Origin of the sequence: Brevibacillus sp. FIR094 (genome assembly GCF_050477165.1) — a bacterium.
Classification (GTDB): Bacteria; Bacillota; Bacilli; order Brevibacillales; family Brevibacillaceae; genus Brevibacillus.
In genome coordinates this window covers 1-56,451 of record NZ_JBEAES010000009.1, presented here as the reverse complement: position 1 = coordinate 56,451, position 56,451 = coordinate 1, and the positions used below count along the sequence as shown (strand labels likewise).

The window sequence follows — 56,451 nt, the reverse complement described above, 5'->3', positions numbered from 1 at the left end:
GCTGATCGCAAGCAGATGAGTCTGAAAGAAGCGATCGATACGGCAGGAATCATCCAGGAGGGCAGGCTGCACTCGGCCTTGGTCGATGCCATCCACACAGCTCATTTGCTCATCAAATACAACAAGACGGTGCACCTGAAAGAAAACACGCCAGAAGAGAATTACAATTTGTCGAGCTCGTTGTACATTACGTGCCGATCTTGCAAAAAAAGCAAATACTACACGGCTTTCGGGCGAAAAAGCAGAAGGTGCGAGGCTTGCTTGCAACATCGCAAGAATTTGGAAAAAGCCTCAGAAGCAGCAACCGTCCAGCAGAGTTAACGGGAGAGAACGGAGGAGTGCGTAGATGATACGGCAAGCACAATCAAATGACAAAGAGACAATCGTCACGATGATTGGTGAAGGCATGCTTTGGAGGACCGAAGAGATTGGCGATATCGTGGAAAAAGCTACGGTTTACATCTGGGAGGAAAACGATCAAATCATCAGCTGTGGCACATATGATTTGAACTCCTCCGGCGAAGACGGAACAGCAGAAATATACGTCTATACACGACCAGACCATCGAAAGCGAGGAATCGGCTCTCGGCTGTTCGATAAGCTGTGGCTGGAACTGCAACAGCACGAGGAGAAGCCGACGGCAGTTATGGCTACCTACCGCGTAGACCACGGACAGGGTGCTGATTTTTTTGCCAAGAGAGGCTTTGCTTCTATCTGGGGACATCATCTGATGAAATACACAGGAGAGATCGGGCCGGAACCGACACTCGATGTACGAAAGTTCACCGAATCCGATATGGATATGTACATCCAATCGCAGAGTGACGCTTACTACGAAGTGCGTAAAGGCATTGATCTTCAGCCATACCGTCTGGCGGATTATCCTGAGAAAACGATGAACGCATGGAAAAACTGGCTGTTGGGTGAGATGAGAGAGGACATTTATTTGTTCGAGCATGAAGGAGTATTCGTCGGGTCCTTGATCATCACAGGACATGGCGAGGTCTACGATGTGTTCGTAGATCCCGTGCATCAAGGCAAAGGCTACGGCAAAGAGCTTGTCCGTTTTTTTGTGAACCGGACGCTAGAAAAGGGTTTGAGGCCGCATCTCGTCACAGGTACCCACAATGAACCTGCGATTGCGTTGTACGAACGGACAGGCTTCCAGACGTTTCAAACGACCACGACAGCGAAGAGAGACTTCGCGTAATCCACTCATAAAAAAATGCCGCAAGGATAAGACCCGAGCGGCATTTTTCATTGTGACCGATAACCTATACTCCGAGCAGGAGCAGGATAATGGACGTCAGACTAAAGCAAACACTGATCAAGCACAGGAAGGTGACGACCTGTTTTGGATTGAGTCCAGAACGCAGCAGGCGATAATGAACCTGGCTTGCATCTGCTTGGTAGATCGGCTTTCCTTGCAGGAAGCGTTTGGTCACTACAAACAGATTGTCAAAAATCGGCACACCAAGTGCTAAAATCGGAATGAACAAGGAGAGAACCGTTGCCTGCTTAAAGGCACCATCCAACGCGATAACCGCCAAGATAAAGCCGAGGAAGGTCGCGCCTGCATCTCCCATGAAAATTTTAGCCGGTGGCTTGTTGTATCGCAGATAAGCCAAGGCAACACCGATCAGACTGATCGCCATGATCGCAGATGTGCTTTGTCCTTTTACCAAGGCGACCACGAAGAGTGTGCCTGCGGAAATCGCAGAAAGCCCTCCAGCCAAGCCATCCATGCCATCCGAAAAATTGATGACCGTCGTTACTCCGAAAATCCACAGGATGGTCAGGATGAACTGCAACCATTCCGGGAGCAATATGTATTCGCCACTCAATGGATTGTAAAAGCCGGAAAAAGTAATACCCGACAAGTAGACAATCACGGCGGCCGATACTTGGACGATCAACTTAGGCAGGGCGGAAAAATCCTTGCCTTGTGTTTTGTACCAGTCATCAATGGTACCGATAATAAGCAGCAGTAGTGAGCCTGACAGAACAGCAATCGTTTGCCCGGTCGATTCTTTCGAGAAGAGCAAAAACGATGCAGCAAAGCCGACAAAAATAGCGTAGCTGGCTGTCAATGGGATAGGCTCCCGGTGAATTTTTCTTTCCACGTCTTTACGTGGCTTGTCCACAAAATCAAGGCGAAATGCCAATTTAGCCAGAGGCGGAATCAGCACCATAACGATACAAAACGACAGGAAAAACGAAAGAGCGTACGTTATCGTGACCATCTCCTACAGGTAGTGAGCTTTCTAATGCAAAAATACTCGCATACTGTGTTGTTTGACAAGTCTATTATAGGAAGGATTCCAAATTTTGTCGACTCTTGTAATCATGTGAGGGTGAGGTACCAAAAAAAGTTGGTACTTATCTCCAGTAGTTCCGATCCCTATAATCCTTCGTAGGAGGGATCCACATGGAATACATCGCATTATGGTTTATCCTAGGAATCATTTTTTCCATAACACTCGCCGCGAAGCAGATCAGGGCTTGGCTAAAATTCGTTATATTCGGTTACTACCTCGTGCTATCTTACCTATTTGTCTCGCGTAAAGAACAGATATATAGTGAATATCATCGGGTGCCCGTGCCGGAGCAGTTCTGGGAAACCAACTCGGATTGGGTGGGATTCATGCTCGGCTTTTATTTTGTCCCATTTTTCCTCATCCTGCTGTTTATCTACTTTTGGCTGTTTCGAAATACCGACAGTGTGAAGAAACGGTTTATCATTGCTCTAACCATTGTACCCGCAGTGATTATCTATCTATGCTTGCTGTTTGTTTTCAGTATGTACGGCTATCGACCTTGATACGGAGGGGTTCTTATGAAGTCAGCGCTTTGTTATCGGGAAGGAATCGAGTTTTCAGAGGAAGAACGGCGTCAGCTGTCCCAATTGCTAATCGATGTCGTAGAGGATGGGGCTTCCCTTGGCTTTTTACCGCCTATGCAACTGGAAGAAGCACATGCCTATTGGACTTCGTTTCCCCATGAACATGTGAAAATTTGGGTAGCTGTACAGGAAGATGTCATCGTCGGAACCATCCAGTTGCATCTGGTGAGTCGTCCAAATGGATTGCATCGAGCAGAAATCGCCAAGCTGATGGTTCATCCTACTGCGCAGCGTCAAGGGATTGGACGTGGACTGATGCTGCTGGCAGAGGCCAGAGCCCTTGCTGAAAACCGCAGCCTCCTCGTTTTGGATACACGAGCAGGCGACCTGTCCAACCAGTTGTATCAGTCGATGGGCTATCAAGAAGCAGGACGCATCCCGGGGTTTTCCCGATCGGCTGATGGCAGCTTGCATGATACCGTCCTTTACTTTAAAACATTGGAATAGTTGTACAAGCTACAAGCGGGCGGTTAACAGGCGTCCGTTTTTTTGTTTTAATAGTATGAAAAGTTTCCAATGCTGGGAGGTTCTTATGAAGGTATCCAAGCTGAAGTCTGGTCAAAATGTCATCATCCGATTAGCGGAGCTGGCAGATGCTGAAGCCTTAGTTGCGTTCATACATCGGGTATCAGGAGAGACGGACAATTTGTCATTTGGCTCTCAAGAATGGACAGTAACCCCTGATGAGCAAAAAGAAAACATCAAAAGATTTCTAGAAGCTCATAATCAACTGTGTTTGATTGCAGAGGTGGACGGGAGGGTTGTGGGGAACCTGACTTTTCGTGGAGGGACCCGATCAAGAACGCAGCATGTAGGCGAATTTGGGATAAGCGTCTTGAAAGAGTTCTGGGGATCAGGGGTTGGGAGACTGCTACTGGAATCCCTGCTGGAATGGGCCAAGCAATCAAAGGTGATACGAAAAATCAATCTGAAAGTCCGTTCAGACAACGATTCTGCTATTCGTTTGTACAAAAAACTAGGCTTCAAGGAATTTGGTACGTTGACGAGAGAGTTTATGATTGAGGATACATTCTACGATTGTCTTTACATGGGCATCGACATAGACTGAGGAGTAGACCGTCAGGATTTTGACCTGACGGATTTTTTGATGAACAAAATGCTGATTATTCAAACAAGGGGAAAGGGGCCATCATGAAAAGGAAAGTCTCGACGGTTTTTTTGCAAGGAACACTGCGGGCAAAGATTCTCACGCTTTTTCTCTGCTTGATCGCAATCCCGTTAAGCTTGCAAGGAATCATCACGTACAACAAGTTTTCGGCTTCAACGGAATGGAGGACGGCTGAATACACAGGGCAGATTGTGGGTCAGATCAATCGCAACCTGGAGCGCAATATAAGAGAGATGAAGCGTTTATCACTCATGCCGCTCTACGATCCAGAAGTCCTGTCCATTTTAAAAGAAATTCAGACAAATACGTCGGCTACTTCTTTTCTCTCCATGGAAAAAAGGGAGAAGATGACGCTGTATATATCCAGTCTTTCCTATAGCCGACCGGAAGTAAAAGGCATTCAAATCATCGCGGGGAATGGCATGATTTTTTCCAATCTGGACCCTTCCGTCATGAAGAGCAAGGGAGATTTGGCAGAAGAGGGATGGTATTCGCGCGTGATCAAGGAACAGGGGGCAGCCGTCATTATTCCACAGCATCGGCCCGGCTATTATTTGGATGCCTCTGGTGAGCACTATGTGTCAGTGGCTCGGTTATTGCGAGAGCCGTATACGAAAGTACCGCTCGGAATCATTAAAATCGACATGAAAATGGACATGTTTGACCAGATCTTGTCCGATATGCCTTTTACCAAGGATGGGAGCTTGATCATCGTCAATGAGGGAAACGAGCTGTTTTATGAAAAGAGGGACAGCGAAGGCTCACCGGGTTATCGTACTTTGCTGCAAGAAACTGACGGGATCAATCGCGGGGATACGAATCAGATGATGATTCAGGGACAGCGATATCTCTTCGTGGACCATCAGTCGAGAGAGACGGGGCTTGTGGTGATTAGTTTAATTCCGCTCGACGTCCTGCTCGCAGAATCCAATAGCTTGCGCAGTTTTACGATGCTGATTGCGGCGCTATTTTTACTCGTCGCTGGCGGACTCGCGATTTATTTTTCCTATTCGCTCAGCAAGCCGCTCGTTCAATTGAAAGAAAAAATGCTGCAAGTAAAGCGAGGTAACTTCCATGAACGAGTTCCAGTCGATTCCCAAGACGAGATCGGGAAGCTGAGCGAGCAATTTAATCAGATGGTCGAGGAAATCAACCGCCTTGTCAATGAGGTCTATCTCAGTAGCTTGCGTGAGCGGGAGGCGGAGCTAGCGGCCTTGCAGAGCCAGATCAATCCGCATTTTATTTACAACACACTCGAGTCGATCAATATGATGGCGATTCGCTCAGGTAATTACGATGTGTCCGACATGGTTTCTTCGCTCGGAAAACTCATGCGCTATACGGTCGCTCGAGAGGATGGGCACGTTTCGCTGACGCAAGAACTCGTATCGTTAGAATCCTACGTCCGTATCCAAAAGATTCGTCTGGGAGAGCGCCTCCATGTGTATATGGACGTGGAAGAGAGCTTGTCGGATCAGCGTATCCCGAAGCTGCTGTTACAGCCATTGCTTGAAAATGCAATTGCACACGGGATTGAGCATCAAGAACTGGGAGGGACGATATGGCTCACGGCGCATTGTCAGGAGGGTGTGATGCAAATCAGCGTGAGGGATAATGGCAAGGGAATGTCTGAGCAATCATTACGTCATCTACTTACAAGTCTGCGTACGCCTATGCAGCAGCATGAGATGACAGGAAACGCACACAATGGGACGGCATTGCGAAACATTTCCCAGCGGCTGACCTTATTGTTCGGGGATGAGTACGGGCTGACGATTGTGAGCAGTCCGGATCAAGGCACGGAAATTACGATGAAGATTCCGCTCGATTTTCAGAAGGGAGAATCACGCTATGTACAAAGTATTGCTGGTGGAAGATGAACGAATGATTCGGGAAGGCTTGAAAATGTTAATTGAAAAAGGAACATCTGGTTTTGCCGTCATGGCAGAAGCGGAAAATGGAAAGGATGCCCTGCATTTTCTGCGCACGGAAATGCCTGATTTAATTGTGACGGATATCCGCATGCGGGAAGTCGACGGCTTGGCGCTAATCGGGAAAATTCGGGAGATGTACGAAGAGCTGCCCATCGTGATTATTAGTGGCTATGGTGATTTTCACTACGCACAGAAAGCGTTGAAGTACAAAGTCTCCGATTATCTCTTGAAGCCCATTGATCGATTAGAGATGGTGAGCACGCTCACAAAAATCAGACAAGCGTTGGATCGCAAAAAGAAAGTCAGGGAAGAAGTAAACAGCGTCGACGGCAGCCATCGAGAAGAAAGACAAATCATTCGCAAGGTAAAAGCATTTATTCACGATCATTTGGACGGTGATCTGAGACTCCAGACACTGGCGGAGTCTGTTCATTTGAATCCGATCTATTTGAGTCAATTGTTCAAGATCGAGACGGGGGAAAATGTCTCTGACTACATCACGCAGGTGAGGATGAATCGCGCCAAGCAGCTGTTACACGAGACGAGCCTGAAGGTGTATGATATCGCCCGCTTAGTAGGGTATCTGAGCGCGAAGCATTTCATGCTGGTTTTTAAAAAGGAAGTCGGGATGACGCCCGGGAGCTACCGGGATCTCGTCGGAAGTAAAGATCTTTAAATCTCATACCAAATCTAAATTCCGCGTGATTTATCTTACTATTCACTCAATTTTATACTGATGACAGGGAAAACAGATAAGGAGGTACGCCATGAAAAAGGCAATCCTGTTGGCATTGTCTACTGCTTTGACAGCGTTTACATTTGGGTGCAGCAACACCTCGACGACTCCCGGTGACTCCGCAACAGGCAAGAAAGAAGCAGTCGAGCTTACGTTTTTGACATGGGGCAACCAAGCCCACCAGGACCTGTATACGAAGCTCTCTGAAAAATTTACGCAACAAAACCCGACCATCAAAGTGAAGCTGGAATCTGTGCCATTCCCCGATTACCAGCAAAAGGTGACGGTGCTGGCTGCTGGTCAGGAGCTGCCTGACATCGGTTGGGTGTCTGAGCGAATGGTGCCGCAGTTTATGGAGAATGGGATATTGGAAGATGTCTCGGATGTAAAGAACGACGCTGCTTTTAAGCTGGACGACTTTATTCCGTCGACGCTTGAGCTGTTCCAAAAAGATGACAAATTGTACGGACTGCCGTTTTCTACCCCGCCTACCGTGATGTTTTACAACAAAGACTTGTTTGACAAGGCAGGCTTGAAATCGCCGAACGACCTAGCGAAAGAAGGAAAATGGACGTGGGAGGAATTCGAAAAGTCGGCGCAGGCGATCTCGAGCGGAACTGGGGCGAGCAAAATCTACGGGGTCAACTTCTTCCGCGATTGGAAAACGTGGATCATCCTGTCTTCCTATTCATGGTCAAATGGCAGCGGCCCGTTCAACAAAGAAATGAATCAGTTTACGTGGAATGACCAATATGGAGTGGAGACACTCAGCATGCTCCAACGGATGATGTTTACCGATGGATCGCATCCGAAGGCGGGGGAGCAGGTCAGCTTTGAATCAGGCAAAATTGGCATGTTCTTTGATGTGTACAGCTACGTTTCGAAGGCGCGGACGATCAAGGACTTCAAGTGGGACATTGCTCCCATGCCAGCGGGTTCAAAAGGCTCGGCACCGATGCTCGGTCAGGCAGGGTATTCGATTTTCAAAGGAACAAAGCATTTGGAGGAGACCAAGCTATTCCTCAAGTTTCTCGCGAGTGAGCAGGGTGTCCAGGAGACCTCGACCTACTTTGTACCGCCGCGCTTGTCCGTGCTGAATTCCGATCCGTTTTTGAATGTTCCAGGCAATCCTGACCCTGCACACATCAAGCAGGCGGTTATCGATGAAATGCCTAAGGCACACCTGCAACCAGGTCATGTGGACTGGCAAAAAATAGATACGACAATACTGGCTGGTTTTGATCAATTATTCGGTCAAACGGCACAGCCTGCGGATATCGTGAAGTCGCTGGAAGAGAAAGTCAATCCGATCCTGAAAAAGTAAGCTCGTCACAACGGTCTGGGATACAGGCCGTTGTGATTTGAGAGGGAGGTTACGATGAATCGTTTTCGACAGGCACTGGAAGAGAAGCCGTTTCTGCTCATGGTCAGTCTCCCGCAAAACGACGAGAGCTTAGCCAGAGCTGCCATGGAGGAAGGCGCAGATGGCTTGAAGATGCACATCAACGTGTACCATCGTGCCAGTGGCAACCGGTTCGGTCCTCTGGCTGAATATACGGACTTTCTCCAAACGATACGCCGCCAGTTCGCAGGGCCGATTGGCATTGTTCCGGGCGGGTCCATGGAGGAGCTCAATCCCGAGGAAATCAAACAGTTCGATTCGCTGGGAATCGATTTTCTCTCCATCTATGGTCATCATTTGCCAGCGTCCCTATTAAAAAATGAAGGGGTGGCGAGTACGTTTGCCATCGATGATCAGTTTGATTTGAACCGATTGGATGCCGTGAAGCATTTTCCCATGACCGCATTGGAGGCTTCGATTATTCCGGGGAGTGAGTATGGCACGAGGCTTACATTTGCCGACCTGCTCACCTATCGGTACATCGTAGAGAAGGCAGGCATCCCCATCATCGTCCCGACACAGCGAAAAATTGTGGCGGAGGATATGAAAGCTCTGCGGGAAACGGGAGTTCGTGTCCTGTTAGCTGGAGCGATGGCGATCGGGAGGAACGAGGATGAAATTCGCCGTTCCATCCATGCATTGCGGAATGCGATTGACAACTAAGGAGGGATCGTATGGAGAGCAAGTTGAATGTCCCGCTCTCTCCTGACAAGAGAACAAGTGGCACAAGGAAAAGATCCTTCAGCCGGGAAGCGAATCTGACAGGATGGCTATTTATAAGTCCGATGGTCATCGGGTTTGTGGCGCTGTTGCTAGGTCCGCTTTTGCTCGCGCTGTACATGAGCTTTACGGATTGGCCGTTACTGGGGGAAGCCGAATTTATTGGTTTGGAAAATTACAGAGCGATCCTTCAGGATGCCGAATTTTGGACAGTCGTGGGCAATACATTTGCGTTCTCGGCTGGTCTCGTCCCCCTGAACATCGTGTTGGCTTTGGGGTTGGCCTTACTGCTCGTGCGCAAGCTCCCGGGGATCGGGATTTTCCGCACAGCTATTTTTGTGCCGGTCATGACATCGCTGATTGTCTGGGCGATTGTGTGGAAGTATTTGTTTGCGACAGACACAGGGTTTATCAATCAAATCTTGCAGATGTTCGGGATTACAGGCCCCTCATGGCTTTACAATCCAAAGCTGGCGATGCCAGTGGTGATCGTGACGAGTGTCCTGAAAAATGTGGGCTTGAACATGGTTCTGTTCATCGCTGCCTTACAGCAGGTGCCTGTTCACTTATATGAGGCGGCACGTATTGATGGGGCCAGTCGGACGCGTCAATTGTTTCAGATTACGATCCCGATGATTAGCCCGACGGTTTTTTTAACTACGTTGTTGACGATCATCGGCTCGCTCAAGGTGTTTGGGCAGATTTACGTCATGACTCAGGGGGGGCCGGATAACAGTACAAAGGTGCTCGTCTATTACATATGGGAGCGTGCCTTCAAAAACTTTGAATTCGGCTATGCGTCTGCACTTGCCTTTGTGCTGTTCTTTATCATTTTAGTCTTTACACTCTTGCAGTGGCAGTTTAGAAAAAGGTGGGTGTTCCATGAAGAGTAATCGCCACGGAATACAAGCAGGCAAGTTATTGGGGATTGGCGGTCACTATGTAGCGTTAGGAGCGATCTCCCTACTGATGCTGGTGCCTTTTTTGTGGATGCTTTCTACATCGTTAAAAGAGCCGGCCAAAATATTCGTCTTTCCGCCAGAGTTTATCCCTTCATCAATCCGCTTGGAGAACTACACGGAGGTTTTGGCGAATACGCCGTTTCATCTGTTCTATTGGAACAGCCTGTACATTGCGATTCTGGTCACGGTTGGAACGGTATTATTCGCCTCGATTGCGGGTTATGCGTTTGCCCGAATTCCGTTTCGCGGACGCAATATTGTCTTTCTAGTGCTACTGTCGACGATGATGATTCCGCATGAAGTGACGTCGATTCCGATGTTTTTGTTCATGCGCATGCTAGGGTTTATCAATACGCATGTGCCGCTGATCGTGCTTCCCATTTTTGGAGCAGGCGGAATTTTTGGTGTGTTCGTCATGCGCCAGTTTTTCCTCGGGATTCCGAAAGAACTGGAGGAGGCGGCGATGATTGATGGCTGCTCGCGTTGGCGGATTTACTGGAGCATCATGCTGCCACTGGCGAAGCCAGCTATCGCGACGCTGACGATTTTTACGTTTTTGACGAGCTGGAACGAGTTTTACGATCCACTCATTTTCATCAACGACAGAGAGCTGATGACGCTGCCGCTCGCTTTGTCCTTGTTTACCGATGAAGTAGGGACAGCTTGGCATCATCTGATGAGTGCGTCCGTCATGGCGACCTTGCCGCTTTTGATCGTGTTCTTTTTCGCCCAAAAGCAGTTTATCGAGGGTGTATCGATGACGGGTCTAAAAGATTAAAGGAAGTTCAAAATATCGACTTTTGATCACGAAGTAATTCTGGAAGCTTCTCGGCATCGAAAATGACGTTCACCTTCGAAGTTCGGTGCTCGTGTAGGTCTTCTACACTCCGCTCCTGCTTCTTCAGGTTCTCGCCATTTTCTCGGTGCTGAAAAGTCGACATTTTGAACATGGATTGAAAATAAGTTCAACAAGGAGTGAGTGCAGATGGATCGTGTAGTAGAAGCAGATGTGGTCGTGGTAGGCGGGGGACCGGCAGGAATCAGTGCCGCACTCGCCAGCGGACGATTGGGAGCCAAAACGATCCTGATCGAGCGTTACGGCTTTCTCGGAGGGATGTCGACGATTGCGCTCGTTTATCCGTGGATGACGTTTCATACAGAGAAAGGCGAGCAAGTCATCAAAGGAATTGCGCAGGAAATCGTCGACCGCTTGCGAGAAAAGGGGGGATCGCCTGGACATTTGCAGGATACGGTGGGATTCGTGAGCACAGTCACGCCATATCATCCGGAAATTTACAAGCTGGTCGCTGTGGAAATGCTCAAGGAAGCGGGCGTCAAGCTGTTTGTCCACAGCTTTGTCGATCAGGTGAAGGTAGAGGGGACAGAGATTACTTCGGTTACACTCACCAGCAAATCGGGCAAGTATGAGATTAAGGCCAAGGTGTTCGTCGACGCGACAGGAGATGCAGATATCGCCTATTTAGCGGGAGCGCCGACGAGCAAAGGGCGGGATGTAGATGGTCTGACACAGCCGATGACCATGAAGTTTCGCATGCGCGGCGTCGATCTGGAGCAGGTCAAGCAGTACATGCTTGATCATCCGGAGGAGTTTTATCACAAGACGCCGTTTGCACAGTTGCCGTCCATTCCACTGACAGGTGTCCAAGGCTTTTATACGCATTGGAAGATGTCAGGTGTTCCGATTAATCGGGATCAAGTTCTGTTTTTCACAGGGCCCGAGAGTGATGAAGTCCTGATCAATTGCACGCGGGTACAGGGGCTGGATGGAACAGATGTCGAGGACTTGACGGAAGCGGAGGAAGAAGGGAGACGTCAAGTGTTATTGATGTCTGAATTTTTAAAAAACAAAGTCCCGGGCTTCGCGAAAGCATCTATCTCCGCAGTCGGAACGCAAATTGGAATCCGCGAGACACGCAGAATCGTCGGAGAGTACAGCTTGACGATCGAAGACGTAGTCGCGGGTAGACGTTTTCCGGATGTCATCGCACGAAGCGGCTATCCGGTTGACATTCACGATCCTTCTGGTAAAGGCGTAGTGGCAGCAGATATTGAAGGAGAGGGCGCTTATGACATTCCGTATCGTTGCCTGATCCCTCCGTCCATCGACAACCTGCTTGCGGCGGGGCGTTGTATCTCTACGACACATGAGGCGCTGGCTACGACCAGGCTTACCCCGAGCTGTATGGCTACAGGGCAAGCAGCAGGTACAGCAGCGGCCATCGCATTTCATGACATGACCATTCCGCGATTGATTCACGTGGCAAAATTACAGGAACAATTGCGTCTAGCGAATGCCGTTCTCGATTAAACCTTTTCATTTTGAAAGGAGATTGGATCTATGAAAAAGTTGCGCGTTGTCATTTCAACACTGGCTATGGCAGCACTAGTAACAGGCATGGTTCCATTTACGCAGACGAGTACAGTTGCAGCGAAAAAAGCATCACCAAAGCCAATTGCCAAAGTCGCCCTTGTCCCCCTCGATGATCGTCCGGTCAATACGTATTTTCCGCAAATGTCAGCACGGGCAGGCGGGGTGGAGACGATTATGCCGGATGAAGACATGCTCGGTCACTTTATGACCCCGGGCGATGGGGAAGAAATTGGCGATTGGCTGATCAAACAAGCAAGCAAAGTGGACGGCTCGGTTATCTCTGTCAGCATGCTGGCATATGGCGGGCTAGTTGCGTCCCGTACCGATCAACAGTCCTATGAAGATGCCTTATCAAATATCGAAGCCATTAAGAGACTGAGAGACAAAAATTCCAAAAAGCCGATCTACGTCTTCGATACGATTCAACGCTTGGCGGTAACGGCAACTGATCCCGAAACATTGAAGTACTATGAGCAAATCAGAGAATGGGCTATTTTATACGATGAAGTGCACAATCTCGGCATGACAGAAAAAAAGGATCGGCTCGATCAGTTGGAAAGGGAGATTCCCGAGTCTGTGCTGGAAGATTACTTGAATGCCCGCGAGCGTAACCACAAGATTAACTCCTTGTTGATCGACTGGGTGGAAGATGGGACCATTGATTATTTAGTGCTGGCTCAGGATGACGCTGCTCCTCATGGTCTTCACCGGGCAGAACGGGAGACCTTGGTCAAAAAAGCAAAGGAGCTGGATGTAGAGGATCGTGTAGCGATTTTCCCTGGAGCGGACGAAGTAGGAACCGTCTTGTTGAGCCGATTCTCCTTGAACGAAATGCGCATCCATCCAAAAGTAGCAGTCGAGTATTCGGGTATAGACGGCAGTGAGTGGACAGCGCCGTTTGAAGACACGACCTTTGATGTAAATGTCGAGAAGCATATTATCGCAGCAGGCGGCAAGCCCGTTCGGGATGAAGACGATGCAGATATCGTATTAATGATCCATTCACCGAAGAAAAAAGGCCAGAGCAACGCAGAGAGACGCGAAGACCTGGATGAGTTCGTCGAAGATATCAATGATCTTCTGGAGGAAGGAAAGCAGGTCGCAATTACAGACGTTACGATTACAAATAAAGCTGACCCTGAGCTGATCGAGCGACTACAAGAAGAAGTAAAGCTGCCGGAACTTTTCGCCTACACGGCATGGGGAACGGCGGGAAATAACATGGGAAGCGCGTTGGGACAGGCGTTGCAACGATCAGCCTTTTTGGAAAAAGGAAATCAGTTCGGTGTGCCCTTAACGGTAGATGCAGCAGAAACCCATATCAATCTGCTCTTGTCATCGTTTGTAAATGACCATCATTACCGAAATGAAGTGATGGCAGGAGCACGTGACCTCGTAAAAGAGTTAAAGGGAAATGAGTGGAATCTCGGAGATGACTACGACGAAGTCAATGATTTTGTGAGGGATGCACTGACTCCACATGCGGAAGAATGGTACGAAAACTATTTTGCCAATCAATCGCTGGTTATTGGAAAGAGAGGCAAGAATACGTTTGAAGGCGAAATCGTCGACGTAACGGATATGGAGATTAAGCTTCCTTGGGAAAGGTTGTTTGAAGTCTTTGTCGGGCCAGAAGTGAAGATTGAAAGGAAGTAAGCTTTAGAAAAGGCCGGTCTATTTTTCGAATCTGCACATATCATGTCTCTATCGCTATAAGAAGGTGACGAGGATGGAGACTCTACAATGGTTGTATGTGCAGTATGACTTGGAAATGTATGTGCGGGTTGTGGTGAGCGCGATTCTCGGTTTGTTCATCGGGTGGGATCGCTCGCACAGAAACAAGCCTGCTGGGCTGAAAACGTACATGTACGTATCCGTAGCCTGCACGCTCATCACACTCGTTTCTATTTACAGCACAAAGCTATACAGCGCGCCTGGCAACGGAACGATGATGGACCCGATGCGCTTGGCTGCACAGATTGTCACAGGTCTTGGCTTTTTGGGAGCAGGTGTCATCTTGAAGGACGGTTTGAAAGTAAAAGGACTGACCTCCGCGGCCATGATCTTTTTCGCTGGAGGGATTGGCATAGGGATCGGAGCCGGATTTTACGGCATTGTGATATTCTCGGTTATCATTGCCTTTGTACTCGCACGAATCAGTCAGCGTGTGGAAGATGTCCAGCACAAGCGGTTAGGGAAGTAAATCATGGAGAAGCGGTGCAGAGAAGTTTCCTTGCGTCGCTTTTTTTGCATGAAAAGGGACTGAAGTGGGGGAAGAAGCGAATTTCCAGTCTACGCTTCGGCCTACGCCCCGCAAGGGGGTATGACTGTCCGCTTCGGAAAAAATGGCGGGAGCGCTTCAAACGCAGAAGTCTCGAGGAGGTAGTCCATAAGTGAAGCTGAAATTCCCCGCCATTTTTTCCTACGCTAGGGTGGGCTCCAGAGGCGCTTGGACTGGAAATTCGCTTCTTCTACGCAGCTGCTCGTTCTTGTTTGAAAGCAAATCGTAGAAGGTGAATACAGTGCAATGCAATGCTCTCAAAAACTTCTTTGTACAAACGTGCAAAACATGTGGCAGGGCTTCTCCCGACCACTACAGCCAGGAGGACAACAACTTAGGGGTTTTGATTCAATCGATTTCATACTATGCTAACGTTAGAATATTTCAAATAGGATGAGTGCCTCCATGAGCAAGTGGTTTGTAAGTCTATGCAATCTTGTCGTTATCATGGTGATCGGGATGCTCGCCGTGACGCCATTCGCTAATGCCGTGGAACAATCACCACAGGCCAAACAAGGCGTGATAGATTTGCGTGGCGTGGATTGGGAAGACGGCGACACGATTTGGCTGGATGGGGAATGGAGTTTTTACTGGCGGCAGCTCCTCGCCCCAGGTCATTTTGAATCTCGTGCTTCCGTACAAGAGTACATGCAAGTACCTTCATCTTGGGAGCAGGGGGCTGGGAATCGAACGGATATATCCAATCAGGGATACGCTACGTATCGACTGCTCATGCAGTTGGATGAGCAAAAGTCAGAAAGACCCTTCGCACTCTATATGCCCAGCGTCGCAACGGCCTACAAACTGTGGATAAACGGCAAGGCTGTGGCCGAAAATGGTGTAGTCGGTGAGGATTTAGCGAGTATGACCCCCAAAAATTATCCCAAGGTCGTCGTGTTTCAACCAGATCAACCACAAGTGGAGCTTGTTATTCACGTCTCTAATTTTGTCCAGCGAAAAGGTGGCCTGTGGGAAGCCATTGAGCTGGGGCATGCTGAGCAAATTATGCGGAAGCGTGAAGCCAACATTATCTACGCAGGCATGATTGCGGCATCCTTGTTAGTCATGGGCATCTATCATTTCGGTTTGTATATGACACGCAAAAGAGAGAGTTCGACTCTCTATTTCTGTGGAGTCAGTATTGCGGTCGCGGTCCGCATCTTATTTTTGGGAGAGACGATGGCTGTTAGCTTGTTTCCGCAGATCCCATGGGAAATGGTGGTCAAGCTGGAGTACATATCTTCTCTTCTCACGCTGATCATGCTCGCTTATTTTGTCCATTCGCAGTATCGGGCATTATTTAATCGTTTCATTCAGAGAGCTTGCGTCTGGACAGGGCTTCTCTTTATTCTCTTCGTGCTTTTTACCCCTGCTAGAATCTATACAGAATGGATTTATGTAGGAGAAGCGTATTTGTTGCTTAACTATGGCTACATGCTCTTCGTTTATGGACGGGCCATCGTTCAAAAACAGCCAGGCTCTGTCTTAAATGGAATCGGTCTCCTCGTATTTTTTACCGCAGTCGTCAATGAAGTGTTGTTTTACGCACATCTGTCTCCGTTTGAAAATGCAATTCCGTTCGGCTTGCTCGTTTTTTTACTCACCCAAATGATGAATTTGTCCATGGTATTCGCCCGCTCCTTTGCCCATGTCGAGCAGCTTTCCGAAGAGCTCGCGCAGACAAATGAATGGTTGGAGCAAAAAGTACTGCAACGGACACAGGCACTCGCGGACAAGAATCAGGAGCTACAAAGGATGGAGGAGTCACGGCGCATGCTGCTCTCCAATATTTCGCATGAACTGGGGACGCCGCTCACGTCGATTCAAGGGTTCATCAAGGCGATGATTGACGGTGTGGTCAAGCCGAATGATCCGAAATACTTGGGGATCATCTATGAAAAAACAATCTATTTGCATCGAATCATCACGGATTTGTTTGAGTTGTCCAAGATGGAGTCGCGGCAGCTTCGCTTTCATTTTCAGCCATTGTCACTAGTTGGATTTTTCCGTGGCTTGTACGAGAAGCATTTACTCGATATGCAGGAGAAACAGCTGCAATTTATGTGGGAAGCACAGGAGGATCCAGATGCGGAGTGCAAGCTTTTGCTGGTGGCTGATCCGATTCGCCTGGAGCAGGTCATGAGCAATTTGCTTGTAAATGCGCAAGCGTATACGGCACCAGGCGGGGTCATCAAGCTACAGGTGGAGTGGGAGCTTGCTCTGGATGGGACAGGCGAGGCAACGATCAAGGTAATAGACACAGGGGCCGGAATACAGCAAGAGGCGCTTCCTTTTGTGTTTGATCGATTTTACCGGGGGAGCGAATCTAGAAAGCTGCGGACGGCAGGAGTGGGGCTAGGTCTGGCCATCTCCAAAGAAATTATCGAAAATCATCACGGGAAAATCGGTGTACAGAGTAAAGCGGGAGAGGGAAGTCTCTTCTGGTTTTCGCTTCCAGTCCACTGGAAGGAAGAGAGTGAAGAGGGAGGAGAGAAGGTGAGATGAGCAACGAGGTAGTCCTGTTGGTAGAAGATGATGAGAGCATTCGTGAATTGGTCAGGCTCTATTTGCAGGCTAGTGGTTTTCAGGTGCGAGAGGCAGAGGATACGAGACAAGCGCAGGCCGTGATGCTGATTGAACAGCCGGATATGGTCCTTCTTGATATTTTGCTGCCGGATGGATCGGGTCTAGAACTTTGTCAAATATGGAGGCAGAGTGGAATTCATGTGCCTGTCTTGTTTTTGAGCTGCAAAAATGACACGGAGGATATGATTGCTGGCCTGGATCTTGGTGGTGATGATTATGTGACCAAGCCCTTTGATCCCAATCTGTTGATATCACGGGTGAAGGCGCATTTGCGCAGGAGGAGCATGCAGGGAGAAAACAGCAAAGCTTTGTTGTCGCCAAAAGGACTGATTGAGCCTTTGACCAAACGAGAGCGGGAGATGCTTCACATGATCAAAGCCGGGTATACGAATCAGGAGATCGCACTGCATTATCAAATATCGATTGGTACTGTCAAAGGATACAACAACCAATTGTTCAGCAAGCTCGGTGCCAAAAACCGGACACATGCCATTATGCTCGCAACTCAGTTCGGCTTTTTTACGTGAGCCCTAACTTTGGGTGGCTCTCACGATTTTTCCGATGATATTCCTCTGACAAACGCGCGTTATGCTGGAAGAGTAATCAAAATCCGGAAAGGATGCGTGCGCGATGAGAGATGAAAGACTAGGAAAAATAGCAGACAACTTAATTTCGTACAGCCTAGATGTGCAAGCCAAACAGCATATTATGATCATGGTCGTGGATGAAGGAGAACCGCTGGCAATAGAATTGGTGAAGCGGCTGTATGCGAAGGGAGCGTATCCCCACCTGCGCTTTGTACGGCCAAAGATCCAGCGGGAATGGCTGAAAGGGCTAACGGAAGAGCAGCTTGCCCAGACCGTTCAGTTGGAAAAGGACATGTGGTTTGGCATACAAGGCTATATCGGAATTCATGGCGAGACGAATGACAGTGAGATGAAGGATGTTCCGCAGGAGAAGTACCGCCTGTACGCAGAAGCGTATGATTCCATTTTTCATTATGTCGACAATCAAATTACGGGACTGCGCATTAATTACCCGACCTCAGCCCTTGCCCAAAAGGCCAACATGACGACAGAAGCGTTTGAAGATTTTTATTTCAACGTATGTTCGCTCGATTATCAGAAAATGGCTGAGGCGTGCCAGCCGTTGTACGACCTCATGGACAAAACGGACAAGGTGCGCATCGTGGGACCGGGGACAGACTTGGCGTTTTCAATCAAAGGGATTGGGACGCGGACAGCGGTAGGCAAACGCAACATACCCGATGGCGAAGTGTATACCTCTCCCGTGCGTGATTCGATTCACGGGACGATCAGCTACAATACGCCCAGCAATTTCAAAGGTACGACATTTGAAAACATCCGGTTTACTTTTCGGGAAGGAAAGATTGTCGAGGCGTACGCTAACCATACGGACAAGCTAACGGAAATATTGGACACGGATGAAGGTGCACGCTACATCGGTGAATTCGCCATTGCGTTTAACCCGTACATTTTGTACCCGATGGGCGATACTTTGTTTGATGAAAAAATCGCCGGCAGCTTCCATCTCACACCGGGTCGTGCCTATGATCAGGCGGATAACGGCAACCGCAGCGCGATTCATTGGGACCTGATCTGCATTCAGCGTCCGGAATACGGTGGCGGCGAAATCTGGTTTGACGATGCACTGATTCGAAAAGATGGAAGGTTTGTGCATGAGGCGCTGCTGGGGCTGAATCCGGAGCAATTGATTCTGTAGGGGAGGGCGATAACCCTCCTCCTTTATTTGAATTTGAAAACCATTACGCCTGCGATCATGATGACGATTCCGATGATTTTGTTCAATGTGATCGGAACCTTTTGCAAGCCGAACAGGCCGAGAGAATCAATGAGAAGAGCGACGAGTAATTGGGAGATGAGTAGAATCGATACGGCGTAGGCAGGGCCGATGGTCGTAATGCCTTTCATCACACTAAAAACGATGAGCGCCCCGAAAACGCCTCCAAGCAAATACACCTTGTTGACTTCCCCGATGCTTTTCCAATCGCCATCGCGAACGTAGAGAAAGATCGCGAACGATACAAGAAAGCCTAAGGCGTGAACAATCGCATTGGTTTGCCACAGTCCGAGCTTTGTACTGGCTTGCGCATTGAACACGCTTTGCAGACAAATAAAAACGCCAGCGAGTAACGAAAAAAGAATGCCTTGCACAATATGACCTCCTATATGGTTGATTACTCATAGATGTTTCCGCTCGCAAGCTCACTGACTTTTTCTCGATCCTTGATAATCAGTGCGCCTTTTTTGCGTGCAATCACGGATGCGGCGCAAAGATTGCGGATAACCCGATTCAAATGTCGGTAGCTGGTACCCAACAGCTCGGCAACTTCTGTCAGCTTCGCCGTCTTTAGCTCCTCGGAAGCAGTCGACCCTGTGTCGCTGGACAACGTGGAGAGCAAATAGCTGGCAAAGCGATTTTCAACGGGATACAACAGGTTCAGGCTGGTTGAGTTCGATGATGTTTGCAGCTTGTGACTGATTTTATGTAGAATGAATTGCAAAAAAGGCGGGTGACTCTGGTAGTTTTCCTGCAAAACTTTGAAAGGGAGACTGACCACGAGACTGCGATGGACAAACTCAACCGTATTGCGGACCTCGCATTGTGTGACATACTCGACGTCTCCGATAATCGCCAGTGGATTGTTAAAGCGCAGCAACAAAGATTTTCCGTTAGGGAGCGTCGTGAAAATTTTGATTTTTCCCTTCAGAATGAAGTACATGTGATGAAGCTGATCGCCCTTCGAACAGAGGATATCACCCTTCTCAGCCTGATACAGGCGCATTTCATGAAGGGTAATGGCATCAAAAATATCGGGCAAGGGACTATTTTGCACCAGCGAATGCAAAAGGGTGCGGTCGTGAAGTTCTTTCATCTATCAAGCCTCCTGCTAGTTTGCTTGCAGGCTATACCCTCTTTAGTAAAAGGTATTTGCGCGCGAAAAAAAAGGACATATGTCCTTTTTTTCATTTAAACACAGAAGACGCGTAGCAGGAATATTCGGATAGATTCGAGAAGTACAATTGTCGAGATAAGTAGGAAAGAGAGAAACGAAGGAGTGGGTCACATGACTTTGCCTGTAAGTGAAAGAATCATTGGATTTGTAGGAACGGGTGTCATGGGGAAAAGCATGGCAAACCATTTTCTGCAAGCAGGATATACAGTGCTGGTGTACACGCGTACAAAGGAAAAAGCGGCAGATTTGCTGGCAGCCGGTGCGATCTGGAAGGAACAGGTCAGTGAGCTGGCAAAAGAGGCAAACGTCATCATCACAATGGTCGGCTACCCATCTGATGTCGAGGAAGTGTATCTCGGCGCAGACGGAATTGTGGCAAATGCGAAGCCAGGCACTTATTTGATCGATATGACGACATCGAAGCCGTCGCTGGCGAAACATATTTATGAGGAAGCCAAAAAGCACGATCTGTATTCTCTGGATGCGCCTGTCTCCGGTGGAGATGTGGGAGCACGGGAAGCACGACTGACCATCATGGTTGGTGGCGATCAGGAAGTATTTGATGCGATGGAGCCTGTGTTTACGATCATGGGGACAAACGTCGTCTTGCAGGGCGGACCAGGTGCAGGTCAGCATACCAAAATGTGCAACCAAATTTGTATTGCCACGAACATGATCGGTGTGTGTGAAGCGATCGCGTATGCGAAAAAAGCAGGTCTGGACCCGGAGAAAGTACTGACGAGCATTGGAGCGGGTGCCGCAGGCAGCTGGTCGCTGTCGAATCTGGCACCGCGCATGATCGCGGGCAACTTCGCACCTGGCTTTTACGTCAAACATTTTATCAAGGACATGGGCATTGCATTGGAAGCAGCGGAGGAAATGGGGCTGATGACACCAGGACTCGCGCTCTCCAAATCGCTCTATGAAGAACTGGCAGCAAATGGCGAGGCAGATAGCGGCACGCAAGCTTTGATCAAATGGTTTGAAGGCAAGTAAAGACAAAAAGGAGCCCTTTTCACGAGGGGCTCCTTCTCTATGTCCATCCGTCACGTGTTGACTTGTACATCTCGTACATCTTTTGGGACGGATCTATTTTTGGTAGGGGGTTGTTCCATTTTCTTCACTTCTAAGATGTCTAGCAAGAAAACAAAGGACGGAATTCCGACAATCAGTCCCCATACTCCAAAGAAATGCTCGGAAAAGATCAGGACGACAAACGTATAGAAGATCGGCAAGTGAGTCTTCGTTGCCATCAAGCGAGGATTCAACACATATGCCTCAAGCGCATGAATCAACATGATGAAAACGAGCAAATAAACGACGGTTGCGATACCACCGACGCTAAAGGCGATGGCACTGAGCGGAATCAAGGAAATGGCGACACCTGCAACCGGAATGAGCCCCAGGATGAAGACCATGATCGCGAGTCCCAAAAGATTTGGAAAGCCCATGATCCATAGACCGATGACAGTAAAGGTCGTATTGAATAAGGCGATCAACAGCTGTGTTTCGATTACTTTACCAAAAGTCAGGATGAATTTTTGGCTGAAGTAGGCGATTTCGTTGTATAGCCAGGATAATTTGCTCGTGCGAAATTGAGCGGTAAACGTAACGACATTGTCTTTGCCAAGCAGGAAAAACAGACTCAGAATAATCGCCAGAAAGACATTGAACCCTACGTTTCTGACCACTGCGAGAAAATCAAGGCTGCCTTGAACGATGCCCTTCATATCTAGCTTCCCAACAACAGACATCAGATAGGGGGCAAACTCATTGTTCTGATTTTGGTGGTACACTTGCTCGATGACGTGGAACAATTGTCCGGTTTGGTGAATAAGTGCCGGAATGGCTTTCATCCCACCGAAAACGAGAAAGAACGTTAGCAACATATAGAGAAAAATGAGAATCAGCTTGGGATGGATCGGCACGACTTTGTGTGTGAGACGTGTGAGATATTGATGCAGCCGATTCATTAAATAGGTAACTAAAAAAGTTAGCAAAACCATGTTCAGCATACTTCCCAAGGAGTAAAGCAACAAACAAAACAACGCCAAAATCCCAAATCGTCTTACATCCGGCTTTTGCAAGGCGGCAGCAAAGAAATTCATGGGAACATCCTTTCCAAGTGCTCTTTTCAGCACTCCCATCCGTATACGATGATTATACTGCGTCGGTGTGAACAATTATAGCACGCTTAAAAGCGAGTTGACTGTAAGAAAAGGTTCCAGTTGTTTGAAAAAGGGCATCGAAACTATTTCACCCTACGTAGCGTCAAAGGAAGGGAATGTTTCCCAAGGGAGGCCAATCACCAATGAACATAAAAACGAAAACCATCAGTCTGGTTACCGCTGTCGTACTCGGGGCAAGTGTGTGGACTTCTTCTGTCCATGCTGCTACGTTTTCCCAGATTCAGCCGTATCTAACAGACTACAAGATCGGTTTTACAGACGGTAATAAGCTGGTCACACAGGCTATTTATGAGGATTTTCAGCTATCTTCGAAAGATATAATCGTAACAAAGGGCGGTAAAAAAGGAATTCTCGACGCACGAACCGGGAAAGAAATAACCCCTGCGATATGGGATAACATTGACATTCCCGATTCCAAAAATATCGCGATTGTTCAAAAAGGCGGCTGGTTCCAATACATCGATTTAACGACGCACAAGCTGTCGACCATGAAGTTTGCAGGGGCGCATCCGTATGATTTGTCCAAAGAGCAGGGGACGGCGATCATGCTGCTGGGAAAATCATCTATGTTGCTCCATACGAATGGCAAGGTCCTGATTCCGCCATTTGCGGGCAAGCTCGCGATGGTTCGATTGGTTGCTCCTGATCAGACGGAAAATAGAGAAGCGGAGAAAAAGCCGTATGTCGTAGCGACTACTCCTAAAGAACTCATCATGTATGATCCTGCTTCCGGAAAAAAATTGTTCGCGCTGGGAAAAGCAGAACTGATTCCGAACGAAGGCGGTCCAGACACCGCGTATCTCAAGGTTCGATCCGGTGGAAAAGAAGGCTTGATTGATCGCAATGGCAAGTACGTACTCGAACCCAAATACACCGCGATTTATATTTGGAATAATGGGTACTTTCAGGTGATGGGGCCCAAAGGACAAGGGCTGTGGAAAGACGGGCGGATGCTGGCAGAGCCCATATATAAAGAAGTGGGGTTCGAATACAATAACCCGGATGTGTACTACACGGTGTCGGGAGATGTCATCACTTTTCATTCCAGGTCCAAGGGTACGTCACATCCATTGAAAAAAGGTGCCGAGTTTTTGCATGGCAGCTATGTGCTGGGACAGGACCCGAAAACGAATCTGTACGGCGTCCTCCAAGTCGGGGGAGAGACGGTTATCCCCTTTGCTTATCCGCGGGCTGAAGGTCCGCCAGCTGCACGCTTGCTCGTTCGTAGCGACGGGAAAAAAGCGATTCTCCCAGGCTGGGGAAAAGAAGTCAAGGAGCCTGATTTTTGGTTCGACTCGTATGTGACATTGGGCAGCTACAGCATGCTTAGCATTAAGGACGGAAAAAAAATCGGACTTTATTCTGAAGATGAAGGCTTGGTCCTGCCCCCTGTTGAGAATCGAGTCATTCGCTACGAGGAAGCATCGAGTCAGGTGCTGGTGACTGAGCCGAATGGAAAGGTGCTGCGATACAATTCCGTCGGGAAACCGCAAGAAACTGGTAATCCAATACCGTTGTCCGATGATTTGACGACCATTTATCAACCTGGAAAAGGCGTTATGATCGTGGACCGTAAGACCAACCAACCGATTAGCAAGCTCTACCAATCTGTCTACATGGATTCCGATACCAATCTTATCGTTGCAATGGATCAAGATTGGACCGATCTGTATACCCCAGAGGGCAAGCTGTTGACTACTGAGATCAAAGTCGCGATGTGGAAGTCTGGCAACGATGGACCGCCTCTCAGCTTGATCAAAGTGGCTGACTCCGTATACACCACGAGTGTGAGAGCGGGGGCTGCCGGTATGGCGATGATCAAGGCCGATGGCGGGCATCTTCAAGTCGTAAGCGATTATATTTATCGCGATGTAACGGAAAGAATGCTGCAGGATCACAAGATCGTGATAGCCGCACGTGAAGACGGCACCATGGATATATGGGCACCAGAAGGAAATCAGCTCGTAAATAAGCTCACAGGCGTGACAGATTATCTGTCCAATGGCGATTTCGATAAGCTATTCGTTCAAACGAGTACCGGATGGGATGTATACTCATCAGAGCTACAGCGCTTGAGTACGGGGGATTATCAGTCTTTGAAGTTTTTGATTGCAGCAAATCGAAAGCAGACTGCCATCGTTTATGAGGATAAAAAGACGGGTTTGCGCGGACTTCTGTCTATGGATGGCAAGGTGCTGACAAGTGCCAAGTTTGAGACGATTACGCCGGCTGAACAGGTATTCCTGCAATTGTGGAACCCTGCTGGTAGTCAGTCTCCTTATGTGTTCACGACAAAAGACCAGTTCGGTTATTTGGATCAGGGTGGGCAAGAGCTGTTTGCGACCCGATTCCTGACGAAAAAACCAGTGGTCTCCTATCGTCCGATAACATTCGATTCCTTTTCTGCTTACTTAGATTTGATGCGACAAAGTCCACTTGAGTTAATTGATTTCGACAAACCATATAGCTGGCCATCTGGTGGAAACAGCGAGAGCAAGTTTTTTACCAATCTGGCACTTTATTTGAATTTACCGAAGGATGTAGGAAAGCAGGCAGTAGTCACTGAGCTGGTATCCACGGGAGTCATCAAGGCCAATGAGAAACGTACTGTCATGAGTGACGAAGATATGTTCCGAGTGGCTTATTTCATGGCGACAGGAAAAACAAGTCAAGCGATGACGACGCCACAGGTGATGGAATGGGCACTGAAGCGGGGAATTGTGCCGGAGAGAGGCGGAATGAGCTATTACATGACGATGGATTTGTACACAGAGTATCAGCACATCTTAATGACAGAGCTCATGCGTTCCCTGAAAGGAAAGAAAGTGCTCAAGCCAAAGGTATTAACGGTGGCTACGCTCAGTCCAGTACAACAGCAAATGCTCACTACAGCACTTGTCATTAATGGAAAGCCCGTAGATCAACTATCAATCCCGCTGCCACAAGCTGAGTGGCAAAAAGCCATTCAAGGCTTGGTCAACCAGTACAACAAGCAAGCGGCTCAATTGCTTGCGGCCTATGAAGCGAAGCTGTGAGCAGATAAACGTACAGGCGCGGATGTTCATCCTGCGCCTTTTTTTGTGCTATTAAAAAAACGGCCAATATTTTACAATTAACCAATAAAAGGAAGCGTGAACGCAAGCCGTGACCGCCGAGGTGACAATAAACGAGACAAACGAAATCTGATCGAGCTTGTAAGCGACAAAGAAAAATATCGTAAAGGCAATAAAGGCGATGAACGTACCTTCTTCTAGATAAGCAACAGTCATATGAAATTTCCACCTCGATTCAAGAAAGGATACCTACCTATGATGATTACTATCGAAAAATTAAGCATACAAGATGCAGCCAGCTTGTTTCAATTTGAAGTGCGCAATCGCGCTTTTTTTGAAAAATCAGTTCCCAGTCGGGGAGACGCTTACTACCAATATGACCATTTCTTACGTGGTCTGCAAGCCTTACTCGACGAGCAGGTGCAAGGAATCTCGTTTTTTGGCCTCATCAAAAACAGCCAGGGTGACATCTTGGGCAGAATGAATTTGGTAGACATCGAGAAAGACGAAGGAATCGGACATCTCGGTTATCGGGTCGGGGAGGATACTGCTGGTAAAGGAATGGCTTCGCAAGCACTGAAGGTCTTTTTAGCGGAGCACGTTCCCCAATTGGCTGTCAGAATCATTTGTGCCAAAACAACAACAGATAACATCTCCTCGCAAAAAGTGTTGTTGAAAAATGGATTCGAGCCCTATGACATGGAGCCGGAAACAAGGGATGACTTTCTTCACTATCGCCAGAACGTTGTCTAATAAATGAATATTTGGTGTTTTATGTGAAGTCTGGTGTCGTTGATTTCAAGTGGGCGTACAAAGAGTAGGATAGAAACAGTCAAAAGTCCCCAGCCTGTAAAAAGGTAAGGGGACTTTTGGCGTTACGGGGTGTTCAATAACGGCTCCCAAGGACGTCTCGTTCCGAGCATATCCGCGAGATGCTTATTGTCCTTGCGACGAACTTTCCGTTTCTCCGCTCGCTTTTCAGCACCATCATGCAAGAATTTTTCCTCTTCTGTTTCTGGAACGACCTTGGGCACGGGTGTCGGCCGTCCATCCTCGCCAATCGCCACAAACGTGAGAAACGACGTAGCACAGACTGTCCGAATACCCGTTAACAAATCCTCCGCAACAATTTTGACAAAGACCTCCATCGACGTGTTATGCGTCCATGTGACGAAGGCTTCGAGTGCAACCTCATTGTCCACCCGGATTGGCTGCAAAAAGTCGACGGAATCAGTAGAAGCGGTAACGACTAGTCCCCGGGCATGTTTCATGGCAGAGATCGCAGCAACATCGTCGATATGCGCCATCAGCCTGCCGCCGAACAGCGTATTGTGATTGTTCGTATCCGGAGGCAACACGTGGCTTGCTTTGAATGTGCGCGACTCCCGAACAAAACGTTGAATCGTCATAAAGGTAGCTCCCTTCTTTCTTGCAATCGGATTATGAATGATGACAATCTTCTCTCCTTTTCATTGTTCCACAAAAAAATGGATCTATTCCTTTTCGTTGGAGTAAGCTGGCGAAATTTATCAAAGGCTATGGACGGGATAAGGTATGCGAGAGGAGGTTTTCCGGCTTGGGGGACTATGTGCAGTATTTCAATAATCTTATCGCCTCGATTAATGATATTCCGAACAAGCTGATGAGCGTTTTATCTGTTATTCATGCACCCATTCAGCATTTGACGAACACATTGATAGTCACAAATATCCTGTTGGGTCTACTTGTACTGACCTCTATTGCGAATGTGTATATGCTTTGGCGAAACGGAAAAAAGAGACACTAATGCTGTTGCCACGAACGTCATTTGCCACTATACTTGTGGAGTAATACATGGATAATAATGTAACGGTTGTTGCTACGACCGTCTCTATATCGAAATGGTATGCAGAGAAAACAGCGGAAAGGAGGGTATCCACATGAAAAAAAGATCACTAATGTCGTTGTCAAAAGGAATTGGATACTCTACCGCTGTTTTCTTTGATCTGGCTAAATCACGGGAGAAGTATGTCCAAAAATGGATATAGCGACCATCCTTTGATGTAGTGGATTCATCAGGATACAGTGGAAAAATGCCACAGGTCGCTTCCTGTGGTTTTCTTTTTAGGGCACCGCAGGATTTCCTGTGGTGTTTTTTTATTTCGAAAAAGGGAGATGGATTGTATGCAAGCAAACGGAGAGAACATTTACGTAAGACTGGTACAGGAAGAGGATGCACAGAGCCTCTTGGCGCTTGAAGTGAGAAACAGAGACTTCTTTCAAAACTTCACAGGGACGAGAGAAGAGGCGTTCTACACACTGGAAGGACAAATCGACAGGATCAAGAGCTCGATGGCTTTAAAAGAAGAAGACAGAGGGTACGTCTTTGTCATTGCGGAAAAAGGACAGGATGAAATCATTGGGGAAGTCATCCTTTCAGAGGTCGTCAGAGATAATCTGCAAAGCTGCTGGATCGGCTACTTCCTGGATAAAGAGCATAATGGAAAAGGTTATATGACCGAAGCAGTAAGGCTCGTCGTTGACTATGCCTTCGAGACATTAGGTCTTCACCGTTTGGAAGCAGGAGTGATGCCGCATAATATTGGCTCGATCAAGGTGCTGCTCAAAGCTGGTTTTCACAAGGAAGGGATTGCCAAGAAAAACGTGAAAATCAATGGTCGGTGGGAAGATCATCAAACTCTGGCGATCGTCAAAGAAGAACAAACCGACCAGGTGAAGCCCAAGGTTCAGCGCAAGAATCCTAGCACAGTTGCTCCGCCTATGGGACCGTATACACATCTGACGGCCGTTCCAAAAGGGGCCGATTTGCTCGTACTTTCTGGGCAAGTAGGAATGGACCTTCATGGAGAGCTGCCGACAGATATGAAAGACCAAGTAGAAAACACGCTACAGAACATACTGCGCAATTTTGAAAGTGAGTCAGTATCTGCTGACCATATCATCAAAATTAATATATGGGCAACCGAAGAGATGGATTGGAAGCATTTTAATCAGGTGTGGGAGAAGTTCCACGGGGGGACACCGCCAGCGATGACCATGTCTTACGTCCCGGCATTGGCAGTCCCTTCGCTCAAAGTGGAGATAGAAGCTTGGGCAGCGAAATGGTAGGAACGAAATAGAGAAGAAAGAAAAAGGGTGAAGCTTGTCGCTTCATCCTTTTTTCTGTAACTTTTTTCTAGCAAAAACGTCACTATTTTCAGGAGATAGAATGATCGTGAAGTTATTGCTCTTTTGACAGCAAAAGATGTCAAAACATGAAGGAATATGCGGACGAATCGAGAAGTTCTTTCTATTAGCTAGTTTTTCCAAAAATACGAAAAAAACAGAGGGGAACGAGGAACTTGCTTTTACGAGTAAATGTCAGCTTGCTAGCTGTTTTCTTCCTGATTTTGCTGATGCCTCTGTCCATTGCGCGAGCGGCCACCCATGTAGACGTGGCGGTCGATCAGTTAAATATTCGAAGCGAGCCAGGTACGACTACCCAGATCGTTGCAACACTCAAAAAAGCCACGCGGTTGCCAATCACCAAACAGCAAAAAGATTGGACTCAGGTAAGGCTGCCGAACGGCAATACCGGATGGGTCAATAATAAGTATGTGAAGATGATAGAAGTTCCACAGATCAAATATGTCAAAAGCAATGTGGACATGCTGAATGTTCGGGCAGAACCAAATGCCACTGCACAAATTTTGCAGATCATCGACAAAAACGGTGTGTTTTTGCAAATGAGAAAGCAAGGGGAATGGGCACAAATTAAGCTGTCTGATCAAAAGAACGGCTGGGTGAAAGCCAGTTTCTTGACAGAGACAACGGCACCAGCACCAAAACCAGCCCCGGTACCAGCGCCTGCTCCGGTACCAGAACCAGCACCAGTACCATTCCCAGATCCGACAACAATGCCAGCACCGCCCCCTCCTGTACTCCCATCCAATACAGGGAGTGGATTCGAGCAAGGGACAATCGTATTAACAGAAGGCTATGAAGTTTATGCGCAGCCAGATATTCTTGGTACCGTCATTGGTCAAATCCACGGCGGGATGACGATTAACCATTACGGATATGCAAATGGCTGGTACACCATTAACTTTAACGGTACCTATGCCTATATTTTCAATCCAACCGAACAGACTGGGGCCATTCAGCCACAGCCGAGTCCAACACCGGGGGCACCTGCGCCAGCTCCAATTCCAACGCCCGCCCCGGTACAAGAACTACAGATTCGCGTCAAAAATCCAGATTCGAACATCCGCAACGGTCCCTCAACTGAGCATGCAATAATCGGAACTGTTCAACCCGGACAAGTATTCCCGGTTGTGCAGACAATGGGAGATTGGTACATCATCAGGCTGGCAGATAATTCGACCGTCTATATCGCGGGGTGGATCGTAGAGAAGATTCAACCAGCTGGTACGCTGCCACCGACAGGTGCAACGTACGAGTACAACAATGGGATGATTGGAAACGAGAAAGTGTATATCTATCACACCCATAACCGTGAGTCTTGGCGAAATGTTGCTCGGAACCAACAAGGGAGCTCGGTAGATGATCCTGAGATCAACATCACGCTTGTTGGAAAAAGGCTGGGTGAGCTGTTGCAAGCTAGAGGCATTTCGGCAATGGCGAGCCAGGACGATTTTGCCCAGAAATTGAGGGAACAAAATAAAAGTTACTCGATGTCTTACTCCGAATCGTATAAGGCGGTAGCAGCAGCGGCTGCAACCAGTCCGCACTTGCAGTACATTTTCGATATTCATCGGGACAGTGATGAGCCACGCAGCAAGGTAGCGATCACGATCAATGGCAAAACCTACTCCCGGATGCTGTTTGTAATCGGAACAGCGAATCCGAACCATCTGGCGAACAAAAAGCTGGCGGAAGAGCTGAACGCCCGTCTGGAAGCCTCTTATCCCGGTTTGTCGCGGGGGATTATCCTGAAAGGTTCAAATCAAGGGAACGGGGTGTACAATCAGTCCATTTCCGAGGGAGCCCTGCTTTTGGAATTCGGTGGTACGAACAACACCTTGGAAGAAGGCTATAATACAGCAGAGGCCTTCGCTGAAGTCTTCGGGAATTACCTGATCGAATCTCAAATCGCATTTAACTAAAAGTAGCACGATTCTTTTCGCCAGAAGCGAGAGAATCGTGTTTTTTTCCAGGAGGATAATTTTATGGCTACGGATCAAGATCACATACACTCGACTGACGATAACAGTCGTGGTCATCTTCAAGGTGACTGTGAAAGCTGCTTTGGCTTGTGCTGTGTGGCATTGCCTTTTGCTGCTTCCTCTGATTTTGGCATCAATAAAGACGCGGGCAAGCCCTGTAGTAACTTACAGGCAGACTTCCGGTGTGATGTTCACACAAAGCTGAGGAAGATAGGCTTTCGCGGTTGTACTGTCTACGATTGTTTTGGAGCTGGCCAAAAGGTGTCTCAAGTCACTTATGGCGGCCAAGATTGGCGTGCAGTACCAGGATCAGCAAAGCAAATGTACGAAGTATTTCCGATCATGTGGCAGCTTCATGAGCTGCTCTGGTATATAACGGATGCGTTGACCAAGCAAGCTGCCGAATCTCTCCATCCGGCATTGAAGGAGGCGTTGGAGGAGACACAGCGCCTGACGGATCACAGTCCTGAGGACATCCTAAAGCTGGACGTTACTCTGCATCGAGCAAAAGTGAACGAACTATTGTTGCAGACAAGTGAACTGGTACGTAAGGACGCAGTTGCCAAGTACAAAGGGGGCAAGCAAGGAAAAAACTATGGCCGGGGCGCTGATCTCATCGGTGCCAAGCTCAAAGGCGCTGATTTACGAGGAGCCCATTTGCGCGGCGCATATTTGATTGCTGCTGATCTGAGAGGAGCAGATTTGCGGGGAGCTGACCTCATTGGTGCAGATTTTCGCGATACAGATGTGAGCGGTGCGAACTTGACCGAGACGTTGTTTCTCACGCAGGTTCAGCTCAACGGGGCGAAGGGCGATGCAAGCACAAAGCTGCCCCCTTTGTTCACGCGTCCACCGCACTGGGCTATAAGCAAAGCATGAAGATGTAAAAGCAGGATGTCATTCGTTGACAACCTGCTTTTTGCTATTGTATTTGAAAAGAAGTATCTGCAAAGCATGAAGAAAAACATGGCGCTGGCGATTTCTAGGAAACCAGTCATTTGATTACCTCCAAGTCCAGATGCATTTTTACAAGTTTGGATTTGAATGCAACCCAACGATTTCGATTACTTCGACTACCGCTACCCTTTTCGGACCTTATGTCATTTCCTCCGATCTTAGAAAAATGTTGTTAATACATTTTAGCTTTTTCCGTATTAACTATCGTGAGTCTCACAACCAAACAAATTGCGCAATTTGTTCATTCCATTTAGAAGGGAGGGGGAGTAGTTGGAGATCGCCCAAGTGAACACAGGCATCTGCCAAAACGAAGAAAACGATAGGCAAACAGAAAGCATGTCGACCGAAACGTTTGCCCAAATATACGGTGCGTATTACAAGCGCGTCTACAAATATATTTGCTATCGCATCAACAATCACTATGCAGCTGAAGAAATATGTAGCCATGTGTTTGAAGTTGTTATTTCTAAATACAGCAGTTATTCACCTGCTAAATCAAACTTTGAAGTCTGGTTGTTTGCAATCGCCAGAAACGCAGTGACAGATTACTTCCGCTCACAGAAAAAAAGAATGAGTTTTTCACTAGATTCTATTCTGGATATGGTTCTGCCGAAGTCATCTCCGGAAGAAATTGTAATCAAGGGCGACAATCATCAAGCGTTATTTCAAGCTCTGGCAAAGCTGAGTGAAAAAGAACGCAATATCATCGCCATGAAATATGCGGCTGGACTAAAAAACGCGGAAATCGCAGACCTGCTTGGTGTCAGCGGTTCAAATATCGGCGTCGTGCTCTACAGATGTCTAAAAAAGCTACAAAAAGAATTGCAAAAAGGGGGTTTCCGTTATGAAGAGTAAGCATGATCTAGATGATTTTCGTGAACTCACCGACTTGCTTACTGATCTGGAGCTGGATGACACCACTCCAAAAGCCAACATATACAATCGGCTGAAATTCAAATTGGAATCAGGAAACATACAACTACATGATAGTAAAAAGGACGGGATCTATATGAAAACGAATAAATGGAAAGCTGCCACAGTTAGTGCTGTTGCTGTTGTTTGCCTTTTAGGTGCATTCTCGACTACATCGTTTGCCCAAGGAATGCTCCAGACGATCTTGGCACGCTTTCAGGTCGGGAACATGGAAATTACCCAATATGATAAAGAGCTGCCTGCTGCACAGTCCGATACCCAAGGAATCAATGAACCTATAGAACTAAAGGAACACCCACAGATGACATTGGAAGAAGCACGCGCAGCTAGCAAAATGGACTTTCCCGTACCGACATGGATGCCAGAGCATTATTCCTATTACAACACGCTCATTCAAGGCGAGGGTATGGTAGAAGTTCAGTATGAAAAAGGGGAAGAGGAAGAGTTTATTTCCTTCTTGATTTCAAAGGGTGGCGAAAACGGCATCAGCACGACAGAGGGTGTCAAGATCGAAACCATTGGCGGGAAAAAGGTATATTTCGCCAACGGAATCGTGATTTGGGAGCATGAAGGATTCACGGTTGAACTGTACCATAAGAAGGACATTGATACTGCCACCCTTGGCAACATCATCGAATCCTTGTCAACGAAATCTGCCAAAAAATAAGTGGTTGTTAGCGCATTTTTACTCGGGGCTTTGTTAACTGAATAGGGGAAAGATGGGCCCGTAAAAGGGTCCATTTTTTCTACGTACGATTACTGCTATGAGATTTTAAAAGGAAATGAACAAATTACACAATCAATAAAATAAGTAGAGGCGCATAAGTCTAGCTCAAATCAAGGAAAAATCCGAAACAGTCACAGTCTGTTAAAAATCATGTAACGAATCGGACACCCTCTAGGGTCAAAAGTCCTGCTACAATTGTACATGACCGGAAATATACAGGGTAAAACAAACAAAAAACTCTCTCACGATGATGAAGGCGCAAAGGGGGTTACAAGAGAGAGAATCATTTGTGAATTTTTTCACATATATTTGTGATATTTTTCACAAAGTCGTAATAAATGCGGGTTTCCCCACGGGTATAATTCCGGTACATAAAGGCCAAAACGCGAAGAGAAAGGGATCTTGTACATGGATATAGTGGATTTGGGACGACTTCAATTTGCGATAACAACTATCTTTCATTTTGTTTTTGTGCCGATTTCCATCGGGCTGTCATTATTAGTAGCCATTATGGAAACGATGTATGTGATAAAAAAGAATGACTTGTACAAAAAAATGGCCAAGTTTTGGGGAACCTTTTTGCTCATAAATTTTGCTGTCGGGATCGTGACAGGGATTATGCAGGAGTTCCAATTTGGGATGAACTGGTCTGATTTCTCGCGATTCGTTGGCGACGTATTTGGAACTCCGCTAGCGATTGAGGCCCTTTTAGCGTTCTTCCTCGAATCGACTTTTATTGGACTATGGGTGTTCGGTTGGGATCGTTTGTCCAAAGGTGTGCATCTCGCATGTATTTGGCTCGTATCCATAGGAACGATTCTTTCGGCTCTTTGGATTCTGGCAGCCAACTCGTTCATGCAGCAGCCAGTCGGCTTCGCAATCAATAACGGACGTGCAGAGATGGTCGATTTCTTCGCACTCCTTACCAATGGACAATTACTATATGAATTCCCGCATACCGTATTTGCGGCATTTGCGACAGGTGCCTTCTTGGTAGCAGGTATCAGTGCTTGGAAGCTGTTGAAAAAACAAGACGTTACATTCTTTGTGCAATCTTTCAAAATTGCGATCGTGGTAGCATTGATTTCCTCGCTTGCTATTGCTCAATTTGGTCATGGTCAGGCACAGTATTTGGTTGCTACCCAACCGATGAAAATGGCTGCGAGTGAAGGACTGTGGGAAACAAGCTCAGACCCAGCTCCTTGGACGGTTTTTGCAACGATTGATCCAGAAAAACAAGAAAACGGTTTTGAGATAAAAATTCCTTATTTGCTTAGCGTTCTGACGTACAACTCACTTTCAGGTTCTGTACCGGGCATGTTGGAATTGCAGGCAGAGTATGAGAAAACCTACGGTCCAGGAAACTACATTCCACCAGTTCGGACGACCTTCTGGAGCTTCCGCATCATGGTAGCGGGCGGAAGTGCAATGATTTTGTTGGCTTTGTACGGGGCATATCTGACCTTCCGCAAAAAGCTGGAACAGCCAAACAAGCGGTTCATGCAGTTGATGGTTGCGGGTATCTCACTACCGTTCATCGCAAACTCAGCTGGGTGGATTATGACGGAGGTAGGGCGTCAGCCGTGGACGGTATTCGGGCTACTACGTGTGGAAGATTCGGTTTCGCCAAGCATTAGCACAGGAGAGGTATGGTTCTCTCTCATCGCCTTCACGACGATTTATCTCATCCTGCTTTGCCTCTTGGCTTATCTGTTTGCTCGTGTAGCCAAAAAAGGACCGGATATGGATAGTCATGAGGAAGTAGAGGATTTACAGCTTCAGGATCCATTTGATCGTGTAAGGAGTGAACGTTATGGAGCTTAATGAACTGTGGTTCCTGCTCATTGCCGTTCTGTTTACCGGATTTTTCTTTCTCGAAGGCTTTGACTTTGGTGTTGGCATGGCGACGCGCCTGCTATCACGAAATGATTTGCAAACTCGGGTTTTGATCAATACGATTGGTCCGTTCTGGGATGCCAATGAAGTTTGGCTGATTACAGCGGCTGGTGCGATGTTCGCAGCGTTTCCGGAGTGGTATTCCACGATGTTTAGCGGGTATTATCTCGTGCTTACGCTGATTCTGCTTGCGTTGATTGGACGCGGGGTAGCATTTGAATTTAGAGGCAAAGAGAAAGGTGAGGCTTGGAAAAAGACGTGGGACGCAGCGATTCTGATTGGAAGCTTTGTACCGCCGATGTTGTTCGGTATGATCTTTGCCAGCCTGGTGAAAGGTGTGCCGATTGATCAGAATATGGAAATGACTGCTGGGCTCTCAGACATTGTGAATGGGTACTCGTTGTGGGCAGGAGTGACAGTTACAGGACTATGCTTGCTGCACGGTCTGAACTTCATCTCACTGCGCACGGTAGGGGAGCTGCGTAAAAAATCACGTGTACTGGCAGCAAAGCTATTGCCGATGCAAGCGATTCTCATGGCGGTGCTTGTAGGGTGGACATTCATGGTAACCGATCTGTTTGAGCGCCAGGGTGTTTTGTTGACAGCAGCTGTACTGTTAGGTGTTATCGCTTTTGTACTGGCTCGCCACTTCTTGAGACAAGGCAGGGAAGGATGGGCTTTCGGGATGACAGGTGCGATGATTCTGTTGACGTTCGTCTCGATGTTTATCGGATTGTTCCCACGGGTGATGGTCAGCACGATTGATAGCGCGTTTGATTTGACCCTCTATAATGCAGCTTCGAGTCCATATACGTTAAAAGCAATGACCATTGTTGCAGCAGTGCTTTTACCGTTTGTACTAGCCTATCAGGCTTGGAGCTACTTCGTTTTCCATAAACGAGTCACTGAAAAGGATCATTTGGAGTACTAATGGACAAGGAATTGTTCCGATTACAAGGAATCCGACCGGTTATGCTGCTGCTAGCCGGTCTTTCCCTCCTACAAAGTGTGGCGATTATCGGTCAGGCACTGCTTTTGGCGAAGTCGATCGCGATCTTGTTTGAAGGCCAAGCGGTTCAAATGGCGTATCAGCCGCTTGTACTGTTTTTGGTCACGATAGCCGCTCGTCATACCATCGTTTGGCTGCAAAAGAAGGTCGCTGGCCGTTTTGCTGAAGCTTCCAGTGAGTTTTTGCAAGGGCGAGTTCTATCCCGCTTGTTCGAGCGTGGTCCACGTTTTGCCGCCAGCGAAGGAAGCGGAAAGCTTGTTACGCTTGTCCTAGAAGGTGTAGATCGTGTACGTACCTACCTGGAGTTGTCTGTTCCGCGTACGCTAGATATGGTTTTTGTTACGTTGCCGCTTCTGGCATTTGTTTACATGCAAGATGTGATTTCTGGACTGATCCTGACAGTAACGATGCCTGTTCTCATTGGATTTTTTATCGTACTCGGTCTGGCGGCGCGTAAACAAGCAGACAAACAATGGCGCTCGTATCGAATGCTTTCCCATCACTTCACCGATTCGCTTCGCGGGCTTGCGACGCTCCGGTTTTTGGGACGCAGCAAAGACCATGGGGAGACCGTCGGTAGAGTGAGCGATCAATATCGATCCGCTACGATGCGTACGTTGCGTGTAGCCTTCTTGTCTTCCTTGGCACTCGACTTCTTCAGCATGCTGTCGGTTGCGTTTGTGGCGGTCGGTCTTGGGTTGCGGCTGATTGAAGGGAACTTTGGATTTGAAACGGCATTGGTCATCCTGATTCTTGCACCGGAATACTTTTTGCCAGTACGGATGCTGGGATCGGACTACCACGCCTCATTAGATGGCAAGGAAGCGTTGGGAACTATTCGTACCATTATCGACAGTGCCGACACGGATGAACATAAGGCGAAACCACAAGCAACGAATAGCCAGACGTCTCTGACAGGTGTATGGGATGGAACGATTACTTTGTCCGATGTTCGGGTCGTCGGTGAGGATGGCAGACAGCTACTGGGTGAGGTATCTGCGGAATTGGGCAGCAACATGAGAAGAGTGGGCATTGTGGGGGCGAGCGGAGCTGGGAAATCAACCCTTCTCGGAGTGCTAGGCGGCTTTTCTGATCCTGAAGCTGGTGTGATACAAGTAGATGGGCAACCCATTATGGGGGATGCGAAACAGGAGTGGCAGCGGCAAATCGCTTACATTCCACAGCATCCGTATTTATTCAATCAATCGTTGGCGGATAACATTCGCTTCTACGAGCCGGAAGCGTCGCAGGAACAGGTGGAGCAGGTGATTCGTGATGTCGGTCTGGCAGAGCTGGTGGACGGCTTGCCAAATGGCTGTGACGAAATCATTGGCGAAGGGGGCCGTACGTTAAGTGGCGGACAGGCACAGCGGGTTGCATTGGGACGTGCGCTGCTTGGCAACCGACCAGTGATTTTGCTCGACGAGCCGACCGCTCACTTAGATGTTGAAACGGAATGGGAGCTAAAACAGACCATGTTGTCGGTGTTGGGGGACAGGCGCATATTTTTGGCCACACATCGCTTGCATTGGATGCGAGACATGGATTGGATTTGGGTAATCGACCAGGGACGACTGGTGGAAGCGGGTACGTATGAACAGCTCGTTGCACAAAAAAGCGTATTTTATCGGTTGTTGACAGCTGGTGCCAAGGGGGAGAAAGGATGAAGGAAGCACGAGAAGGCAATCAGGGGTGGTTTCTTCCATACTTTCGCCAGTTTTTCTGGCAGTTTGCCGCAGCTGCTTTGCTGGGGACCTTGGCAGTGGCATGTGCTGGCGCTTTACTTTATACGTCCGGGTATCTGATCTCCCGCTCCGCACTCAAGCCTGAAAACGTCTTAATGGTCTATGTTCCTATCGTACTTGTCCGGGCTTTTGGCTTTAGCAAAGCAGTCATTCAGTACCTAGAGCGTTTGGTTGGACACGATGCAGCTTTGCGTGTGTTATCGCGTATGCGTGTGCGTTTGTACCAAGCTATCGAGCCGCAAGCACAACTCCTCCGCACTCGTTTTCGTACGGGAGATCTGCTTGGTGTACTTGCGGATGACATCGAGCAACTCCAGAATGTCTATCTGCGCTTGGTGCTGCCAGCTGTATCGGCGGTCCTCCTCTATGGGGCAGGTATTGTGGCACTGGGAAGAATGGATGGAATGTTCGCGCTGCTGATGGCGTTGTACTGTGGTTTTCTGCTGTTTGTTGCACCGGCAGTAGTCTTGTGGTCATCGATTGCCAAGAGTCGTCGGTTCAAGCAGGAGAGACAGGCAGCATACCGGGAGCTGACTGATGCTGTTTTTGGTATGAGTGACTGGATTCTCAGTGGTCGTACGCAGCAGTTTCTCCAGTTGTTTACAAGACGGCAAAAATCAGCTGCCCAGATCGAAAACTCTATTCGACGTGGAGAATGGCGAGTCCAGTGGATGTCGCAGTGTGCAATTGGTGGAGCTATTGTCTTACTGGTCATCTGGGCGGGCGGACTTGCCGCTGCGAATCAGATACCTGCTACGTTGATTGCTGCGATTGGGCTGGTCGCATTTCCGTTGATGGATGCGTTTGCCCGTATTTCTGACGCTGTTGTGCGAATGCCAGAATACAAGGAGTCTCTGGGAAGGCTTCGGGAGATCGAGGGCAGTCGTCTGGCCATTGTGGAAGCGCAGAAGGAAAAGGTGGCTGATCAAGCTGGGGGCAGTTTGAAGCTCGATCATGTTCATTTTCGCTACCCACAAGCTAGCAATTGGAGTGTGCAGGATGTGTCTATTGAGGTGCCTCAAGGGGGGAAAATTGCGTTGCTCGGTCGTAGCGGAGCTGGCAAATCGACGATACTGAACTTGATTCGAGGTGCCATACAGCCGGAAGCAGGTCAGGTGACAGTAAATGGGCAGCCTGTCCAGTCAGAAGAGGCTTCTGCTTGTTTGTTTTCCGTGTTGAATCAGCAGCCGTATTTGTTTGACACAACCGTAGCCAATAACATCAGACTTGGTCGACCCGATGCGTCCGATGAAGAAGTGCGTGCTGTGACAGCTCAAGTTGGTCTGGACCAGCTGATTGAATCCCTACCGGATGGTTATCAAACACGGATGCAGGAAACCGGTTTGCGCTTCTCTGGCGGAGAACGGCAGCGTATAGCCCTTGCACGGATTTTGCTGCAAAACAAGCCAATTGTTCTCCTCGATGAACCGACGGTGGGATTAGATCCGTTGACTGAACGCGATCTGATGGCAACGATCTTCCGTGTCTTGCACGGGAAAACATTGATTTGGGTGACGCACCACTTGAGCGGTGTAGAGCAAATGGACGAGGTCATTTTTATGGAGCAGGGAGTCATTTCGATGCGAGGGACACATGAGCAGTTGTTTCAGGACAATCCAAGGTATCGCAACCTGTACACATTGGACTGTCCGTTGGCATCAGTGGTGGAAAAATAAGAAGAGGAAGAGAGGCTGTTTCGGAGAGGGACAGCCTTTTTTGCTTAAGAAAGGGCCTCGCTGGTTACACCCCGGTAATAATGAGTGTGCCCGTCATCATAAGTGGTTTGCCCCGAAAACTCGTGGTAATGGCTTCCATCCGGCAGTGGAATAGGCGGACTCGTCCATCCCCTGTAGTGATGCACATGTCCATCATTAAAGGTAGTAGTACCTTCGTAGTAATGAACGTGCCGATCTCTCATTCCTTCTGGTAGTGACGTTCTGCCACGTATTCGGTGACGATGACGACCCGAAATGCTTGTTAGCGTGTCATACCCATGAAAATGCCCAGGCCGATCGGCAAATCGAATAAAGCGTAAGGAATGAGAGTGCTGAGAGCTCATCAAGAAACGCCCCTTTGCATGCATTTATCACTAATAAATGCGTTTGTCAGGCGTTTCGAAACGGACATTCGTCTATGATTGAAATTACCCCTTATCAGAATGTACAGTGCTACACAAATAATTGCGCATAAGTAGCTACAATATTATCAATGGTTGCAGCATCCTTGGTATGCGCATTAAAAACCCAGATATCCCACTGATGCGAAGAAATGATAACCTTATCGGTAATGGAAACAGACTTTTGGCCAGTGACTGTGGTGTAAAACACGTCTTTTATCTCCAAGCTTCGATCTTTAATATCGATTTGGATTTTGACTTCTGTTTGTGGTGGTACGGTTACTCGCCCCGGATGAGCGTGGATTGTATCTGGTATGAACGTTCTTGTTATCATGGTAGTCCCCTCGAATGAAACATAAAATCCTTTCAGCGATTTTTGGTTCATATCTTTAATTGGATTAATTATGTTTAGCATTAATAAAACTCGTGATGTTAGTACGATTAGATTGCGAACGAGGTTACGGATGAAAAAGGAAATAAAAAGAGCCTTCCTCATTGGAAAAGGCTCTCGTCTGATTAAAACAGTTTTTTCCCCATGATATGATCGAGTGGAATCACGCCAATGACTCTACTATCATCGCTATTGTTACGATTATCTCCCATCACAAACACATGGTTTTCTGGTATGACAATTTTGGCATCAGGTACGTTGACCATCTCTTCTTTTATGTACGGCTCGTTTAACGGCTGTCCATTCCGATACAAGCTCTCGTTCTTAAACTCCAAAGTATCGCCGGGTTTGCCAATGACTCGTTTTACCCAGAATGTTTTGGCTTCGCTTTTCCCCATGGCGAGCATGAGTAGAGGATTTTCAAGGATGTCATCTTGTAACGTACGATCCCGGTCTACACGACTGTCGATCACGACAATATCGTTGTACTCAGGGAGATAAGAGAAGGTGTGGGACAATTTCGACACATAGATGCGCTCGTCGTTTTGCAAAGTGGGTTCCATCGATTGTCCATTCACTTTAAATGGTTGGAGAACAAATACATTAACCAGCATCGCAAGTGAAAGAGAGATGCCCAACGTTTTGGTCCAGCCCCATATTTCTTTTACGCTCTTCAAATCAAACCGCATCCTTCCACGTGAAAGATTACTTTGGTGTGGCTATTGATTAGTACGTGAAAAGGCGATTTTTGGTTACTTGTGACCAAAAGGAATTAAGCAAAAAAGCTGAAAAAGATGACAGCAAAAATGCCACTGGGGACAGATGAGAGCAGGAAATAAAAGGTCCAGCTAGTGCAATGAGACCAAATGCAAGGTACTCAGCATAATTGCCAGCTTGATCGATGTTCCCAGTCGTTATTGCTATGATCAAACATAGAATCTGCAAAGCTGCGCCAAAACCAAGTGCTTTAAGAATGAGAACCACCCGCTGCTTTTGGGATAATTTAACTGTAATTACGTGAAAAAGCGAAAAAGGTTTCAATAAGATTAAATCTTCTTAACAAAAGTAACCCGGTCGTTTCCTTTTCCATCATAATTAGAAGTCACATCGATTCCATCCACCATTTTATCTCCTTTTTCAACCGCAAAACCTAGCTTCGTGTGGAAGGAGATTGAGCCTTTATTTACAGGAGAGGTAATGCATCGAATCGTATCGCATCCTTTTTGTTTTACGGTTTGAAAGAAATGGTGGTATAATTCGCGGCCCCATCCATCGTTTATGACCGTAATAACTTTGAGGTAATCTTGCTCTTGGACATTTCGGATTTGCATCATGCGTGCCTCCTTATGAACATGCTCACTGTGATAAGTCTTTCTGCTCTGGCAATTTTTCCCAGACAACAATGATTAACGTTGCAATAGGGCCGAGGAATAAAGAGAGAAAAAACCAATTAAGACCGCTACGATTTTTTCCTTGAGCTAGTCCAGCGTTGATGAGGGCCAATGTACCCCAACCAACAAAATATTGATCTTCCATTTTCGAATCTGCCTCCAATGTTCAACCATTACTCGTATCATATACGTAATGAAGAAAATAGAGTTGCTAAGAATTTTACAAAATGTGTATGACCAAACCAAAAATGGCCAATCGAAAACGAAGGGCCACTAAGAGAAACGAATTCTACTTGGTCGAGGTGTCAGTCTGTTTGTCGGCTCTGGTCCGGGAACGGAAGGGGTTCCCTGAACCATTGCATCAGGCGTTTTGATACTCGGCTATTTATACAAAATATCATCCCGCAGAGACTCTACTTTGCTCAGAGCATCGGCAATATCTTCTTCGCTGACACCAAAGTGAGTCAAGGCAGCACGCAAATGCGTAACGATGGCATCAAAATGAATGGGTTGCAGATTCATCCCTTCGTGAACCTTTGCCATGGAGTGTCCTGTGTATTGATTTGGACCACCAAGGGCATAACTGATGAACTTTGTTTGGTGTTTACGCTGTTTTTCCATATCCGTGTTTTTGAAAAAGTGGTTCACGGTATCATCAGCTAAAACTAAATCATAAAAGTAATCCACTACTTTTGCGACCGTATCTTCCCCACCATATTTCTCGTAAAACGTGCTCATTATTGGCCCCCTTAGGACGTTTGTTTCCCTTATAATTCCACGATTGATGGAAACTTATTAAAGAAAAGCCCGCAAGCTGATGCCGATTGCATTTCGACGTCAGCCTGCGGACTAGATGCATGCCATATGCGCTTGTTTTAGCCAACTTTCCTGATCACTTTTGAATTTCCACCTGAACTGATAATGATCCATCCTTCAGGAACAGGCGAGGCTTGCAGTACCTCAATCTGTGTTCCGTTAGGAGCACCATTGACATTTCTGATCACATTCGATCCTCCATAGGTTCGAACCATGATCCATCCTTTTGGGATAGGAGAAGCGAGCATCACTTCTACCTCCGTGCCGTACGAAGCACCATCAACATTTCTGATTACATTCGATCCTCCAAAGGCTCGAACCATGACCCATCCGACTGGAATAGGCGAGGCGAGCATCACCTCTATCTCCGTACCATAAGAAGCACCGTTTACATTCTTGATTACATTCGATCCTCGAAAGGCTCGAACCATGACCCATCCGGTTGGGATAGGCGAGGCGAGCAGCACCTCTACCTCTGAGCCATAAGAAGCACCATTCACATTCCTGATCAGGTTCTGCGTTCCTAAAGTTCTAACGATAACCCATCCGGCTGGAATAGGTGAGGTAAGCGACACCCAGATTTCTTCACCGTACATGGCGTTTCTGATTTTTTTATTGGAAGCGTAGGTGGTTGCCTTTTCCTGTGTAGGAAGAGCTGCCCCTTGGGCTTGTGTGGCTAGAGAGGGTACTACGATGACTGAACTTAATGACAGGATAATAAGTGCTTTTTTAAACATGAGCATCAACCTTTCTGAAATGGTGAATGTTGTTTAGAAAACCATCATCGAGCCGTAGTGAAGTGTTGTATATTTCTAAAAATACTAATTTATTACATTTTATACGATTATCCTTTTGATTACTTTAGGAGATATTGTCGAATGCTAGGCAAAGTTGACGATATGTTGAACAGCCATGAGAAAAGCAAATGACCCTCTCATCAGTTGAGAGGGTTGAGGGAAGGGTAGATTGTTCGCGTGCGGAGCGAAATGGAGAGTATTCCTATTTCATAAAGCTTAAAGCTACACCAATGGAATAAGGTACAAGCCATAGAATCCATACGATTAGGCTAAATTTATGGAACTGCTTGATTTGATGTTCATTCTTTTTCCATAGAACGACACAGGCCCACACTGTATGGAAAAACATCAAGATCAAAGCGATCAACCCGGTAATGCCATGCAAATTTAAGCTGGAACCGTCTGCGAGCAATTTCATAAACGTTGTTCCGATCGTGTCGAATACTAAACCCAAACCAAAAAAGATAAGGTGTTTCGACTTTAGCCTTCCTGAACGTTTTTCGCCCCATACCCCAATCGTATAGGCAATGAGAGCAAGATTTATAAAAACCACGGCTGCTGCTAACACGTAAGATCATCTCCTGTTCATTTCTTTTGACTACGCTTGTAAGTGTAATCGTTGAACATGAACATAAGATGAACAACTGTGCAGTAATACTTAACAAAATGCTGCATAAGGAAAGTATTCAAAATAAAAGGGTACCGATGCCCCTCAAATGAGGAGCACCGGTACTGCAAAGCTAGCTGTCTAGATGTGAAGGACCATCAGCATGAAACAAGTGTTTCAAGATCGCTTGACTCACTTCGGTCACTGGCTCGAAAATAAAAGCAACCAGGTGTTCATGTGGCTCCAGATAGTAATTCCTGTAGCCGAGCTGGATTAACTCCCGATTGAGTCGCGCTGCATCTTCGAAACTTGCATAGAAATACAGATGCTTGGTCATGGTAATCACCTCCTTCCGCACTAAAACGTAGCAGAAGGAGTAGAATCACACCAACGATTACGACCTTGATTTCCAATTGGAAAAGGAAAAAACCCTTATTTATATAAGGGTTCTGGTGTACTCATCGTACGACACTCATGGAGAGCACTGCTCCACTTAACCATGATTCCGCAAAAGCATGTTGGCTACCCGATTTATTCGAGAATACCCAAATGCCAACGTTAAAGGTGTACTGGTGCCCCGGAGACATTGTGAAACTGAGGCTTGGTGGATTGGTCACATCAACGTAACCGGATGATTCATAACGACCGCCACCGTTTCCATGTACACTTTCGCTGAACAGCTTCCCACTCGCACTGTTGACCAGTTGCCCGTCCTTCAGTACGGTCAACTCTGTGCCTGCCTCAACCATAACACTATCCGCAGATTCAATGCTAGACAGTTGCCACTTGGGTACAAAACGTCGAGCGGCGTATCCTGTTGCGGTCACTTCGCGATCTGTGGAGAGCATTATGCCAAAACCCGCATGTGCAGCTATGAAGCCTGGGGCACCCATTCCACCTTCCCCTGATACAGCTCCTGTTCTGGCGATTAAACCGACTTCACCTGTTTCGTTATTGAGGTTCTGGAAAGTGGGAGGACTTCCATCTGGGAGAAACCAGCTCCATGTGAAATCAAAAGGGGGGACAATAGCCAGCGTCCGAATGTGGGCAGTATCAGGAATGTTCTGGTCTATAGACTGTAGGTTAGATCGATCATCTTGTGCATTGACACTTGTCTGTACTTTCGACTTCGATGTATCAGTGGCAAGGGTTTGTTCAACTTTCTTTTCGAAGCTTGCGATGAGTGTGGCAATAGAACGCTCAGCGGCCTGACGTAGTTCGGGTTGCGTCACATTTTCACGAAATGAAATATGCGCATTCGGAGGCAGGCCATTAACGGACATGCGATGTTTCTCAGTCGTGTGAATCTCCTCCTATTATCAATCAGCTAAAATGTATCGTTACCATAAAGGAGGAACACGATACCGAGCCAGACCGACATTATATTTGCGGTTTTGAAAATAACCACATAAAAAAGTAATGCCCAATACAGTGAACAGAATTAAAACAGTGTTAAATACGAATACTTCCTTGATATGCAAACTCATGATGATGCCGATCATGCATATTCCAGTGCTATCCAGGTTGTACCGAGTGAGTCTATATGTGTAGATTCTATTTGCAAGTTGAGCCAAAGCAAAGGCAACAAATATGTAAAGGGTAATATCCACAAGGACATCCCTCCCTAAGAGAATGGGATTATATGTAAATCATACCACGGAGGGACCATTCTTTTACACAATACCTGATTGGTTAAACGCAAATCTTTTTTACGAATTGGATGAGAGGAAATAACTACTTAGAATCCGAAGAAAAAATAAGAAAAACCCTTAATAAATAAGGGTTTTTCCTTTCTCATAGTCTGTTCGCTTTACCGATTATCTACTTTCTCTGGATACATATCATGATTCATCATCCGATGGCTCGCCATCTCCTCGTACTTCGTCCCCGGTTTTCCGTAGTTGCAATACGGATCGATCGAGATGCCACCACGCGGAGTGAACTTGCCCCATACCTCGATGTAGCGCGGGTCCATCAGCTTGATCAAATCGTTCATGATGACGTTGACACAATCCTCATGGAAATCGCCGTGATTGCGGAAGCTGAACAAGTACAGCTTGAGCGATTTGCTCTCTACCATTTTGATGTCAGGAATGTAACTGATATAGATCGTCGCGAAGTCTGGCTGACCGGTAATCGGGCACAGGCTGGTGAATTCCGGGCAGTTGAATTTTACGAAATAATCACGGTACGGATGCTTGTTGTCAAAAGACTCTAGTACGCTCGGGTCATAGGAGTAGTTGTACGTTGTGCCTTGATTCCCCAAAAGAGTGAGGGAGGATAAATCGCGTTCTTGTTGATGTGCCATATGAGTACAGTCCTCTTTTCTTCCATGAGAGTAAAATATCGTTTACACGCCTCGTTTATTGCCCCAGACAAGCGCATGTAGTTGGGGCAGAACCTTCGCGTCATTCATGTCAGGTGTCGCCATCGCCTGATCGATTAGCCATTCAAAGCTCTCCAACAGTTTATCCCGAAGCCGAGGTGTATCAGCGTCCGACAGATCACTGTTTCCTGGCTGCAAGTAGAAAGGTACCTCTGGAAAACGCTGATGAATCGTCTGTGCATAGGCAAAGTCGGCGTCATCGAAAACAACCACTTTCAGGCTAAGTCCTGGATGTTTTTGTTCCAAAAGCTCGTGTACAATTCGATCAAGTGCTTGAAAATCTGTTTCCATCCCGGAACTAGGCGGCTTCGGTGAAATCGTAATGTCGTCAATCAGTGGAAGCCATGCTTGCCACTTGCTGCCTTGTGTTTCGATTGCTGTGCGAATGCCATGCTCCTTCAACAGTGGGATTAAGTCGCCGATGCCAGGCAAAAGCGCAGGATTTCCCCCGGAGATTGTGACATGGGAAAAACGGTCCCCGCCTAAACGGGTAAGCTCCTCCCAGATCGCCTCAGGTGACATTTGCTGAATTTCATCGCGGGCAGATCCATCCCATGTAAAAGCGGAGTCACACCAGCTGCAACGATAGTCACAGCCAGCTGTTCGCACAAACATCGTTTTTTGTCCGATAACCATTCCTTCTCCCTGAATCGTAGGGCCGAATATTTCCAAGACCGGGATCATTCCGTCATCCACTCCCGTCTTGCCTCTGCATAGCTGGTCGGTGTCTCGAACAGGCGAACGAACTCCACCCGAGCGCCGTTGTAGCGGTCGCGGTAGGCATCTGACTGCAATTGCTTTTCCATCTCATCGAAAATCCACACGACCATGTTTTCGGCGGTCGTATTCATCGGAGGGAGCATTTCATTCAGATAGCGATGATCCAAATAAATTTCGATGTGCTCTTTCCAGATTTGCTTGATGTCACCGAAATCGATCACGAGTCCGATCTCGTCCGGAAAGCCGCTGATGCCGAAGACAACCGTGTACGTATGGCCGTGGAGGTTTTTGCACTTTCCTTCATAAGCGTGCAGATGATGTGCCGCGTCAAAAGTAAATTCCTTGCTTACCAAAACGCGTTTGTTATGGTAGCGAAGCTGTGATTTTTGAATATGGGTACCCAGTGCCTGCATGCGATCGACGATACGAAAATCAAAGTTCGCGCTCATCAGGCTTGTTCTCCAGGTTGATTTTTCTCGGAAAGATAAGTGTCCAGTCCGGCTTTTCGCAGGTGGCAGGCAGGGCATTCGCCACAGCCGTCTCCTTTGATGCCGTTATAGCAGGTGAGGGTTTTTTCGCGAATATAGGTGAAGGCACCCAGATCGTCCGCCAGCTTCCACGTTTGTGCTTTGTTCAGCCACATTAGAGGCGTGTGAATCACAAACGGATAGTCCATCGACAAATTCAATGTCACATTGAGTGATTTGATAAAGGCGTCACGGCAGTCGGGATAACCGCTAAAATCCGTTTCGCATACACCGGTAACCAAGTGACGTGCTCCTCGTTGCTTGGCGAAAACGCCCGCAAAGGAAAGGAACAACAAGTTGCGTCCGTCGACGAACGTGGATGGCAATTGGCCTTTTTCCTGGGTAATGTCAATATCTGTGCGGGTGAGTGCATTGGGCGCGAGCTGGTTTAACAGGCTCATGTCCAATACGGAGTTTTTGACGCCGAGCTCTGCGGCAATTTGCTGGGCGCATTCGATTTCCAGCTTGTGTCGCTGCCCGTAATCAAACGTGAGGGTTTCTACTTCGCCGAATTGCTCTTTCGCCCAAAACAGGCAGGTAGTGCTGTCCTGACCTCCGCTAAAGACGACAACGGCTTTTTCCTTTTTCATTGCTCTCCATCTCCTTTTAATGATCGAAGAAAGAGAGTTCTTGAACTTTCCTGCAAAAAAACAAAAACAATACCAAAGAAAGGTACTGTTATCCAGCTTAGTTTTTTATAGAGGGAGTTCGCGAACCTCTCCCGTGCAGATGCACGGATTTCTTATTTGTGGAACCCAAATGGGCACCTTGAGACATTATACAACAATCAGCGTCGAAGTGGGGGGATTATCGCTTGGAAAAAGATTGACGGATGGAGGGTGCTACTGCTAGTGTTTTTTCATAATCGATCAACATGGAGTGGAGCGGGTGATTTTGATGAGAGATGTCCCTTTCGTGGAAGAATATCGCGGCGGCATTCTGGAGAACGTACATAACGGCATCGTATGCGGCGTGAATGAAAAAGGCGAGGTGGCTTATTGGGCAGGCGATGAGAACCATATCACCTTATTGCGCTCCGCAGCTAAGCCCTTTCAAGCCATTCCCATCGCTAAACGTAAAATTGATGAAAAATTCGGACTGAACAGCAGCGAAGCAGCACTCTTTGCGGCCTCACATCGTGGTGAAGTCTATCATATGGAAGGCTTGGAGTCGATTTTACGAAAGACTGGCATTCAGGAAGACGAATTGCTTACTTGCCCGACTTATCCGCTCAACGAGGAGCCGAAGTCTACTTGCTTGTCCCAAGGCATAGAAAAACGCAGGCTCTTTCATAACTGTGCGGGAAAACATTTGGGGTACTTGGCGCTGTCGAAGGATCAAGGATATTCCACTCATGATTACTATAAGGCAGAGCATCCAGCGCAACAGGAGGCATTGGAGGTGTTTGCCAACCTGGCTGACTATCCAAAAGAGCAGGTTCAGCTAAGCGTTGACGGTTGTGGCTTTCCGGTTTTTGCGCTGCCACTCAAGCACCTGGCGATTGCATATCTAAAGCTCGCTTGCCCGGATCTGATTGAGGATCACGTGACACGAGAGGCAGTAGGGAGAGTGACAGGCTGGATGACGAGCAGTCCCGAGATCATTGCCAGTCACAACTTCATCTGTACGGCGCTTTTACTGGATGAAAATATAATTGCCAAAGGCGGAGCGATGGGCGTGTACGGCTTTGCTTTGAAAAAAGAGAGACTCAGCTTCTCGCTTAAGGTACTGAATGGCTCTGAATTAGTATGGCCGCTTATTATTGCATCGATCTTGGAGCAGATTCAGTATGATAATCAGGAAACGATCGACCGACTGCATGCGCTGGCGCCAAAAGCCATTAAAAACGACAATCAGTTGGTGGTAGGGGAGAAGCGACCAGTTTTTATCTTGAACAAACGCTAAAAACGGAGGCGAAGGATCATGCTAGTGGAAGTGATTGCGACTTCAGTTGAGGATGCAAAACGTGCGGAGCAGGGCGGAGCTGACAGGCTGGAGCTCATCTCAGGAATTTTGGAGGGAGGCATTACTCCGAGCTGGGGATTGATTGACGCAGTGGTCAAGGCGGTTTCCATCCCGGTAAACGTCATGGTGCGACCGCATAGCCAATCGTTTTGCTATACAGCAGAAGAACTTGCGGTCATGCAGCAGGATGTGCGTATCATCCGTGAGCTTGGGGCAGCAGGTGTCGTATTTGGCATGCTGACTCCAGAAAATAGGCTCGATCAGCGGGGATTGGAGCTGTTGCTTGGCGAGTCAGGTGCTTTGAATGTGACGTTCCACCGTGCTTTTGATGATGCTGTGGATCAAGTCGAAGCAGCGCGTATTCTCCTGGAATATCCCCAAGTTCGTACGATTCTTACTTCTGGGGGCAAAAAAACGGCCATCGAGGGAGCTGATTGCATCGAGCAGCTCGTCAAGCTGACAGAGAACACACAGCTCACGATTTTGGCAGGAAGCGGATTGTCGCTGACTAACGTGGGAGACCTCGTGAAGCGTACGGGTGTCAAAGAGGTTCATTTTGGATCGGCAGTACGAGAAGAAGGACAGGCACTCCGATACGTCGATGCAGAGCGAGTGGCAGCCATCAAACAACTACTGTAAGCAACAACAAGCCGACATCTTATTTTTGGAGGGATGCCGGCTTGTTTTTTATTTGCTTCCGTATCCAGTAACCGACGATGAGAATCAGCGGATACAAGAATCCTTTTGTTAAATCAAAGAATGGCCAATACGTATACGTTTCGTATAAAAAAGCTCCGTTTGGAACGATGATAATCGCGATGGCGACAAATAAGATGCAAATGGGCATGGTAAGCGACTGATGCTCCTTTAAATGGAGAAGCTGCTTTATACCCACGCAGAAGCCATACATATACAGTACGACTTTGAAATAAATAGAGACAAACCACATGAGAGCCATCATCGCTTCCTGCCTTTGAAAGAACTCTCCTACATGGACTCGTTTGGCGAGGGAGTAGCTCGGAAATGTCTCACGGGAAACCAATTCCGGGCCGAGCACCAAAAGCGATAAGAAGATGACGGCAAGCAGACAAACACTACCGTAAATGGCTCCACGCAAAAAAGCAGACGTGAGCTTTTGTTTTACATCGAGGTGTGGTGTAATCATCAGAAAAATAACCAGCTCCGAGAAGGGAAAAGCCGTGACTGCAAACATTCCTCTTATGACGGGCTTTATGCCATTTTCCAAGAAGGGGAAAAGGTTCTCGAATTGGAACTGAGGGCTTAACAAAAGAAAAAACGAAACGAACGTAAGGACAAACCAGAGGAAAAAAATTTCGCTGGTCCGTGCAAAAGCTTCAATACCTAATCGAACAGCGTATATGGCGCAGGCAACGAGTAAAAACATGACAGCATGGATTGGTGTTGATTTCATGATGTGTGTGGTCATGAATTCCCCAATCGTCCGTATATAGACAGCGCCGTTGATTAATATAGCCCCCAAAAAGAAGAGAGAAAAGAGCGTGCCGAGCCAACGTCCAAATATGAGCTTGTTCTTTTCAATCAGCGTTTGTTCAGGGTAGATGCGACCGACTACACAAAACAAGTATACGATGGCTAACCCCAGTACCATGCCGAGCAATCCGGATAGCCATCCATCGTGACTCGCCTCAGTCGCAGGTACGGAAGGTAAGATCAGGATGGAGTCTCCTATGGTGATGAATGTTACGAGAATGACAAATTGACGGCTGCCAATCTTATCGGAGTTCTGCATGATGTCTCACCTTGATCCGTAGGTTTATCTTACGTATTATTTCCAAGTTCAGGATGGATAAACGAAACGGAAGTAGGTGTCGTCACTTGTCTGATTTGTTTTCGGAATAGTATGATAAAAAGAAAGGGGCAAGAAACGATAAGCCAAACAGGAGAAGGGAAGAAAAGGTGTGGAGCTGGAAAAAAGGTTGTCGGCCATTATCGGACAAGCGGAAGGAACTTGGGGTGTCGTTGTGGAGGAACAAGGCTCTGCGAACGGAACCCGTTTTGAACATGTACCAGACGAGCTGTTTATTGCAGAGAGTGTGATCAAAGTGCCGATCATGGCAGCCGTTTTCGCAGCAAGCGAGCAAGGGCATTTTCGATTGGATGATCCGCTTGTTCTACGCCAAGAGGATTTGGTTGGGGGATCGGGGATTTTGTACGCGCTATCTCCAGGTTTGAAGCTTACGATTCGCGACTTGGTGACCCTCATGATTATTCAGAGCGACAATACGGCGACAAATATGCTGATTGATTTGGTAGGAAAAGCGCAGATCGACCAGACCATGATCGATTTGGAAATGCGCCAAAGCTGTTATTCACGCAAGCTGATGATTTATCCACTCGACATCACAGAAAACAATAAGATAACTGCTGGGGATGTTGCGAGTATGCTAGCTCAAATGGCAACGGGCAGTTATTTGTCTGAGCGTGCCTGTAAAGAGATGATTGCCATTATGAAAAAGCAGCAAGTCCGTAATGGTCTGCCGTCCCAATTGCCAAATGAGGAAGAATCCAATGATCCTGCATGGGAACTACCGTGTAAATCGGGCTGGGATACCGGCAGACAGCATGATGTAGGCTTGCTGTATACGAACAATCGCTGCTTTTCCATTACGGCCTTATCCAAAGATGTAACCGCGCAATCCGCTCTGAACACACTAGGATTACTGGGAAGAGCTGTGTATGACTTCGCCACTTTGGCTGTCGATTAGTTCGGCAGCTTTTTCATTTGTTGATGGCTAAAACCTGCTTGGAGGCTTCATCGATCTCTTGCAATTCAGACGATGTCAAAGAAAAGCGCATGGCTTTGACATTTTCCTCAGCATGATGGACTTTGGAAGCGCCTGGAATCGCAAAGACCGTTTCATTATGAGCGTGAATCAACCAGTTCAAGGCGATTTGTGTAGCAGATGCATCGTATCTGTGTGCCAGCTCCTCGAGGACCGTGATGAGGGGCTGAGATTTTTTTAGCCCGGCAGAACGAAAGGCGGATGTCCATTTTCGGGGTCCTGTAATGGACTGGACAAGGGCTGGATTCTTATGAAATTTGCCGCTTAGAATCCCTTGCTCAAGCGGAGAATAGGCGATAATCGCAATGCCCAACTCTTTTGCCGTATCCAGAATCCCGTTTTGTTCGATCCTTCTGTCCAGCAAGCTGTATTTCACTTGATTGGAGATGAGACGCAGACCGTGCTCACGCAATACGCGATCGGCTTCTCGCATACTTTTGGCGGAAAAGTTACTGACGCCCACATTCTGAATCTTGCCTTGCTTGACGAGCTTGGCCATTTCATTCATTTCGCTTGCAACAGAAGACAAGGAGTAGGGCTGGTGGACTTGATGCAAATGGATGGTGTGGTTATCGAGCAAACGAATGCGTTCGTCGATTGTGTTCCCGATGCTTTTGGCGGTGCGAAGGACAGGCCACCATTTCGTCGCAATATGAGCGGAATCCGCTAGTGGTCCGGCGTCGTTTAAGGCTTTTGCCAGCATCTGTTCTGATTGACCTTTGCCGTATACTTCTGCAGTATCAAACCAGTTTATGCCCCCAAGCAAACTCGTCTGCACAATTTTTAAAACATCGTGAGGTCCAATGACAGGCCAAAACTTCCCCACCATTCCTTGTCCATTGCTGAACTGCCAGCAGCCGAGGCCTAGAGGAGAAAGCATCAGGTTTGAGCTGCCTAATTTACGCAAGACAGGTGTTTCGATTGCTCCCAAGCCACTTCACCTTCTCCCATTCTATTATTGATTTAAGATACTTTCTTCCAATACAGCATACTTGTCACCGTATTCCTTAATGATATGCTTTTCGCCCCATAAGCAGAGCGAATCGAGAATACTTTTCAAGGTCCAGCCGTACTCGCTGAGCTCATACTCCACTTTTGGCGGAACCTGATTGTAAATAATTCGGTTGATGATACCATCGTCTTCAAGCTCTCTAAGTTGCTGCGTCAGCATCTTCTGGGTAATACCCGGCATCAGTCGTTTCAACTCACTCGTACGTTTTTTTCCGTGAGTCAGGTGACACAAAATAACACATTTCCATTTACCGCCGATGACTTCGAGTGTGGCTTCCACTGATATGTTATACTTCTTCTTCACTGTTGATTTCCTCCTGAATGATAGGTACTTTTTGGTGCCTATCACACAAAAAAGTGCGTACTTTTTCTTTTTGCTAGTCTCTCTCATAATAACACTTGTCAAACGACATGAAGCACATTGGGCGACCGGAAACAGTCATCCTAACATAGAGCACAAAGATGGAGGAGAAAAGCTATGCCAAAACATTTGCAAGATACGACTACGCTGTACAACGGAGTAAAAATGCCTTGGTTGGGTCTGGGAGTTTTTAAAGTAGAGGAAGGTCAGGAGCTCGAGCTTGCTGTAAAAACAGCAATCAAGCACGGCTACCGAAGTATCGACACAGCCGCTATTTATAACAACGAAGAAGGTGTTGGCCGTGGAATCCGTGCAGGTCTGGCGGAAGTGGGCATCACTCGAGAAGATCTTTTTGTTACCTCGAAAGTATGGAATTCAGATCTGGGGTATGAGTCCACGTTGGATGCATGTGAGACGAGCCTGAAAAAACTCGGGCTGGAATACTTAGACTTGTACCTCATTCACTGGCCAGTAGAAGGAAAGTTTAAAGAAGCATGGAGAGCATTAGAGACGCTGTACAAAAAAGGGATGGTAAAAGCCATCGGGGTAAGCAATTTCCATATTCATCATGTAGAGGAACTGCTTAAAGACGCTGAGATTAAGCCGATGGTGAACCAAGTGGAATTCCATCCGCGCCTGTCCCAAGATGAATTGCGTGCCTACTGCAAAGAGCAAGGGATTCAATTCGAAGCTTGGTCTCCGCTTATGCAAGGACAGCTATTGGACAATCCGGTTTTAAAAGGAATTGCAGAAAAATACGAGAAGTCTATTGCCCAAGTCATTTTACGCTGGGATTTGCAAAATGGCGTTGTGACCATTCCAAAGTCGACCAAGGAGCATCGAATCATCGAGAATGCATCCGTATTTGATTTTGAACTGTCGAAAGAAGATATGGAAATGATTCATGCGTTGAATCAAAATCTCCGAGTAGGTCCAGACCCGGATAACTTTGATTTTTAATAGCTGACGGCAGACAAAAAACTCCTGATGATTTCAGGAGTTTTTTCGTTGAGGAAAAGGAATAAGTATCAAATGACTTCTGGCAACTGAATGTCCTCCATCGTTACCACACATTCAAATTGATTGGGGGAGTCGTGGTGAACATGCTCCTTGAGAATACCCATTTTTACGAAAAAGCGCAGGCTGGTGTAAACCGTTGAGAGTGTGATGTTCGGCATCTCGTTTTTCAAAGCATGGTAAACGTCTTTGGCTGTATAGTATTTCCGAGTGGTAAGCATAAGAAGGAGTACGGCTCTTCTCTGGATGGTTAATCTTTTTCCCAGATGCTTTACTTGTTGTGTGACACTGACAATATGCTGATCCATTACAGGTCACCCCGCTCTTAAATTATAATAATTACTATATTGTAATTATCCTTTTTAATTTGTGTGCAGTCAACTTTTTCTTTCGATATCTTATCCAGCTCTTGGCTTGCGTGTGCATGTTTCCGGGGGATGCGTAAATCTTACATAAGAGAGATGAGGAAATAGGGGTTTTCTTTTCCACCAAAACATGGTAGTGTATGTGCGGATTTTGCTTACGTGATAATGTCAGGAGTGGAACCATGTGGCACGAAAAAGACGAACTGCAATCCAGATGAACAGTCCACAGCGAAAAGTACTCGAATACGGCATGCTGGTTCTAGGATCACTAGTATTGGCAACAAGTTTCAATCTGTTTCTGAATCCAAACCAAATTGCTTCTGGAGGCGTTTCTGGGCTGTCTACGATTTTGCATAACTTGTTTGGTTTTTCTCCAGCAGTGGTGCAATGGGCAATGAATATTCCGTTGTTTCTATTAGGATTTAAACTACTCGATCGGCAATACAGTCTGAAGGCGGCGGTTGGTTCGATTGTTCTCCCGTTGTGTGTCATGCTGACCAGTCACCTGCAGCCGTTAACCACGAATCTCCTGCTGGCAAGTATTTATGGGGGAATCGGGGTAGGGCTTGGGATTGGTATCGTGTTTCGGGGGAGAGGATCGACAGGCGGTTTTTCCATTGCATCACAAATCCTCCACAAATATTCAGGATTTAGCTTGGGTGCATGTGTAGCTGTATTTGATGGACTCGTGATCTTGTTTGCAGGGATTGTATTCGATCCGGAAAAAGCATTGTATGCACTTATCGCGTTATTTGTGACCAGCAAGACGATTGATATTGTTCAGATGGGCTGGAATACATCCAAAGTCGCTTATATCATATCGAATGAAACAGATACGCTGAGAGAAACTATCTTGTATGATTTGGACCGCGGTGTCACATTGTTGGACGGTGCTGGTGGATATACCGGAGACGCGCGTAAGGTGCTCATGGCTGTGGTTAGCCAAAGTGAAGTGAGTAAGCTGAAAATCATGGTGCGTTCTGTGGACCCAGATGCTTTCATTATTTTGTGCCCTGCTCAGGAAGTGTTGGGAGAGGGCTTTCGAGCGGGATAATATTTATAGAAGAAAAGAGCGGTGGGGAAGTTGTTCCACTGCTCTTTTCTTTGTTCGATTTTTATTTTGAATGAAATTATTTTAGATTTTCTATTGCATTTAAAATTTATACGTGCTATATTAAATCTCGTGAGCGGGACACACACGAAACGCACACAACGATAACTAACAAATGCCGGTGTAGCTCAATTGGTAGAGCACCTGACTTGTAATCAGGGGGTTGTGGGTTCAAGTCCTATCGCCGGCACCACTACATAATCTGTAGTAGGAAATGAAACGAAGCGCTTAATGGCGCAAAATGCTCTTTGAAAACTGAACAGCGAAAGCGTTGATGAGTCTATCATTAAATGATTTGCCAGCTTTGAACCAGTAACAAACTTTATTGG

The 56,451-nt window shown here is 47.2% G+C and carries 59 protein-coding genes, 1 tRNA gene and 1 riboswitch (1 of these 61 only partly in view); of the genes, 36 read left to right on the top strand and 24 right to left on the bottom strand.

Annotated elements, in window-relative coordinates:
* On the top strand, positions 1–321 hold the 3' end of the coding sequence (locus tag ACQ5DJ_RS09655) for an exonuclease domain-containing protein (RefSeq protein ID WP_429842263.1). Its footprint begins 399 nt before the window's first position; the window shows 321 of its 720 coding nt (coding positions 400–720); its start codon lies off the left edge, out of view; it ends in the stop codon at positions 319–321.
* Between the two features lie 25 nt (positions 322–346).
* Complete coding sequence (locus tag ACQ5DJ_RS09650) at positions 347–1,210, top strand: GNAT family N-acetyltransferase (protein ID WP_429842262.1); 864 nt, start codon at positions 347–349, stop codon at positions 1,208–1,210.
* Between the two features lie 64 nt (positions 1,211–1,274).
* Here ACQ5DJ_RS09650 and ACQ5DJ_RS09645 read toward each other — a convergent pair whose 3' ends face one another.
* Complete coding sequence (locus ACQ5DJ_RS09645; protein WP_106653894.1) at positions 1,275–2,243, bottom strand: MraY family glycosyltransferase; 969 nt, start codon at positions 2,241–2,243, stop codon at positions 1,275–1,277.
* Positions 2,244–2,428: 185 nt separating this feature from the next.
* On the opposite strand from ACQ5DJ_RS09645, the gene ACQ5DJ_RS09640 reads away from it, so the two are divergent.
* From ACQ5DJ_RS09640 to ACQ5DJ_RS09570, 15 genes are all read left to right on the top strand, one after another.
* Entirely contained in the window at positions 2,429–2,821 is a 393-nt protein-coding gene (locus tag ACQ5DJ_RS09640) for a hypothetical protein (protein WP_429842261.1), read from the top strand.
* A gap of 15 nt (positions 2,822–2,836) precedes the next feature.
* Complete coding sequence (locus ACQ5DJ_RS09635) at positions 2,837–3,349, top strand: N-acetyltransferase family protein (RefSeq protein WP_429842260.1); 513 nt, start codon at positions 2,837–2,839, stop codon at positions 3,347–3,349.
* Positions 3,350–3,434: 85 nt separating this feature from the next.
* Positions 3,435–3,971: an N-acetyltransferase family protein gene (locus ACQ5DJ_RS09630; protein WP_429842259.1), complete on the top strand. Its 537-nt coding sequence runs from the start codon at positions 3,435–3,437 to the stop codon at positions 3,969–3,971.
* A gap of 83 nt (positions 3,972–4,054) precedes the next feature.
* Complete coding sequence (locus ACQ5DJ_RS09625) at positions 4,055–5,911, top strand: cache domain-containing sensor histidine kinase (protein ID WP_429842258.1); 1,857 nt, start codon at positions 4,055–4,057, stop codon at positions 5,909–5,911.
* Positions 5,883–6,641, top strand: a complete 759-nt coding sequence (locus tag ACQ5DJ_RS09620) for a response regulator transcription factor (protein WP_429842257.1) — start codon at positions 5,883–5,885, stop codon at positions 6,639–6,641. Before ACQ5DJ_RS09625 ends, ACQ5DJ_RS09620 begins: the two co-directional genes overlap by 29 nt.
* Before the next feature lie 91 nt (positions 6,642–6,732).
* Complete coding sequence (locus tag ACQ5DJ_RS09615; protein ID WP_429842256.1) at positions 6,733–8,025, top strand: ABC transporter substrate-binding protein; 1,293 nt, start codon at positions 6,733–6,735, stop codon at positions 8,023–8,025.
* 54 nt (positions 8,026–8,079) lie between these two features.
* Positions 8,080–8,766 (top strand): hypothetical protein, encoded by a 687-nt coding sequence (locus tag ACQ5DJ_RS09610; RefSeq protein WP_429842255.1) that lies wholly within the window; start codon positions 8,080–8,082, stop codon positions 8,764–8,766.
* 11 nt (positions 8,767–8,777) lie between these two features.
* Positions 8,778–9,716: a carbohydrate ABC transporter permease gene (locus tag ACQ5DJ_RS09605; RefSeq protein ID WP_429842254.1), complete on the top strand. Its 939-nt coding sequence runs from the start codon at positions 8,778–8,780 to the stop codon at positions 9,714–9,716.
* The gene (locus tag ACQ5DJ_RS09600) at positions 9,706–10,563 is read left to right on the top strand and encodes a carbohydrate ABC transporter permease (protein ID WP_429842253.1); all 858 of its coding nucleotides are present in this window, start codon (positions 9,706–9,708) and stop codon (positions 10,561–10,563) included. The genes ACQ5DJ_RS09605 and ACQ5DJ_RS09600 overlap by 11 nt, the downstream gene beginning before the upstream one ends.
* A 207-nt stretch (positions 10,564–10,770) precedes the next feature.
* A complete protein-coding gene (locus ACQ5DJ_RS09595) occupies positions 10,771–12,114 on the top strand; it encodes an FAD-dependent oxidoreductase (RefSeq protein WP_429842252.1) in 1,344 nt (447 codons plus the stop codon).
* 30 nt (positions 12,115–12,144) lie between these two features.
* Complete coding sequence (locus ACQ5DJ_RS09590; RefSeq protein ID WP_429842251.1) at positions 12,145–13,833, top strand: DUF4127 family protein; 1,689 nt, start codon at positions 12,145–12,147, stop codon at positions 13,831–13,833.
* A 73-nt stretch (positions 13,834–13,906) separates the two neighbouring features.
* The gene (locus tag ACQ5DJ_RS09585; RefSeq protein ID WP_106785905.1) at positions 13,907–14,380 is read left to right on the top strand and encodes an MgtC/SapB family protein; all 474 of its coding nucleotides are present in this window, start codon (positions 13,907–13,909) and stop codon (positions 14,378–14,380) included.
* A 483-nt stretch (positions 14,381–14,863) separates the two neighbouring features.
* The gene (locus ACQ5DJ_RS09580; RefSeq protein ID WP_429842250.1) at positions 14,864–16,963 is read left to right on the top strand and encodes an ATP-binding protein; all 2,100 of its coding nucleotides are present in this window, start codon (positions 14,864–14,866) and stop codon (positions 16,961–16,963) included.
* Positions 16,960–17,571, top strand: a complete 612-nt coding sequence (locus ACQ5DJ_RS09575) for a response regulator (RefSeq protein ID WP_429842249.1) — start codon at positions 16,960–16,962, stop codon at positions 17,569–17,571. Before ACQ5DJ_RS09580 ends, ACQ5DJ_RS09575 begins: the two co-directional genes overlap by 4 nt.
* A 103-nt stretch (positions 17,572–17,674) precedes the next feature.
* The gene (locus tag ACQ5DJ_RS09570) at positions 17,675–18,787 is read left to right on the top strand and encodes an aminopeptidase (protein WP_429842248.1); all 1,113 of its coding nucleotides are present in this window, start codon (positions 17,675–17,677) and stop codon (positions 18,785–18,787) included.
* Positions 18,788–18,810: 23 nt separating this feature from the next.
* Here the strand turns inward: ACQ5DJ_RS09570 and ACQ5DJ_RS09565 are convergent, their stop codons facing one another.
* Both ACQ5DJ_RS09565 and ACQ5DJ_RS09560 read right to left on the bottom strand, forming a co-directional pair.
* A complete protein-coding gene (locus tag ACQ5DJ_RS09565) occupies positions 18,811–19,239 on the bottom strand; it encodes a DMT family transporter (RefSeq protein ID WP_429842247.1) in 429 nt (142 codons plus the stop codon).
* 23 nt (positions 19,240–19,262) lie between these two features.
* Positions 19,263–19,961, bottom strand: coding sequence for a cyclic nucleotide-binding domain-containing protein (locus ACQ5DJ_RS09560; RefSeq protein WP_429842246.1), 699 nt, complete (start codon positions 19,959–19,961; stop codon positions 19,263–19,265).
* Positions 19,962–20,153: 192 nt separating this feature from the next.
* On the opposite strand from ACQ5DJ_RS09560, the gene ACQ5DJ_RS09555 reads away from it, so the two are divergent.
* A complete protein-coding gene (locus ACQ5DJ_RS09555) occupies positions 20,154–21,038 on the top strand; it encodes an NAD(P)-dependent oxidoreductase (RefSeq protein ID WP_429842245.1) in 885 nt (294 codons plus the stop codon).
* A gap of 50 nt (positions 21,039–21,088) precedes the next feature.
* Here the strand turns inward: ACQ5DJ_RS09555 and ACQ5DJ_RS09550 are convergent, their stop codons facing one another.
* Positions 21,089–22,150, bottom strand: a complete 1,062-nt coding sequence (locus tag ACQ5DJ_RS09550) for an AI-2E family transporter (RefSeq protein WP_429842244.1) — start codon at positions 22,148–22,150, stop codon at positions 21,089–21,091.
* A 203-nt stretch (positions 22,151–22,353) separates the two neighbouring features.
* Between ACQ5DJ_RS09550 and ACQ5DJ_RS09545 the strand changes: the two genes are divergently transcribed.
* The gene (locus ACQ5DJ_RS09545) at positions 22,354–25,266 is read left to right on the top strand and encodes a WG repeat-containing protein (RefSeq protein WP_429842243.1); all 2,913 of its coding nucleotides are present in this window, start codon (positions 22,354–22,356) and stop codon (positions 25,264–25,266) included.
* 51 nt (positions 25,267–25,317) lie between these two features.
* Here ACQ5DJ_RS09545 and ACQ5DJ_RS09540 read toward each other — a convergent pair whose 3' ends face one another.
* On the bottom strand, positions 25,318–25,500 hold the full coding sequence (locus tag ACQ5DJ_RS09540; RefSeq protein ID WP_429842242.1) for a hypothetical protein: 183 nt from the start codon (positions 25,498–25,500) through the stop codon (positions 25,318–25,320).
* A gap of 39 nt (positions 25,501–25,539) precedes the next feature.
* On the opposite strand from ACQ5DJ_RS09540, the gene ACQ5DJ_RS09535 reads away from it, so the two are divergent.
* A complete protein-coding gene (locus tag ACQ5DJ_RS09535) occupies positions 25,540–26,037 on the top strand; it encodes a GNAT family N-acetyltransferase (protein ID WP_429842241.1) in 498 nt (165 codons plus the stop codon).
* Positions 26,038–26,159: 122 nt separating this feature from the next.
* On the opposite strand, the gene ACQ5DJ_RS09530 is transcribed toward ACQ5DJ_RS09535, so the two are convergent.
* Positions 26,160–26,693 (bottom strand): acyl-CoA thioesterase, encoded by a 534-nt coding sequence (locus tag ACQ5DJ_RS09530; protein WP_429842240.1) that lies wholly within the window; start codon positions 26,691–26,693, stop codon positions 26,160–26,162.
* Between the two features lie 167 nt (positions 26,694–26,860).
* Here ACQ5DJ_RS09530 and ACQ5DJ_RS09525 point away from each other — a divergent pair, with 167 nt between their 5' ends.
* The 10 genes from ACQ5DJ_RS09525 (at position 26,861) to cydC (ending at position 39,392) form a co-directional block, all read left to right on the top strand.
* Entirely contained in the window at positions 26,861–27,070 is a 210-nt protein-coding gene (locus ACQ5DJ_RS09525; protein WP_174225480.1) for a hypothetical protein, read from the top strand.
* A gap of 377 nt (positions 27,071–27,447) precedes the next feature.
* Complete coding sequence (locus ACQ5DJ_RS09520) at positions 27,448–28,392, top strand: GNAT family N-acetyltransferase (RefSeq protein ID WP_429842239.1); 945 nt, start codon at positions 27,448–27,450, stop codon at positions 28,390–28,392.
* A 233-nt stretch (positions 28,393–28,625) separates the two neighbouring features.
* Positions 28,626–30,389 carry a stage II sporulation protein P gene (spoIIP, locus tag ACQ5DJ_RS09515; protein ID WP_429842238.1) on the top strand — a complete coding sequence of 588 codons (1,764 nt, stop codon included), beginning with the start codon at positions 28,626–28,628 and terminating at the stop codon, positions 30,387–30,389.
* A 63-nt stretch (positions 30,390–30,452) separates the two neighbouring features.
* Positions 30,453–31,328 (top strand): pentapeptide repeat-containing protein, encoded by an 876-nt coding sequence (locus ACQ5DJ_RS09510; RefSeq protein ID WP_429842237.1) that lies wholly within the window; start codon positions 30,453–30,455, stop codon positions 31,326–31,328.
* Positions 31,329–31,676: 348 nt separating this feature from the next.
* A complete protein-coding gene (locus ACQ5DJ_RS09505; protein ID WP_429842236.1) occupies positions 31,677–32,261 on the top strand; it encodes a sigma-70 family RNA polymerase sigma factor in 585 nt (194 codons plus the stop codon).
* A complete protein-coding gene (locus ACQ5DJ_RS09500) occupies positions 32,251–33,006 on the top strand; it encodes a hypothetical protein (RefSeq protein WP_429842235.1) in 756 nt (251 codons plus the stop codon). Before ACQ5DJ_RS09505 ends, ACQ5DJ_RS09500 begins: the two co-directional genes overlap by 11 nt.
* Before the next feature lie 468 nt (positions 33,007–33,474).
* Positions 33,475–34,890: a cytochrome ubiquinol oxidase subunit I gene (locus tag ACQ5DJ_RS09495; RefSeq protein ID WP_429842234.1), complete on the top strand. Its 1,416-nt coding sequence runs from the start codon at positions 33,475–33,477 to the stop codon at positions 34,888–34,890.
* Complete coding sequence (gene cydB, locus ACQ5DJ_RS09490; protein ID WP_429842233.1) at positions 34,880–35,893, top strand: cytochrome d ubiquinol oxidase subunit II; 1,014 nt, start codon at positions 34,880–34,882, stop codon at positions 35,891–35,893. The genes ACQ5DJ_RS09495 and cydB overlap by 11 nt, the downstream gene beginning before the upstream one ends.
* Positions 35,893–37,638, top strand: a complete 1,746-nt coding sequence (gene cydD / locus ACQ5DJ_RS09485; protein WP_429842232.1) for a thiol reductant ABC exporter subunit CydD — start codon at positions 35,893–35,895, stop codon at positions 37,636–37,638. The genes cydB and cydD overlap by 1 nt, the downstream gene beginning before the upstream one ends.
* Positions 37,635–39,392, top strand: coding sequence for a thiol reductant ABC exporter subunit CydC (gene cydC / locus ACQ5DJ_RS09480; protein WP_429842231.1), 1,758 nt, complete (start codon positions 37,635–37,637; stop codon positions 39,390–39,392). The genes cydD and cydC overlap by 4 nt, the downstream gene beginning before the upstream one ends.
* A 44-nt stretch (positions 39,393–39,436) precedes the next feature.
* Here cydC and ACQ5DJ_RS09475 read toward each other — a convergent pair whose 3' ends face one another.
* The 14 genes from ACQ5DJ_RS09475 to queC all read right to left on the bottom strand — a co-directional run bounded on the left by ACQ5DJ_RS09475 (position 39,437) and on the right by queC (position 48,057).
* A complete protein-coding gene (locus ACQ5DJ_RS09475; protein ID WP_429842230.1) occupies positions 39,437–39,775 on the bottom strand; it encodes a YmaF family protein in 339 nt (112 codons plus the stop codon).
* A 109-nt stretch (positions 39,776–39,884) separates the two neighbouring features.
* Positions 39,885–40,166 (bottom strand): hypothetical protein, encoded by a 282-nt coding sequence (locus ACQ5DJ_RS09470; RefSeq protein WP_429842229.1) that lies wholly within the window; start codon positions 40,164–40,166, stop codon positions 39,885–39,887.
* A 182-nt stretch (positions 40,167–40,348) separates the two neighbouring features.
* Positions 40,349–40,912, bottom strand: a complete 564-nt coding sequence (gene lepB, locus ACQ5DJ_RS09465; protein WP_429842228.1) for a signal peptidase I — start codon at positions 40,910–40,912, stop codon at positions 40,349–40,351.
* 357 nt (positions 40,913–41,269) lie between these two features.
* The gene (locus tag ACQ5DJ_RS09460; protein ID WP_429842227.1) at positions 41,270–41,557 is read right to left on the bottom strand and encodes an N-acetyltransferase family protein; all 288 of its coding nucleotides are present in this window, start codon (positions 41,555–41,557) and stop codon (positions 41,270–41,272) included.
* Positions 41,558–41,579: 22 nt separating this feature from the next.
* Positions 41,580–41,759 carry a hypothetical protein gene (locus ACQ5DJ_RS09455; protein ID WP_039961628.1) on the bottom strand — a complete coding sequence of 60 codons (180 nt, stop codon included), beginning with the start codon at positions 41,757–41,759 and terminating at the stop codon, positions 41,580–41,582.
* 236 nt (positions 41,760–41,995) lie between these two features.
* On the bottom strand, positions 41,996–42,352 hold the full coding sequence (locus ACQ5DJ_RS09450) for a group I truncated hemoglobin (protein ID WP_429842226.1): 357 nt from the start codon (positions 42,350–42,352) through the stop codon (positions 41,996–41,998).
* Between the two features lie 137 nt (positions 42,353–42,489).
* Positions 42,490–43,167, bottom strand: coding sequence for a hypothetical protein (locus tag ACQ5DJ_RS09445; RefSeq protein WP_429842225.1), 678 nt, complete (start codon positions 43,165–43,167; stop codon positions 42,490–42,492).
* A 262-nt stretch (positions 43,168–43,429) separates the two neighbouring features.
* Positions 43,430–43,795: an HsmA family protein gene (locus ACQ5DJ_RS09440; RefSeq protein ID WP_429842224.1), complete on the bottom strand. Its 366-nt coding sequence runs from the start codon at positions 43,793–43,795 to the stop codon at positions 43,430–43,432.
* Between the two features lie 172 nt (positions 43,796–43,967).
* Entirely contained in the window at positions 43,968–44,171 is a 204-nt protein-coding gene (locus ACQ5DJ_RS09435; protein WP_429842223.1) for a hypothetical protein, read from the bottom strand.
* 121 nt (positions 44,172–44,292) lie between these two features.
* The gene (locus ACQ5DJ_RS09430) at positions 44,293–45,117 is read right to left on the bottom strand and encodes a hypothetical protein (protein WP_429842222.1); all 825 of its coding nucleotides are present in this window, start codon (positions 45,115–45,117) and stop codon (positions 44,293–44,295) included.
* 527 nt (positions 45,118–45,644) lie between these two features.
* Positions 45,645–46,142 carry a preQ(1) synthase gene (queF, locus tag ACQ5DJ_RS09425; protein WP_007729714.1) on the bottom strand — a complete coding sequence of 166 codons (498 nt, stop codon included), beginning with the start codon at positions 46,140–46,142 and terminating at the stop codon, positions 45,645–45,647.
* Positions 46,143–46,184: 42 nt separating this feature from the next.
* Positions 46,185–46,904, bottom strand: coding sequence for a 7-carboxy-7-deazaguanine synthase QueE (gene queE, locus ACQ5DJ_RS09420; RefSeq protein WP_429842221.1), 720 nt, complete (start codon positions 46,902–46,904; stop codon positions 46,185–46,187).
* Positions 46,901–47,389 carry a 6-carboxytetrahydropterin synthase QueD gene (gene queD, locus ACQ5DJ_RS09415; protein WP_429842220.1) on the bottom strand — a complete coding sequence of 163 codons (489 nt, stop codon included), beginning with the start codon at positions 47,387–47,389 and terminating at the stop codon, positions 46,901–46,903. The genes queE and queD overlap by 4 nt, the downstream gene beginning before the upstream one ends.
* Complete coding sequence (gene queC, locus ACQ5DJ_RS09410; RefSeq protein WP_429842219.1) at positions 47,389–48,057, bottom strand: 7-cyano-7-deazaguanine synthase QueC; 669 nt, start codon at positions 48,055–48,057, stop codon at positions 47,389–47,391. The genes queD and queC overlap by 1 nt, the downstream gene beginning before the upstream one ends.
* A gap of 91 nt (positions 48,058–48,148) precedes the next feature.
* Positions 48,149–48,192: riboswitch (PreQ1 riboswitch) on the bottom strand.
* 172 nt (positions 48,193–48,364) lie between these two features.
* On the opposite strand from queC, the gene ACQ5DJ_RS09405 reads away from it, so the two are divergent.
* Entirely contained in the window at positions 48,365–49,372 is a 1,008-nt protein-coding gene (locus ACQ5DJ_RS09405; RefSeq protein ID WP_429842422.1) for an asparaginase, read from the top strand.
* 18 nt (positions 49,373–49,390) lie between these two features.
* Positions 49,391–50,071 (top strand): copper homeostasis protein CutC, encoded by a 681-nt coding sequence (locus ACQ5DJ_RS09400; protein ID WP_429842218.1) that lies wholly within the window; start codon positions 49,391–49,393, stop codon positions 50,069–50,071.
* A 19-nt stretch (positions 50,072–50,090) separates the two neighbouring features.
* Here the strand turns inward: ACQ5DJ_RS09400 and ACQ5DJ_RS09395 are convergent, their stop codons facing one another.
* Positions 50,091–51,203 (bottom strand): GerAB/ArcD/ProY family transporter, encoded by a 1,113-nt coding sequence (locus ACQ5DJ_RS09395; RefSeq protein ID WP_429842217.1) that lies wholly within the window; start codon positions 51,201–51,203, stop codon positions 50,091–50,093.
* A gap of 169 nt (positions 51,204–51,372) precedes the next feature.
* Here ACQ5DJ_RS09395 and ACQ5DJ_RS09390 point away from each other — a divergent pair, with 169 nt between their 5' ends.
* The gene (locus tag ACQ5DJ_RS09390) at positions 51,373–52,179 is read left to right on the top strand and encodes a serine hydrolase (protein ID WP_429842216.1); all 807 of its coding nucleotides are present in this window, start codon (positions 51,373–51,375) and stop codon (positions 52,177–52,179) included.
* Between the two features lie 13 nt (positions 52,180–52,192).
* Here ACQ5DJ_RS09390 and ACQ5DJ_RS09385 read toward each other — a convergent pair whose 3' ends face one another.
* Together ACQ5DJ_RS09385 and ACQ5DJ_RS09380 are read right to left on the bottom strand one after the other, a co-directional pair.
* A complete protein-coding gene (locus ACQ5DJ_RS09385; RefSeq protein WP_429842421.1) occupies positions 52,193–53,137 on the bottom strand; it encodes an aldo/keto reductase in 945 nt (314 codons plus the stop codon).
* A gap of 75 nt (positions 53,138–53,212) precedes the next feature.
* On the bottom strand, positions 53,213–53,572 hold the full coding sequence (locus ACQ5DJ_RS09380; RefSeq protein ID WP_017251146.1) for a winged helix-turn-helix transcriptional regulator: 360 nt from the start codon (positions 53,570–53,572) through the stop codon (positions 53,213–53,215).
* A gap of 174 nt (positions 53,573–53,746) precedes the next feature.
* Between ACQ5DJ_RS09380 and ACQ5DJ_RS09375 the strand changes: the two genes are divergently transcribed.
* Complete coding sequence (locus ACQ5DJ_RS09375) at positions 53,747–54,589, top strand: aldo/keto reductase (RefSeq protein WP_429842215.1); 843 nt, start codon at positions 53,747–53,749, stop codon at positions 54,587–54,589.
* Positions 54,590–54,657: 68 nt separating this feature from the next.
* Here the strand turns inward: ACQ5DJ_RS09375 and ACQ5DJ_RS09370 are convergent, their stop codons facing one another.
* The gene (locus ACQ5DJ_RS09370) at positions 54,658–54,954 is read right to left on the bottom strand and encodes a Fur family transcriptional regulator (protein ID WP_429842214.1); all 297 of its coding nucleotides are present in this window, start codon (positions 54,952–54,954) and stop codon (positions 54,658–54,660) included.
* A 241-nt stretch (positions 54,955–55,195) separates the two neighbouring features.
* Here ACQ5DJ_RS09370 and ACQ5DJ_RS09365 point away from each other — a divergent pair, with 241 nt between their 5' ends.
* Positions 55,196–56,065, top strand: coding sequence for a YitT family protein (locus ACQ5DJ_RS09365; RefSeq protein ID WP_429842213.1), 870 nt, complete (start codon positions 55,196–55,198; stop codon positions 56,063–56,065).
* A 174-nt stretch (positions 56,066–56,239) separates the two neighbouring features.
* Positions 56,240–56,315: transfer RNA gene (locus ACQ5DJ_RS09360), tRNA-Thr, on the top strand.
* Positions 56,316–56,451 lie beyond the last annotated feature (136 nt).

What these genes read in the sequence shown, in the direction of transcription:
- ACQ5DJ_RS09650 (WP_429842262.1), top strand. Translation starts at nt 347, where the DNA reads ATGATACGGCAAGCACAATCAAATGACAAAGAGACAATCGTCACGATG.
- ACQ5DJ_RS09645 (WP_106653894.1), bottom strand. Translation starts at nt 2,243, where the DNA reads ATGGTCACGATAACGTACGCTCTTTCGTTTTTCCTGTCGTTTTGTATC.
- ACQ5DJ_RS09640 (WP_429842261.1), top strand. Translation starts at nt 2,429, where the DNA reads ATGGAATACATCGCATTATGGTTTATCCTAGGAATCATTTTTTCCATA.
- ACQ5DJ_RS09635 (WP_429842260.1), top strand. Translation starts at nt 2,837, where the DNA reads ATGAAGTCAGCGCTTTGTTATCGGGAAGGAATCGAGTTTTCAGAGGAA.
- ACQ5DJ_RS09630 (WP_429842259.1), top strand. Translation starts at nt 3,435, where the DNA reads ATGAAGGTATCCAAGCTGAAGTCTGGTCAAAATGTCATCATCCGATTA.
- ACQ5DJ_RS09625 (WP_429842258.1), top strand. Translation starts at nt 4,055, where the DNA reads ATGAAAAGGAAAGTCTCGACGGTTTTTTTGCAAGGAACACTGCGGGCA.
- ACQ5DJ_RS09620 (WP_429842257.1), top strand. Translation starts at nt 5,883, where the DNA reads ATGTACAAAGTATTGCTGGTGGAAGATGAACGAATGATTCGGGAAGGC.
- ACQ5DJ_RS09615 (WP_429842256.1), top strand. Translation starts at nt 6,733, where the DNA reads ATGAAAAAGGCAATCCTGTTGGCATTGTCTACTGCTTTGACAGCGTTT.
- ACQ5DJ_RS09610 (WP_429842255.1), top strand. Translation starts at nt 8,080, where the DNA reads ATGAATCGTTTTCGACAGGCACTGGAAGAGAAGCCGTTTCTGCTCATG.
- ACQ5DJ_RS09605 (WP_429842254.1), top strand. Translation starts at nt 8,778, where the DNA reads ATGGAGAGCAAGTTGAATGTCCCGCTCTCTCCTGACAAGAGAACAAGT.
- ACQ5DJ_RS09600 (WP_429842253.1), top strand. Translation starts at nt 9,706, where the DNA reads ATGAAGAGTAATCGCCACGGAATACAAGCAGGCAAGTTATTGGGGATT.
- ACQ5DJ_RS09595 (WP_429842252.1), top strand. Translation starts at nt 10,771, where the DNA reads ATGGATCGTGTAGTAGAAGCAGATGTGGTCGTGGTAGGCGGGGGACCG.
- ACQ5DJ_RS09590 (WP_429842251.1), top strand. Translation starts at nt 12,145, where the DNA reads ATGAAAAAGTTGCGCGTTGTCATTTCAACACTGGCTATGGCAGCACTA.
- ACQ5DJ_RS09585 (WP_106785905.1), top strand. Translation starts at nt 13,907, where the DNA reads ATGGAGACTCTACAATGGTTGTATGTGCAGTATGACTTGGAAATGTAT.
- ACQ5DJ_RS09580 (WP_429842250.1), top strand. Translation starts at nt 14,864, where the DNA reads ATGAGCAAGTGGTTTGTAAGTCTATGCAATCTTGTCGTTATCATGGTG.
- ACQ5DJ_RS09575 (WP_429842249.1), top strand. Translation starts at nt 16,960, where the DNA reads ATGAGCAACGAGGTAGTCCTGTTGGTAGAAGATGATGAGAGCATTCGT.
- ACQ5DJ_RS09570 (WP_429842248.1), top strand. Translation starts at nt 17,675, where the DNA reads ATGAGAGATGAAAGACTAGGAAAAATAGCAGACAACTTAATTTCGTAC.
- ACQ5DJ_RS09560 (WP_429842246.1), bottom strand. Translation starts at nt 19,961, where the DNA reads ATGAAAGAACTTCACGACCGCACCCTTTTGCATTCGCTGGTGCAAAAT.
- ACQ5DJ_RS09555 (WP_429842245.1), top strand. Translation starts at nt 20,154, where the DNA reads ATGACTTTGCCTGTAAGTGAAAGAATCATTGGATTTGTAGGAACGGGT.
- ACQ5DJ_RS09550 (WP_429842244.1), bottom strand. Translation starts at nt 22,150, where the DNA reads ATGAATTTCTTTGCTGCCGCCTTGCAAAAGCCGGATGTAAGACGATTT.
- ACQ5DJ_RS09545 (WP_429842243.1), top strand. Translation starts at nt 22,354, where the DNA reads ATGAACATAAAAACGAAAACCATCAGTCTGGTTACCGCTGTCGTACTC.
- ACQ5DJ_RS09540 (WP_429842242.1), bottom strand. Translation starts at nt 25,500, where the DNA reads ATGACTGTTGCTTATCTAGAAGAAGGTACGTTCATCGCCTTTATTGCC.
- ACQ5DJ_RS09535 (WP_429842241.1), top strand. Translation starts at nt 25,540, where the DNA reads ATGATGATTACTATCGAAAAATTAAGCATACAAGATGCAGCCAGCTTG.
- ACQ5DJ_RS09530 (WP_429842240.1), bottom strand. Translation starts at nt 26,693, where the DNA reads ATGACGATTCAACGTTTTGTTCGGGAGTCGCGCACATTCAAAGCAAGC.
- ACQ5DJ_RS09520 (WP_429842239.1), top strand. Translation starts at nt 27,448, where the DNA reads ATGCAAGCAAACGGAGAGAACATTTACGTAAGACTGGTACAGGAAGAG.
- ACQ5DJ_RS09510 (WP_429842237.1), top strand. Translation starts at nt 30,453, where the DNA reads ATGGCTACGGATCAAGATCACATACACTCGACTGACGATAACAGTCGT.
- ACQ5DJ_RS09500 (WP_429842235.1), top strand. Translation starts at nt 32,251, where the DNA reads ATGAAGAGTAAGCATGATCTAGATGATTTTCGTGAACTCACCGACTTG.
- ACQ5DJ_RS09495 (WP_429842234.1), top strand. Translation starts at nt 33,475, where the DNA reads ATGGATATAGTGGATTTGGGACGACTTCAATTTGCGATAACAACTATC.
- cydB (WP_429842233.1), top strand. Translation starts at nt 34,880, where the DNA reads ATGGAGCTTAATGAACTGTGGTTCCTGCTCATTGCCGTTCTGTTTACC.
- cydD (WP_429842232.1), top strand. Translation starts at nt 35,893, where the DNA reads ATGGACAAGGAATTGTTCCGATTACAAGGAATCCGACCGGTTATGCTG.
- cydC (WP_429842231.1), top strand. Translation starts at nt 37,635, where the DNA reads ATGAAGGAAGCACGAGAAGGCAATCAGGGGTGGTTTCTTCCATACTTT.
- ACQ5DJ_RS09475 (WP_429842230.1), bottom strand. Translation starts at nt 39,775, where the DNA reads ATGAGCTCTCAGCACTCTCATTCCTTACGCTTTATTCGATTTGCCGAT.
- ACQ5DJ_RS09470 (WP_429842229.1), bottom strand. Translation starts at nt 40,166, where the DNA reads ATGATAACAAGAACGTTCATACCAGATACAATCCACGCTCATCCGGGG.
- lepB (WP_429842228.1), bottom strand. Translation starts at nt 40,912, where the DNA reads ATGCGGTTTGATTTGAAGAGCGTAAAAGAAATATGGGGCTGGACCAAA.
- ACQ5DJ_RS09460 (WP_429842227.1), bottom strand. Translation starts at nt 41,557, where the DNA reads ATGATGCAAATCCGAAATGTCCAAGAGCAAGATTACCTCAAAGTTATT.
- ACQ5DJ_RS09455 (WP_039961628.1), bottom strand. Translation starts at nt 41,759, where the DNA reads ATGGAAGATCAATATTTTGTTGGTTGGGGTACATTGGCCCTCATCAAC.
- ACQ5DJ_RS09450 (WP_429842226.1), bottom strand. Translation starts at nt 42,352, where the DNA reads ATGAGCACGTTTTACGAGAAATATGGTGGGGAAGATACGGTCGCAAAA.
- ACQ5DJ_RS09445 (WP_429842225.1), bottom strand. Translation starts at nt 43,167, where the DNA reads ATGTTTAAAAAAGCACTTATTATCCTGTCATTAAGTTCAGTCATCGTA.
- ACQ5DJ_RS09435 (WP_429842223.1), bottom strand. Translation starts at nt 44,171, where the DNA reads ATGACCAAGCATCTGTATTTCTATGCAAGTTTCGAAGATGCAGCGCGA.
- ACQ5DJ_RS09430 (WP_429842222.1), bottom strand. Translation starts at nt 45,117, where the DNA reads ATGTCCGTTAATGGCCTGCCTCCGAATGCGCATATTTCATTTCGTGAA.
- queF (WP_007729714.1), bottom strand. Translation starts at nt 46,142, where the DNA reads ATGGCACATCAACAAGAACGCGATTTATCCTCCCTCACTCTTTTGGGG.
- queE (WP_429842221.1), bottom strand. Translation starts at nt 46,904, where the DNA reads ATGATCCCGGTCTTGGAAATATTCGGCCCTACGATTCAGGGAGAAGGA.
- queD (WP_429842220.1), bottom strand. Translation starts at nt 47,389, where the DNA reads ATGAGCGCGAACTTTGATTTTCGTATCGTCGATCGCATGCAGGCACTG.
- queC (WP_429842219.1), bottom strand. Translation starts at nt 48,057, where the DNA reads ATGAAAAAGGAAAAAGCCGTTGTCGTCTTTAGCGGAGGTCAGGACAGC.
- ACQ5DJ_RS09405 (WP_429842422.1), top strand. Translation starts at nt 48,365, where the DNA reads ATGAGAGATGTCCCTTTCGTGGAAGAATATCGCGGCGGCATTCTGGAG.
- ACQ5DJ_RS09400 (WP_429842218.1), top strand. Translation starts at nt 49,391, where the DNA reads ATGCTAGTGGAAGTGATTGCGACTTCAGTTGAGGATGCAAAACGTGCG.
- ACQ5DJ_RS09395 (WP_429842217.1), bottom strand. Translation starts at nt 51,203, where the DNA reads ATGCAGAACTCCGATAAGATTGGCAGCCGTCAATTTGTCATTCTCGTA.
- ACQ5DJ_RS09385 (WP_429842421.1), bottom strand. Translation starts at nt 53,137, where the DNA reads ATGCTTTCTCCTCTAGGCCTCGGCTGCTGGCAGTTCAGCAATGGACAA.
- ACQ5DJ_RS09375 (WP_429842215.1), top strand. Translation starts at nt 53,747, where the DNA reads ATGCCAAAACATTTGCAAGATACGACTACGCTGTACAACGGAGTAAAA.
- ACQ5DJ_RS09370 (WP_429842214.1), bottom strand. Translation starts at nt 54,954, where the DNA reads ATGGATCAGCATATTGTCAGTGTCACACAACAAGTAAAGCATCTGGGA.